General features: G+C 64.6%; 50 protein-coding genes (1 of these 50 running past the window's edge). 32 read left to right on the forward strand and 18 right to left on the reverse strand.

The window, feature by feature from the left end:
- The 8 genes in view from tssH to tagF are tightly spaced (at most 43 nt apart) and all read left to right on the forward strand, a layout consistent with a single transcriptional unit that may run on beyond the window.
- Window positions 1-587 carry the 3' portion of a type VI secretion system ATPase TssH gene (tssH, locus tag NCR34_RS25255; protein ID WP_248323888.1) on the forward strand. 2065 nt of this gene lie to the left of the window's left edge, so the window shows 587 of its 2652 coding nt (coding positions 2066-2652); its start codon lies off the left edge, out of view; the stop codon is at window positions 585-587.
- Window positions 588-605: 18 nt separating this feature from the next.
- On the forward strand, window positions 606-995 hold the full coding sequence (locus NCR34_RS25260; protein WP_248323889.1) for a DUF4280 domain-containing protein: 390 nt from the start codon (window positions 606-608) through the stop codon (window positions 993-995).
- 22 nt (window positions 996-1017) lie between these two features.
- Entirely contained in the window at window positions 1018-3024 is a 2007-nt protein-coding gene (locus NCR34_RS25265; protein WP_248323890.1) for a type VI secretion system Vgr family protein, read from the forward strand.
- Between the two features lie 43 nt (window positions 3025-3067).
- Window positions 3068-4984, forward strand: a complete 1917-nt coding sequence (tagH, locus tag NCR34_RS25270) for a type VI secretion system-associated FHA domain protein TagH (RefSeq protein WP_248323891.1) — start codon at window positions 3068-3070, stop codon at window positions 4982-4984.
- An 11-nt stretch (window positions 4985-4995) separates the two neighbouring features.
- Window positions 4996-6348, forward strand: a complete 1353-nt coding sequence (gene tssK, locus NCR34_RS25275; protein WP_248323892.1) for a type VI secretion system baseplate subunit TssK — start codon at window positions 4996-4998, stop codon at window positions 6346-6348.
- Window positions 6345-7700: a type VI secretion system protein TssL, long form gene (gene tssL / locus NCR34_RS25280; RefSeq protein ID WP_248323893.1), complete on the forward strand. Its 1356-nt coding sequence runs from the start codon at window positions 6345-6347 to the stop codon at window positions 7698-7700. Before tssK ends, tssL begins: the two co-directional genes overlap by 4 nt.
- Window positions 7701-7735: 35 nt before the next feature.
- Complete coding sequence (tssM, locus tag NCR34_RS25285; RefSeq protein ID WP_248323894.1) at window positions 7736-11188, forward strand: type VI secretion system membrane subunit TssM; 3453 nt, start codon at window positions 7736-7738, stop codon at window positions 11186-11188.
- Complete coding sequence (gene tagF / locus NCR34_RS25290; RefSeq protein WP_248323895.1) at window positions 11188-11760, forward strand: type VI secretion system-associated protein TagF; 573 nt, start codon at window positions 11188-11190, stop codon at window positions 11758-11760. Before tssM ends, tagF begins: the two co-directional genes overlap by 1 nt.
- Window positions 11761-12651: 891 nt before the next feature.
- Here the strand turns inward: tagF and NCR34_RS25295 are convergent.
- The 6 genes from NCR34_RS25295 to NCR34_RS28100 are packed head-to-tail and all read right to left on the reverse strand — an operon-like array spanning window position 12652 to window position 18357.
- Window positions 12652-13488 (reverse strand): PP2C family protein-serine/threonine phosphatase, encoded by an 837-nt coding sequence (locus tag NCR34_RS25295; protein ID WP_248323897.1) that lies wholly within the window; start codon window positions 13486-13488, stop codon window positions 12652-12654.
- Window positions 13489-13510: 22 nt separating this feature from the next.
- The gene (locus NCR34_RS25300) at window positions 13511-14860 is read right to left on the reverse strand and encodes a serine/threonine-protein kinase (RefSeq protein WP_248323898.1); all 1350 of its coding nucleotides are present in this window, start codon (window positions 14858-14860) and stop codon (window positions 13511-13513) included.
- Window positions 14861-14866: 6 nt separating this feature from the next.
- On the reverse strand, window positions 14867-15745 hold the full coding sequence (locus tag NCR34_RS25305; RefSeq protein ID WP_250501230.1) for a c-type heme family protein: 879 nt from the start codon (window positions 15743-15745) through the stop codon (window positions 14867-14869).
- Complete coding sequence (locus NCR34_RS25310) at window positions 15742-16638, reverse strand: FecR domain-containing protein (protein WP_248323900.1); 897 nt, start codon at window positions 16636-16638, stop codon at window positions 15742-15744. Before NCR34_RS25310 ends, NCR34_RS25305 begins: the two co-directional genes overlap by 4 nt.
- A 12-nt stretch (window positions 16639-16650) precedes the next feature.
- Window positions 16651-18186, reverse strand: a complete 1536-nt coding sequence (locus NCR34_RS25315; RefSeq protein ID WP_250501231.1) for a hypothetical protein — start codon at window positions 18184-18186, stop codon at window positions 16651-16653.
- Window positions 18187-18222: 36 nt separating this feature from the next.
- On the reverse strand, window positions 18223-18357 hold the full coding sequence (locus tag NCR34_RS28100; protein WP_256465423.1) for a hypothetical protein: 135 nt from the start codon (window positions 18355-18357) through the stop codon (window positions 18223-18225).
- A gap of 353 nt (window positions 18358-18710) precedes the next feature.
- Here NCR34_RS28100 and NCR34_RS25320 point away from each other — a divergent pair, with 353 nt between their 5' ends.
- The 8 genes from NCR34_RS25320 to NCR34_RS25355 all read left to right on the forward strand — a co-directional run bounded on the left by NCR34_RS25320 (window position 18711) and on the right by NCR34_RS25355 (window position 25155).
- Window positions 18711-19661 carry a ketopantoate reductase family protein gene (locus NCR34_RS25320; RefSeq protein ID WP_248323902.1) on the forward strand — a complete coding sequence of 317 codons (951 nt, stop codon included), beginning with the start codon at window positions 18711-18713 and terminating at the stop codon, window positions 19659-19661.
- Window positions 19658-20050, forward strand: coding sequence for a VOC family protein (locus tag NCR34_RS25325; RefSeq protein ID WP_248323903.1), 393 nt, complete (start codon window positions 19658-19660; stop codon window positions 20048-20050). The genes NCR34_RS25320 and NCR34_RS25325 overlap by 4 nt, the downstream gene beginning before the upstream one ends.
- Window positions 20051-20052: 2 nt before the next feature.
- A complete protein-coding gene (locus NCR34_RS25330; RefSeq protein ID WP_206470018.1) occupies window positions 20053-20514 on the forward strand; it encodes a MaoC family dehydratase in 462 nt (153 codons plus the stop codon).
- Entirely contained in the window at window positions 20514-21737 is a 1224-nt protein-coding gene (locus NCR34_RS25335; RefSeq protein ID WP_248323904.1) for a CaiB/BaiF CoA transferase family protein, read from the forward strand. Before NCR34_RS25330 ends, NCR34_RS25335 begins: the two co-directional genes overlap by 1 nt.
- On the forward strand, window positions 21734-22567 hold the full coding sequence (gene aroE / locus NCR34_RS25340; RefSeq protein ID WP_248323905.1) for a shikimate dehydrogenase: 834 nt from the start codon (window positions 21734-21736) through the stop codon (window positions 22565-22567). Before NCR34_RS25335 ends, aroE begins: the two co-directional genes overlap by 4 nt.
- 76 nt (window positions 22568-22643) lie before the next feature.
- On the forward strand, window positions 22644-23708 hold the full coding sequence (locus tag NCR34_RS25345; protein ID WP_248323906.1) for a Gfo/Idh/MocA family protein: 1065 nt from the start codon (window positions 22644-22646) through the stop codon (window positions 23706-23708).
- A gap of 9 nt (window positions 23709-23717) precedes the next feature.
- Window positions 23718-24155, forward strand: a complete 438-nt coding sequence (aroQ, locus tag NCR34_RS25350) for a type II 3-dehydroquinate dehydratase (RefSeq protein WP_248323907.1) — start codon at window positions 23718-23720, stop codon at window positions 24153-24155.
- Between the two features lie 94 nt (window positions 24156-24249).
- Window positions 24250-25155: a LysR family transcriptional regulator gene (locus NCR34_RS25355; RefSeq protein ID WP_248323908.1), complete on the forward strand. Its 906-nt coding sequence runs from the start codon at window positions 24250-24252 to the stop codon at window positions 25153-25155.
- A 139-nt stretch (window positions 25156-25294) separates the two neighbouring features.
- Here NCR34_RS25355 and scpC read toward each other — a convergent pair whose 3' ends face one another.
- Together scpC and NCR34_RS25365 are read right to left on the reverse strand one after the other, a co-directional pair.
- Window positions 25295-26824 carry a succinyl-CoA:acetate CoA-transferase ScpC gene (gene scpC, locus NCR34_RS25360; RefSeq protein ID WP_250501232.1) on the reverse strand — a complete coding sequence of 510 codons (1530 nt, stop codon included), beginning with the start codon at window positions 26822-26824 and terminating at the stop codon, window positions 25295-25297.
- Between the two features lie 442 nt (window positions 26825-27266).
- Complete coding sequence (locus tag NCR34_RS25365) at window positions 27267-29369, reverse strand: FUSC family protein (protein WP_250501233.1); 2103 nt, start codon at window positions 29367-29369, stop codon at window positions 27267-27269.
- A gap of 157 nt (window positions 29370-29526) precedes the next feature.
- Between NCR34_RS25365 and NCR34_RS25370 the strand changes: the two genes are divergently transcribed.
- Window positions 29527-30522 carry a LysR family transcriptional regulator gene (locus tag NCR34_RS25370; protein WP_248323911.1) on the forward strand — a complete coding sequence of 332 codons (996 nt, stop codon included), beginning with the start codon at window positions 29527-29529 and terminating at the stop codon, window positions 30520-30522.
- On the opposite strand, the gene NCR34_RS25375 is transcribed toward NCR34_RS25370, so the two are convergent.
- A complete protein-coding gene (locus tag NCR34_RS25375) occupies window positions 30519-31502 on the reverse strand; it encodes a helix-turn-helix domain-containing protein (protein WP_248323912.1) in 984 nt (327 codons plus the stop codon). The genes NCR34_RS25370 and NCR34_RS25375 overlap by 4 nt on opposite strands.
- 93 nt (window positions 31503-31595) lie before the next feature.
- Here NCR34_RS25375 and NCR34_RS25380 point away from each other — a divergent pair, with 93 nt between their 5' ends.
- The 3 genes from NCR34_RS25380 to NCR34_RS25390 all read left to right on the forward strand — a co-directional run bounded on the left by NCR34_RS25380 (window position 31596) and on the right by NCR34_RS25390 (window position 35220).
- A complete protein-coding gene (locus NCR34_RS25380; RefSeq protein ID WP_248323913.1) occupies window positions 31596-32840 on the forward strand; it encodes a DUF1479 domain-containing protein in 1245 nt (414 codons plus the stop codon).
- 80 nt (window positions 32841-32920) lie between these two features.
- Entirely contained in the window at window positions 32921-34168 is a 1248-nt protein-coding gene (locus NCR34_RS25385) for an ABC transporter substrate-binding protein (protein ID WP_248323914.1), read from the forward strand.
- A gap of 35 nt (window positions 34169-34203) precedes the next feature.
- The gene (locus tag NCR34_RS25390) at window positions 34204-35220 is read left to right on the forward strand and encodes an aldo/keto reductase (RefSeq protein ID WP_248323915.1); all 1017 of its coding nucleotides are present in this window, start codon (window positions 34204-34206) and stop codon (window positions 35218-35220) included.
- Window positions 35221-35314: 94 nt separating this feature from the next.
- Here NCR34_RS25390 and NCR34_RS25395 read toward each other — a convergent pair whose 3' ends face one another.
- From NCR34_RS25395 to NCR34_RS25405, 3 genes are all read right to left on the reverse strand, one after another.
- A complete protein-coding gene (locus NCR34_RS25395; protein WP_248323916.1) occupies window positions 35315-36235 on the reverse strand; it encodes an NAD(P)/FAD-dependent oxidoreductase in 921 nt (306 codons plus the stop codon).
- Window positions 36236-36584: 349 nt separating this feature from the next.
- Window positions 36585-37937, reverse strand: coding sequence for an MFS transporter (locus NCR34_RS25400; protein ID WP_248323917.1), 1353 nt, complete (start codon window positions 37935-37937; stop codon window positions 36585-36587).
- A gap of 247 nt (window positions 37938-38184) precedes the next feature.
- Window positions 38185-39234: a LysR substrate-binding domain-containing protein gene (locus NCR34_RS25405; protein WP_250501234.1), complete on the reverse strand. Its 1050-nt coding sequence runs from the start codon at window positions 39232-39234 to the stop codon at window positions 38185-38187.
- Between NCR34_RS25405 and NCR34_RS25410 the strand changes: the two genes are divergently transcribed.
- Window positions 39193-40182, forward strand: coding sequence for a zinc-dependent alcohol dehydrogenase family protein (locus tag NCR34_RS25410; protein ID WP_248323919.1), 990 nt, complete (start codon window positions 39193-39195; stop codon window positions 40180-40182). The genes NCR34_RS25405 and NCR34_RS25410 overlap by 42 nt on opposite strands.
- A gap of 15 nt (window positions 40183-40197) precedes the next feature.
- Window positions 40198-40494: a putative quinol monooxygenase gene (locus NCR34_RS25415; protein ID WP_248323920.1), complete on the forward strand. Its 297-nt coding sequence runs from the start codon at window positions 40198-40200 to the stop codon at window positions 40492-40494.
- Between the two features lie 92 nt (window positions 40495-40586).
- Here NCR34_RS25415 and NCR34_RS25420 read toward each other — a convergent pair whose 3' ends face one another.
- Entirely contained in the window at window positions 40587-40955 is a 369-nt protein-coding gene (locus NCR34_RS25420; RefSeq protein WP_248323921.1) for an antibiotic biosynthesis monooxygenase family protein, read from the reverse strand.
- 171 nt (window positions 40956-41126) lie between these two features.
- Between NCR34_RS25420 and NCR34_RS25425 the strand changes: the two genes are divergently transcribed.
- From NCR34_RS25425 to NCR34_RS25460, 8 genes are all read left to right on the forward strand, one after another.
- Window positions 41127-42611 carry a sensor histidine kinase gene (locus tag NCR34_RS25425; protein ID WP_248323922.1) on the forward strand — a complete coding sequence of 495 codons (1485 nt, stop codon included), beginning with the start codon at window positions 41127-41129 and terminating at the stop codon, window positions 42609-42611.
- Window positions 42596-43978, forward strand: a complete 1383-nt coding sequence (locus tag NCR34_RS25430) for a sigma-54-dependent transcriptional regulator (protein WP_248323923.1) — start codon at window positions 42596-42598, stop codon at window positions 43976-43978. Before NCR34_RS25425 ends, NCR34_RS25430 begins: the two co-directional genes overlap by 16 nt.
- 141 nt (window positions 43979-44119) lie before the next feature.
- Window positions 44120-44908, forward strand: coding sequence for a hypothetical protein (locus NCR34_RS25435; protein WP_248323924.1), 789 nt, complete (start codon window positions 44120-44122; stop codon window positions 44906-44908).
- Between the two features lie 50 nt (window positions 44909-44958).
- Entirely contained in the window at window positions 44959-45510 is a 552-nt protein-coding gene (locus NCR34_RS25440) for a hypothetical protein (RefSeq protein ID WP_248323925.1), read from the forward strand.
- Window positions 45511-45542: 32 nt separating this feature from the next.
- Window positions 45543-46658, forward strand: a complete 1116-nt coding sequence (locus tag NCR34_RS25445) for a metallophosphoesterase family protein (RefSeq protein ID WP_250501235.1) — start codon at window positions 45543-45545, stop codon at window positions 46656-46658.
- 3 nt (window positions 46659-46661) lie between these two features.
- On the forward strand, window positions 46662-47912 hold the full coding sequence (locus tag NCR34_RS25450) for an MFS transporter (RefSeq protein WP_248323927.1): 1251 nt from the start codon (window positions 46662-46664) through the stop codon (window positions 47910-47912).
- The gene (locus NCR34_RS25455) at window positions 47909-49162 is read left to right on the forward strand and encodes an arsenic transporter (RefSeq protein ID WP_250501236.1); all 1254 of its coding nucleotides are present in this window, start codon (window positions 47909-47911) and stop codon (window positions 49160-49162) included. Before NCR34_RS25450 ends, NCR34_RS25455 begins: the two co-directional genes overlap by 4 nt.
- A 22-nt stretch (window positions 49163-49184) precedes the next feature.
- Entirely contained in the window at window positions 49185-49631 is a 447-nt protein-coding gene (locus NCR34_RS25460) for a DMT family transporter (protein WP_248323929.1), read from the forward strand.
- 137 nt (window positions 49632-49768) lie between these two features.
- Here NCR34_RS25460 and NCR34_RS25465 read toward each other — a convergent pair whose 3' ends face one another.
- Window positions 49769-51451 carry a hybrid sensor histidine kinase/response regulator gene (locus NCR34_RS25465; protein ID WP_250501237.1) on the reverse strand — a complete coding sequence of 561 codons (1683 nt, stop codon included), beginning with the start codon at window positions 51449-51451 and terminating at the stop codon, window positions 49769-49771.
- Here NCR34_RS25465 and NCR34_RS25470 point away from each other — a divergent pair.
- Window positions 51446-51907: a hypothetical protein gene (locus NCR34_RS25470; protein ID WP_248323931.1), complete on the forward strand. Its 462-nt coding sequence runs from the start codon at window positions 51446-51448 to the stop codon at window positions 51905-51907. The genes NCR34_RS25465 and NCR34_RS25470 overlap by 6 nt on opposite strands.
- A gap of 197 nt (window positions 51908-52104) precedes the next feature.
- Window positions 52105-52710: a dioxygenase family protein gene (locus tag NCR34_RS25475; RefSeq protein WP_248323932.1), complete on the forward strand. Its 606-nt coding sequence runs from the start codon at window positions 52105-52107 to the stop codon at window positions 52708-52710.
- Between the two features lie 47 nt (window positions 52711-52757).
- Here NCR34_RS25475 and NCR34_RS25480 read toward each other — a convergent pair whose 3' ends face one another.
- The 4 genes from NCR34_RS25480 to NCR34_RS25495 form a co-directional block, all read right to left on the reverse strand.
- Window positions 52758-53888 (reverse strand): SMP-30/gluconolactonase/LRE family protein, encoded by a 1131-nt coding sequence (locus tag NCR34_RS25480; protein ID WP_248323933.1) that lies wholly within the window; start codon window positions 53886-53888, stop codon window positions 52758-52760.
- Between the two features lie 40 nt (window positions 53889-53928).
- The gene (locus tag NCR34_RS25485; protein ID WP_248323934.1) at window positions 53929-55101 is read right to left on the reverse strand and encodes a zinc-dependent alcohol dehydrogenase; all 1173 of its coding nucleotides are present in this window, start codon (window positions 55099-55101) and stop codon (window positions 53929-53931) included.
- Between the two features lie 11 nt (window positions 55102-55112).
- A complete protein-coding gene (locus NCR34_RS25490; protein ID WP_248323935.1) occupies window positions 55113-55874 on the reverse strand; it encodes an SRPBCC family protein in 762 nt (253 codons plus the stop codon).
- A gap of 223 nt (window positions 55875-56097) precedes the next feature.
- Window positions 56098-57246, reverse strand: coding sequence for a glutathione-independent formaldehyde dehydrogenase (locus tag NCR34_RS25495; RefSeq protein WP_248323936.1), 1149 nt, complete (start codon window positions 57244-57246; stop codon window positions 56098-56100).
- Window positions 57247-57671 lie beyond the last annotated feature (425 nt).

Raw genomic sequence — 57671 nt, forward strand, 5'->3', positions numbered from 1 at the left:
CGTACAGCGTCGTGTTGCTGGACGAATTCGAAAAAGCGCACCCGGACGTGCACAAGCTCTTCTTCCAGGTCTTCGACAAGGGCCGCATGGAAGACGGCGAGGGCCGCGAGATCGACTTCAGCAACACGCTGATCCTGCTGACGACGAACGTCGGCACCGAACTCATCACGCAGCTTTGCGTGGGGCGGCAACACGTGCCGCCGCCCGACGAGATCGCAGAGGCGCTGCGCGCGCCGCTCCTCGACGTGTTTCCGCCCGCGCTGCTCGGCCGCGTCACGGTGATTCCCTATTACCCGCTCGACGACGCGATGCTCGACGCGATCATCCGCCTGCAACTCGCGCGCATCGGGCGGCGCATCGAGGCGCGGTATCGCGTCGGCTTCGCTTATGACGACGCGGTGACGCGCGAGATCGCGCGCCGCTGCACCGAGCTTCAGAGCGGCGGGCGCATGATCGACGCGATTCTGACCAACACGGTCCTGCCGCGCGTGAGCACCGAATTCCTGAGCCGCCTCGCCGATGGACGCAGCGTCGCGAAAGTGGCGATCGGCGTGAGCGACGGCGAATTGACCTACGCGTTCGATTGAATCGGAAAGGAGCCTGCGATGCCTCAACAAGTCAGCATGGGCGCGACGCTTCAGTGCTCGTTCGGCATGGCGCCGTCGACGCTCGTCGTGTTGCCGACCAACCGCGTGCTGTGCGAAGGGCCGCCCGCCGCGAACATCATGGACCACATACCGCTCGTGAACATCATGCCGTTCGGCATGTGCAACGCGCCCGCGAATCCGGCGGTGGCGGCGGCGACCGCCGCCGCATTCGGCACGCCGACGCCCGCGCCCTGCGTGCCCGCCACCGCGCAGCCGTGGACGCCCGGCGCGATCACCGTGCAGATCGCCAATGCGCCGTCGCTCGACAACCTGTCGGTGTGCCCGTGCAACTGGGGCGGCGTCGTCAACGTGGCCGATCCGGCCACGCGCAAGACCGAGCTTCCCTGACTCTTCCTCGACGAGACCCGTGATGATGCTCACCGACACTCACCGCATCGCCCGCGTCACCTGCGCGCTCGGCGCCGACGCCTTCGTGTTCTACCGCATGCGCGGCCACGAAGCACTCGGCCGTCTCGCGCAATGGGACATCGAACTGCTCGCGGACGACTCGAACGCCGATATCGCGAAAGTGCTCGGCCAGGACTTCTCGTTGTCCATCGAGATTCCGGGCGGCGGTACGCGCGAATTCAATGGCATCGTCACCGCGTTCGAACTGGCGCGGCCCGCCAGCACGAAGCCCAACCGTCCCGCGCTTTTCCGCGCGACGGTGCGGCCGCGCCTGTGGCTGCTCACGCGTGCCTCGCATTGCCGCTTCTTCCACAAGATGACGACGCCGGACATCATCGCGCAGGTGCTCGGCGACTATCACATCGACTTCGAGAACAAGTGTTCCGCTTCGTATCTGAGCCTCGAACACTGCGCGCAGTACCGCGAGACGGACTTCGATTTCGTGAGCCGGCTCGCGGAGCGCGAGGGCATCTATTACTACGTGCGGCATCACGGCGGCAAACACACGCTGATTCTCACGGATTCGCCGCACGTTCACGAGGCGATTCCGCACTACGGCGAGCTTCCGTTTCGTCCGGCAACGAATGCGCCGCGCGAGCATGAATGGATCTATGCGTGGCATGCAGGCGCGCAGGTGCAGACGGGTATCGCCGAAGTGAACGACTACGACTTCGAGAAGCCGTCGCAGAGCGAGCAGCAGGGGCTCGTTGCGCGAGCGAGACGCAGCGAACCCTTCGACTCCGCGCTCTACACGATGCAGGAGCACGCCGTCGGCTATGCGCGCGCCGAGGATGCCGAACGGCGTGCGCGCGTACACGCGGAAGCGCATCAGGCGGGCAATGTCTGCGTGAGCGCCCGCGCGACGGTGCGCGGCATCTGGCCGGGCGGTCTCATGCGGCTCGCCGATCATCCGCTGGCTTCGCACAACGGCGAGTATCTGGTCGTGTCGGCGGACTATTCGATTAATTCGGACGACTATCTATCGACGCTGGACAACGCGGCCATAGCTCATGTCTTCGATTGCGCGTTTCGCGCGCTTCCCCGCGACGCAGGCTTTCGTCCCGAGCGCATCACGCGTCGCGCGACGGTCGCGGGGCCGCAGACCGCGTGCGTCGTCGGACCGGCCGGGGAAGAGATTCATACGGACAAGTACGGCCGCATCAAGGTGCAGTTTCATTGGGAGCAGCTCGCCACGGAAGCTTCGCGCGACTCGCTGCAACGCTGCTGGGTGCGCGTCGCGCAGCCGTGGGCCGGCAAAAGCTACGGCGCGTTCTTTCTGCCGCGCATCGGGCAGGAAGTGCTGGTGCATTTCATCGAGGGCGATCCGGATCAGCCGCTCGTGATCGGCAGCGTCTACAACGCCGCGCAGACGACGCCCTACGCGCTTCCCTCGAAGATGGCGCGCACGACCATCAAGACGAATTCGACCAAGGGCGGCAACGGCTTCAACGAAATGCGCTTCGACGATACGAAGGATCACGAGCAACTGTTCTTTCACGCCGAGCGCGACATGGAGACGTGGGTGGGGCACGACGCGCTCGAACGCATCGGCAACGAGCGGCATGTGATCGTGGAAAGCCACGATGTCGCGCGCTGCGGCGGCAATCGCAGCGATGCGGTCAAAGGCAGTCACAGCGAGCGAATCGGCGGCAAGTGCTCGCTGGATGTCGGCGGCGACACGCAAATGAAAACGGCAGGGAATTTTGCGTTGGGGGTGGGTGTTAACGTCGACATCAAGGGCGGTGCGAACGTGACGATCGAAGCGGGCGCGACGCTCACGCTCAAGGCGGGCGGCAACACCATCGTGCTCGGGCCGTCCGGCATTGCGATCAATGCGGCGGGGCCCATCACGATCGACGGCGCGACGGTGCAGATCAACTGCGGCGGCGCGGGCGCGGCGGCAGGCGCGGCGAGCGCATCGCCCGATGCGCCCGCTGATCCGCGTGAGGCCGACGACGGTTCCCGATGAGCGCCGCTTTCGCCGCTTCACTCATGCACAGGCAGGAGACGCCATGCACATCACGCTCGCAGTCCGGACGTATCAGGGCGAGCCGCCGCACACGCCGGGTACGCCGCTCGTCTGCCGATTCGACGCTGCGGGCGGGACCATCGGCCGCGGTCCGGGCAACACGATGGTGCTGCCCGATGCGGCGAAGACCGTCTCGCGTGTGCAGGCGCGCATCGACTGGACGGGCGAGGGCTGGCGGTTCGTGGATCTCGGTAGCAATCCGAGCCGGCTGAATGGCCGCGTGCTCGCAAGTGGTCAGACGGCGCGTCTTGCGAGGGGCGATTGCATCGAAGCGGGGGCGTACCGGCTGGAGGTGTCGTCGCTGGATGATGACGCGCAAGCGTTCGATGCACCCTTAGGCGTCGTCGATCAAGCGCATGTCGCGGGGGCGGGCGGTCGTCGGGTGAATGGGCGCGGGCTGGAGCCGGCGTTCGCACTAGGTGCGCGGGCTAACGATGGTGTCGTGGCGGCTCGTAAGTCTGCGGCGAACGGTTCGATTGGCGACATCGCGCACGAGCCGGGCTCTGCGGCTCGCAGTGCGTTCGCTAAAGAGCCGTTCGTCGCACCGATGAGTGATTCGCTGGCTGCCAACGCTCGGGTCGCGACGCGGACCGTCGACGAACGCGTGGTGCCCGGAACGGCGAGTGATACACAAGCCGCGGCGCGCGCACCGCTTGCCGACGACGACAATGCGCCGTGGCATGCATCGGGCGACGATTCGCGCTTGCGTTCAGGTGGTGCTCCGGCGCATGCGTTCGCAGGCAGCGGCATCGCGGAATCGCATGCCTTTTCCGACGACCCGCTCGCACGGGCAGCGGTACTGTTCGCGGCCCCGCTGCCGACTGCGCATTTCGATCCGCTGGGCGGCCCGCTTCCCGATCTTTGCACGCCGCCGCGCGCCGATGGCCGCGCGCCGTTTGCGGGCTCCGCCAGCGATCATGTCCCGCCCGAGCAGTTCGCGTATGCGCCGGGTCCGGTTCCGTTCGCCGGGCTCAACGGCGGCATTCCGCTCGACTACGATCCGCTCGACGATGTGGCGTTTGCCGCAGGAGCGTCGGCAGCCGCGCGCGCCGTCGAAAGAGATGCCGCCGCGACGCGCCCGGCCGGCGCCGAGAACATCGACGCGAGCCCGCAGACATGGGCGGCAAGCAGTCCGCTGTCTACCGCAGCGCAGAGTGCCGCCACGAACGCTCTCTTCGACACGGCCCCGAGCGCCAACGCCATCGCAACATCGCATCCCCGTGCGCAAGCAATCGCCGACGCCGCGGTGCAATCCGCGGCGGCCGAGAGGGACGACGCGAACCCGCCCGCCGACCTCACCCTCGCCGCGCTCCTCGACGGCCTGAACGTCGACGCGAGCGTCCTGCGCGGCCGCGCTGCGCCCGAGTTCGCGCGCATCGCCGGATCGATGCTGCGCACCGCGATACGCGGCACGGTGAACGTCATGCTCTCGCGCTCGGTGATGAAGCGCGGCATGGGCGTCGATACGACGATGCTCGTGCCGCGCGGCAACAACCCGCTCAAGTTCTTTCCCGATGGCGACAGCGCGCTCGCACACATGCTGCGCGGCGCGGGCGCGGGCTATCTCGCGGGCGATGACGCACTCGAAGGCGCATTCGACGACATCCGCCGCCACGAGCTCGCCGTCCTCGCGGGCATGCGCGCCGCCATGCAGCATCTGCTGCGCCGCTTCGACCCCGATGTCATCGCAGGCGAAGGAGCGTCGCGCGGCTGGCTCGACTGGCTGCCCGGCCGCCGCAAGGCGCAGCAGTGGGACCGCCTCGTCGCGCTGCATCGCGAACTCATGCGCGCGAGCGCCGACGACCTCGCGGCGCTGTGCGGCAACGCCTTCTACGACGCCTACGAGCGGCACGCGGACGGGTCGCCCGAACGCGCGCCGCACGCTTCCTCACACGCATAGCGAGATCGACGATGTCCGCCAACAACAAGGTGATCTGGTCCGAAGGCATGCTGCTCCAGCCGCAGCATCTGCAACAGCACGACCGCTATGTGCGCGCCCAGCTCGACGCGCGCTGCGCGGCGCTGCGTCCCTACGCGTACGGCTTTTCGGAACTGGCCGTCGATGCCGAGCAACTGAAGCTCGGCCGTATCGTGCTCACGTCCTGCGCGGGCGTGCTGCCCGACGGCACGCCGTTTCGCCTGCCCGCCGACGACGACCTGCCTGTGCCGCTCGCCGTCCCCGAGGACGCGCGCGATCTGACCGTCGTGCTGGCGCTGCCCGTCGCGCGTCAGGGCGTGCCCGAGGCGACGTACGGCGGCGAGACGGCGGCCGGATCGGGGCGCGAGGGCTTCGCGCGGCATCGCATCGCGGAAACGGAAGTGCTCGACAGCAACGAGGGCGCAACGGGCGCGGCGCTCGTGCAAGTCGGCAAGCTGCAACTGCGCCTCGCGTTCGAACAGGACGTGGCGCACGCGCATAGCGCGCTCGGCGTCGCGCGCATTGTCGAGCGCCGCGCGGACAACAGCATCGTGCTCGACGCGGCCTACATTCCGCCGTGCCTCGACTATCGCGTATCGCGCCGCCTGTGCGCGTTCGTCGATGAACTCGTCGGCCTCATGCATCAGCGCGCCGATGCGCTCGCCGCCCGCCTCGCGCAGCCGGCCGCCACGGGCGCGGCGGAGATCGCGGACTTCCTGCTGCTTCAAGTGCTCAATCGCGCGGAGCCGCTCTTCGCGGCGCTCGCGTCGACGACCGGCCTGCATCCGCACGACCTGCATCACCACGCGCTGCAACTGGCGGGCGAACTGGCGACCTTCACCGCGCCGGGCAAGCGGCCGGCGCCGTTTCCAGTCTATCGGCACGAGCGGCTCGATGCCGTCTTCACGCCGCTTATCGATGCATTGCGCGCCGCGCTCAGCGCCGTGATGGACCCGCATGCGGTGCCTATCGAGCTGGAGGAGCGCAAATATGGGCTGCGCGTCGCCATCGTGCCGGACCGCGATCTGTTTCGGAGTGCGAACTTCGTGCTCGCGGTCAAGGCCGATCTCGCGCCCGCCGCGCTTCTCAACGGCTTCGCGCAGCAGGCGAAGCTCGGGCCGGTCGAGCGCATTCGCGATCTCGTCAATCTTCAGTTGCCCGGCATCGGCTTGCGGGCCTTGCCGGTCGCGCCGCGACAGTTGCCGTTTCACGCGGGCTTCACGTATTTCGAACTGGACCGCGGCAGCGACCTGTGGAAGCAGTTCGCGGGATCGGCCGGTGTCGCGCTGCACGTCGCGGGCGACTTTCCCGGCCTCGAACTGGAATTCTGGGCGATACGCCCATGAACGAGCACGCCGCTGATCTCTCCGATGCCCCGAAGGAACCGACCGTGAATGCGCGAACCTTGCCCGATGCCGGCTTCGATCCGGACGAAACCATCCTGATTCCGCAGCCGGGCGGTCGGCGTGTCGCGCCGGCCGATGATCGGTTGCAGACAGCGCCGCGTGCCGAACCATCCGCGCTCCTCGTCGCGACCGGCCTGAACCCGCTCGTCCGCGCGGCCGGTCCGCTCTTGGAACTCGCGGTGCCGTTGCGCACGCGGCACGCGATGGCGGATATCGAAGCCCTGCGCGCGGAACTCGTCCGCATGGTCCACCAGTTCGAACGCGATGCGCGCGCAAGCGGTATCGACACCGAACGGCTCGCGGCGGCGCGCTATTGCCTGTGCACCTGCATCGACGAAGCCATTTCCGGCACGCCATGGGGCAGCGGCGTGTGGGGCAGCCGCAGCCTGCTCGTGACGTTCCACAACGAAGCGTCCGGCGGCGAGCGCTTCTTCCTGATTCTGCGGACACTCGCGCAGGACCCGTCGCGCAACATCGACGTGCTCGAACTGTTGTATGTGATTCTTTCGCTGGGGTTGGAAGGCCGTTATCGGCTAATCGACGGCGGCCGCAATCAGCTCGAATCGGTCCGCGAGCGGCTCGCGCGCATGATCCGCGCGGAGCGTGGCGCGTTCGAAGCCGAACTGTCGCCGCACTGGCGCCCTGTGGAGCGCGCCCGGCCGCCGCTCGTGCAGCGCGTGCCGCTGTGGGTGTACGTGGCGCTCGCCGGCGTCGTGGCCGCCGCCACGCATGTCGCGCTGGCGGTCGGCCTCAACCGCACATCGGACCCGCTCTTCGACGCGATGAACCGCATTCGCGTCGCGGCGCCGCAGACTCCGCCAGTGGTCGCTGCCGCGCCGATGCGCGCCGCCGCCGCGTCGCTCTCGACGTTCCTCGCGCCCGAGATCCGGCAAGGGCTCGTCAGCGTGCGCGAGGGCGCGGACCGTTCCATCGTCACGATCAACGGCGACAACCTGTTCGCATCCGGCAGCGCGACGCTCGACCCCGCGTACGAAGCGCTGATCGCCCGCATCGCGGATGCGCTCAGGAGCGTGCCGGGCAAGGTCGTCGTGACCGGGCACACCGACGATCAGCGGCTCTTGTCCACGCGCTATCCGTCCAACTGGCACTTGTCACAGGCGCGCGCCGAGAGCGTGCAGGCGATGCTCGTCGCGATCACCGGCACGCCCGCGCGCTTCACCGCCGAAGGCCGCGGCGACGCCGAACCGCTCGCGCCCAACGACACGCCCGCGGGCCGCGCGAAGAACCGCCGCGTCGAGATCACGTTGCTGGCGCCGGGTGCGTCGTCGTGATGCGCGCATCGACCGTTCAGAATCAGGAGACACCGATGAAGAAGATCGCAGGTTCGATGAAAACGCCGCAATGGATCACGCTTGCGGGCGTGGCCGCGCTCCTCGTGTTCGTCTGGTTCGAGGGGCCGCTTTTCGCGTATGCCGGACGCGCGCCGCTGGAGACGCAGAAGAGCCGTTTCATTGCGATGGCCGCGATCGCCGCGGCGTGCGTCATCGCATGGGGAGCGCGGCTCGCGGCGGCGCGCTACATGAACCGGCGGTTCCTGAGCGGTGTCGGGGGCGAGAGCGGCGGCGAGCAGGCGCAGCCGGCGTCGACCGGAGAGCTCGCCGTGCTGCGCGAGCGGTTCGACGAAGCGCTCGCGACGCTGCGGCAAGCGCGCATGAAAGGCGCGAACGGCCGGCAATGGCTCTATCAACTGCCGTGGTACATGTTCATCGGCGCGCCGGGCACGGGCAAGACCACGGCGCTTTCGCACTCGGGCCTGCGCTTTCCGCTGCGCGACAAGCTGGGCGGCGACGCCATCGGCGGGATCGGCGGAACGCGGCATTGCGACTGGTGGTTCACGGACGACGCCGTGCTCCTCGATACGGCAGGCCGCTTCACCACGCAGGACAGCGACCCGCAAGCGGACCAATCCGCGTGGACCGGCTTTCTGCAACTGCTGCGCAAGTACCGGCCGCGCCGGCCGCTCAACGGCGTGATCGTCACGCTGTCGGCGGCGGATCTCATCCGTCAGGACGATGCCGAGCGCGACGCGCACGTTCGCGCCATCCGGAGCCGCCTGAAGGAACTGAACGAGCGACTCGGCATGCGCTTTCCGGTCTATGTCGTGGTCACGAAATGCGATCTCGTCGCGGGTTTCACCGAGTTCTTCGACGACCTCGGCGAGCAAGAGCGCGCGCAAGTGTGGGGCATCACGTTTCCGCTCGACGAAAACGGCACATCGGCGGGCGCGCAGCAATCGCTCGCCGCCTTCGCCGCCGAGTTCGATGCGCTCGGGGCGCGGCTGCGCGCACGCGTGATCGAGCGCATGCAGCGCGAGACGGACACGGCGCGGCGCTCGCGCATTCACGGCTTCCCGCAGCAGTTCGCGGGACTGGAGCCGGCACTCGCGCGCTTTCTCGGCGATACGTTCCACGGTACGCGCTTCGAGGCGTCGCCGCTTTTGCGCGGCGTTTATTTCACGAGCGGCACGCAGCACGGCCGGCCCATCGACCGGGCGATCAGCGCGCTCGCGCAGTCGCTCGGGGGAAGGCGCGACGCCGCTTCGGCGCGCGACGCCTCCGGCCGCGCGTATTTCATCGAACGGCTGCTGAAGGACGTGGTATTCGCGGAAGCCGGTCTCGCGGGCGTAAACGCGCGGCTCGAACGGCGTCGCGCGTGGCTGCGGCGCGGCGCGCTCGCGATCGTCGGCGTGTCGCTCGCGCTGGCGCTGGCGGGCATGGCGGTGAGCTATCAGCGCAACCGCGCGTTCGTCGCGGAGTTCGCGCGGCAGACGGAGCACGTCCGGCAACTGGCGCGCGATGCGAACGCGAGCAGCGACCCGCTCGCCGCGCTGCCCCTGCTCGACGCGGCGCGAGCCCTGCCCGGCGGCTACGCGGATGCCAGCAAGCCGGTTCCCTGGCTCACGCGGCTCTGGCTGTATCAGGGCGACAAGCTCGGACAGGAAGCGCGCGTGACCTATCGCCGGCTGCTCGATCAGACCTTGCTGCCGCTCGTCGTCGGCAAGCTGACGCTCGAATTGCGCGACAGCGGCAACGGCAACGGCAACGGCAACGGCAACGGCAACGACGCGCCGGGCGCAGCCGAGTATCGCTACGACGCGTTGCGCACGTATCTGATGCTCGGCGACCCGCGTCACTACGACGCGAACGCCGTGCGCGCGCACATGCTGGCCGCGCTTTCGCGCAACGCGGATGCCGGGCAAAAAAGCGCGCTCGATACGCATCTCGCCGCGCTCTTCGACAAGGCGCGCTTCGACCCGTCGCTGCCGCTCGACGAGGCGCTCGTCAAGGATGCGCGCGCCCGTCTCACCGAACTGCCGTTGTCGCAGCGCGTCGGCAATCGCGTGGATCGCGAACTGGCGCAGGCGAATCTCGCGGCGTTCAGCGCGAGCGCCGCCGCCGGGCCGAAAGCGCCGCTTTTGCTGCAACGGGCGAGCGGGGCGTCGCTGACCGGCGGCGTCGCGGGCGCCTACACGCGGGCGGGCTACGCGGCTTATCGGCGCGTGCGAGACACCGCGCTCGCCGATGTCGCGGGCGACGCCTGGGTGCTCGGGCGGGACGATCTGCCGCAGACCGCCGACGGCGTCGCGACGTTGCGCGCGGCGCTCGACCAGCGTTATTTCGACGCGTATATCCGCGCATGGGACGCCCTGCTGGACGACATGACACCGACGCCCGCCGCGAGTCTCGCGGACAGCGCGCGCATCGCCAACGAACTGTCCGCCCCGGATTCGCCGCTCGCCCGGCTCGTCGTCGCGGCGGCGCGGGAAACGACGCTTGGCGGCGCGGCTTCGGCAACCGCCGTCGATGACCACTTCGACGCGCTGCATCGGCTGGCGGGCAAGCCGGGCGATGCCGCTGCGCTGGAGCGCGCGTTCGCGCCGCTGAAAGACGCCGCCGTCTATCTCGACGCCGCCGACGCCGCGCGCCGGCTGGGGCAAGCCGCGCCCCCCGGCGATGCGCTCGGCAAGCTGCGGCTCGCCGGCCAGACGAGCGCCGCGCCGCTGACGGGCGTGGTGGCGTCGGTCGCGGCGGCGGGCGCGTCGCTCGTCGAGGGCGGCGAGCGCGCGCGTCTCGTTGCGCAATGGAACGCGGGCGTCGGGCCGCTTTGCCACAAGGCGCTCGACGGCCGGTATCCGCTGGTGCGCGCGTCCACCCGCGACGCCGCCGCCGATGATTTCGCCAGGCTCTTTGCGCCGGGCGGCCTCATCGACGACTTCTTTCAGAAGAACCTCGCCGCGCTCGTCGATACGAGCAAGCCGGTCTGGCAATGGCGCGCGGGCGCGACGCCGGCTGGTTTGCTGCGTGATGCGCTGGCGCAGTTCCAGCGCGCGGCGCAGATCCGCGATGCGTTCTTCGGCGACCGCAGCAGCACTGTCGCCATGCGTTTTCGCGTGAAGGCGCTCGCGCTGGATGCGTCCGTCGCGCGCGTGAATCTGGATATCGACGGACAGCAGTTCGCCGTCGGCGCCGATGGCGCGCAGTCGGCGCTGCTTCAATGGCCGGGCAACAAAAGCACGGGCCGCGCGAGCGCCCAGTTCGATCCGGCTGCGGGCGACGCGTCGTTTCAGGCGAGCGGTCCGTGGGCGCTGCTTCATCTGCTCGATGCAGGCAGGCTCGACGCGACGCGCGAACCGGACCGTTATACGCTGACGCTGCAAGCTGCCGGGCGCAAGGCCGTGCTCGAGCTGGATGCGGCGAGCGTCGTCAATCCGTTCCGGCGCGCGCCGCTCGAACAGTTCCGCTGTCCGGACCTGCTGTGATGCGCGCGCCGGGCACGGCCGGATGCTTCGGCAAATTGCGCTGCAACGGCGACTTCGTGACGCGGCGTCTTCCGTCATCGTTCGTCGAGCCGTGGGACGTCATGCTGCAAGCGGGCCTGCTCGCGAGCCGCGACGCGCTCGGTTCCGCGTGGCTCGATGCTTATCTGACCGCGCCGCTCTGGAGCTTCGCGCTGGGCGGCGCGGTGCTCGGCAGCGTGGCGTGGGCGGGCGTGCTGATGCCGAGCGTCGATCGCGCGGGCCGGCATTTTCCGTTGACGATCGCCGCGCCCATTGCCGCCGATGCCTGTGCGGACTGGATGCCGCATTCCGGTGGCTGGTTTGCCCGATGCCGCGAACTGGCGCTCTCCACGCTGATGCCGCACGCGAGTCTCGCCGATTTCGACGCGGGGTTGAGCGCGCTTTCGGATGCGAGCGGCAAGGGCGAAGCGCCGCCGAGGATGGCGGGGACACACGGTGTATTGGCATGGTGGCAAGAGGGCGAGGTGCGCGAGGCGGCCGGTCTGCCCGACGCTGTTTTCGTTGCCGCTTTGTTCGACGGCCGTGCTTTTTGATCGCCATTCGGGCAGGCCGTCACAGGGTCGCGTGGTCCGCGCGGCCTGCGTGCGGCCAGTTTGAATGGCACTTTCCACGCAGATGCCGGACACGCGTCTTTCCGGTTTCCACGCGGGTTGATCGCGCGTGCGACGCCGCTGCGGTTGGCGGGTACAAACGGCATGTGCGTGCGGTACGCGGTCTGCCCGCCGCCGCTCTCGTCGCTCCGCACTATTCGACGGCGGCGCAGTCTAGCCGCCATCCGCGCAGGCGAGCGCACGGTAGCCTTCTGCGTGCAGCATGCGGCCGACTAGTTCGACTGGCACTTTCCACGCTGTTGCGGGACACGCGTCTCTTGGGTCTCGACGCGGCGTTGGTCGCGCTTTCGGATGTGTGCGACGCCGCCGCGCTTGGCGGGTGCAAAGGACATGTGCGTGCGGTCCGCGCTCTGCCCGACGCCGCTTTCGTCGCCCCGCACTATTCGACGGCGGCACCGTCTATCTGCCATCCGCGCAGGCGATTGCACGGTAGCTTTCTGCGTGCAGCATGCGGCTTACTAATTCGACTGCACTTTCGACGCTGTTGCGGGACACGCGTCTCTCGGGTCTCGACGCGGCGTTGGTCGCGCTTTCGGATGCGTGCGACGCCGCCGCGCTTGGCAGGCGCAAAGAGCATGTGCGTTCGGTACGCGGTCTGCCCGACGCGGCTTTTGTCGCCGCGCTATTCGACGGCGGCGCATTCTAGCCGCCATCCGCGCAGGCGATCGCACGGTGCTGCATGCAGCCGGCCAGTTTGAATGGCACTTTCCGCGCAGATTACCAAACGCGCGTCTCGCCCCATGCGATGCGTCGTTGTTTGCGTTGCTGACGCGCCGCCTCTTTCATCACTTCATCCCAAGACCGCCGCGCTTCCTAGCCACCATCCACGCAAGCGATCACCGCGGTCACGTTGTCCTTGCCGCCCGCATCGCATGCAAGCTCGACGAGACGCCGGCATGCCGCATCCGCGTGCTCGGGCTGCATCTGCGCGAGCACGCGCGCGATCTCGTCATGCGAGACTTCGCCGTGCAAACCGTCGCTGCACAGCAAAAAGCGGTCGCCAGGGCGCGCGGCGTGCGCGCTGATGTCCGGCGTGATCGACGGCTCCGGGCCGAGCGCCTGCAACAGCAAGTTGCGCGGCGGCAGATGCTCGAAGTCGCCGGTTTCGAGCGCGTGCTGCAAAAGCGTCTGGTCGCGCGTCAGTTGCGCGAGCGCGCCGTCGCGGCAGCGATATAGCCGGCTGTCGCCGACATGAAACGCAAAGAAAACAGAAGCGGCGCGCGGCAGCCAGATGCCCGTGACGGTCGTGCCCATCGACCGATGCGTGCCGATACCCTCGCGCACATTGATGGCGTAGAGCGTCGCGTTTGCGTCGTCGAGCGCGGCCGTAAGCACGCGCGTGGCATTGAGCGATGCGTCGAGCACCGTGGCGTCGGGATCGGCGTCGCGCGAGGCATCGGACGCAATCGCCGCGATGTCATCGACCGCGAGCGCCAACGATGCAGCGATGCGCTCCAGCGCAAGCGCGCTAGCCCGCGCGCCGAACGCGTGTCCGCCCATGCCGTCCGCGACGGCGATGAGACGCGCGCGCGGATCGATCACGAAACGGTCCTGATTCTCGCGGCGCACGCGGCCCGCGTCGCTGACGCCGGACGCGCGGCAGCCGGCGAGACGCACCGGCGTGGAGGTGGGCGATGGCTTGCGGTTCATGCGGCAGTCTTCCGGTGTCGCGTCAGAACAAACCGACGTCGCGCGAGAAAAGCTCACGGTCTCGCGGATTCGAGATGGCGGCCGCGAGCCTTGCGTGCAGCGCGCCGATGTCCTGCACGCGCGCCGCTTCCCGTTTCGCAAGGATGAGCGCGATGGGGCCGAGATAGACGGCGAGCTTGCGCGCGGAGGCCTGCACGTCCTCCGGAGCAAGCGAACTCTGCGCGTGGCCGGAACGCGAAGCGGACATCGAAGCGTCGCCTGCGAACGCCGCGATGAACTGCGCCCGCGCTTTCTCCGACGGAATGCTCGGCGCGACCAGCGTGACGAGCGCGGCAAGGTCGGTCGCGCGCTGCGCGCAGCGCCGCACGAGCAGTCGGGCGACGGGGCCGATTTGCGCGGCGAGACACGCTTCCATTTGCGCGAGCGTGCCGTCGGGCCATTGCGTGAGCGAAGGGAAAGAATCGCATTGTGACGATGGCGCACGTGAAGCTGCTCGCGCTTCGAGCACCGTGCAATCGTCGTCGCGGCGCGCCGCCGTGCCGGCCGCTTCGCGCAGCGCCTCGGCGAGCGCGGCTGCGGTCGGATAACGCGCCTCGCGTTCCTTGCTCAGCGCGCGCATGAGCACCGCGTCGAGGGCGGGCGGCAGGGCGGGGTTGCAGGAGGACGGCAACGGCGGCGTGTCGTGCATGACCTGCTGCATGACCGCGGCCTGCGATGCGCCCGCGAACGCGCGCTGTCCGGTCAACATCTGATACAGGACGACCGCCGCCGAGAACAGATCCGAGCGGGCGTCGATGGCATCGCCCGAAAACTGCTCCGGCGACATATAGCCCGGCGTGCCGATCATGGCGCCGACCATCGTCAATGACGACGACTCGACATGCGCGATGCCGAAGTCCGTCACCTTGAGCCGGCCTTGCCGGTCGATCAGCAGATTGGCCGGCTTGATATCGCGATGAATGACGCCGCGTTCGTGCGCGAAGCCGAGCGCCGCGAGTAGTTGCGCGAACCAGTCGAGCGCGGTCGCGAGATCCGGTACGCGGCCGCCTTCGAGCACGCTCTTCAGGCTGCGGCCGCTCACGAGTTCCATCACGATGTACGCGGTATCGGCGGCTTGGCCGAAGTCGTAGACCCCGACGATATGCGGATGCGCGAGCCGTCCCGCCGCCTGCGCTTCGTTGCGAAAGCGCGCGATGAGGCTCGCGCTTTCGCCATTCGCGAGCAGTTCGCGCCGAACCGTCTTGATCGCGACGTGGCGCTCGATATCCGGATCGAACGCGCGATAGACGATACCCATCGCGCCCGCGCCGAGCGTCTCGCCGACGCGGTACTTGCCGAGCGAAGTCACGCGTGGTTCGGTAGTCGCCGTCATGGTTCGCTACGCCTCGATCATGCGGAACGCCTCGACGAGGCTCGTCTTCATGCGCGCGAACGATGCCGCGAGCGAAGCGATCTCGTCGCGGCCGCCTTCGTTGAACGTGGCGTCGTCGAGTTCGCCGAGGCTCGCCTGATCGGCGGCACGCGAGAGCGCACGGATGCGGCGCGTCACGAGCAGATGCACCATTGCGTTGAGCGCGAGCAGAAGCAGCGCGAACACGCCGAGCAGCGAGGCGAGGAAGGTGCGCAGCAACGCATCGCTGCGCGCGACGGGCAAAGCCATCGGCACCGATACGAAGTCCGCGCCGATCACCTCGTGCATCGCCCAGTTGAAGCCGTTGTCGGGGCCGTATTTGTCGATGAGCGTGCGCGGCGCGCGCGACGGCACGCTGTGGCATTCCATGCACGCGGCGTCGGTAATGCGGTTGGGGCGCGCGATGTAGAGCGCCTTGCCCGACGGCGTATCGCGCAGTCCGACGATTTCCTTCAGTTCCGGCTTGTCGTGCAGATGACGAATGACGTCCGTTTCCCAATCGGATGCGCGGTCGCGCGGGTTCGTCGGGTTCAGCATGGTCGAGCGATACGAATAGCCGGACAAGTGCTTTTCCAGCGCCATCAGCGTTTCGACGGCGGAGAACGCCGGCACGGATTGCGGCACGAAACCGTACTTGAGCTGCGTCTGAAGCAGCGGCGTGACCTGCGTGGCCGTGTAGTTCTGCGACGCGCCCGCCGCTTCCATGAGCACGCGCGCGTTCTGCACGGTTTCATCGATAGCGGCGCGGCGCAGCAATGCCCGCGCGGCAAGACCAGCGGATGCGAAGCCGATCACGAAGACCGCCAGGAAGACGAGGTTGAATTTGACGGCAAGCGACAGTCTCATGATGGTTCCTCGGATGTGGCTTCGATGGGTGCGTGGATGCGCGCGCGAGGCGGCGCGGACGGCGGGCACAGCACGCGCCGCCATTCGGGGAGTTCGCGCAGGTGCTGCTGCACTTGCGCGCGAAACGGTCGCGCTTGCGCGAGCGGCCTGAAGCGCGCGACGAACGTGCGGCGCAGCGGCAGCGATGCCGTCAGCCAGTCGCCGATGTCCGCGTACGATGCCGTGCGCCCGTCGGCGAGCGCGTCGTCCTTTGCCGCCGTGCGTCGAACGATCGGGCGGAGCGGATCGCGAAACGCCGCGGGCATGGCGGCGATGAACTCGGGCGCGGGGCGCGGTTGCGTCGCCAGCGGCTTGCCGGCGTCGCCCGGCGCGCGCTGCACGTAGCGTTCGCCCGAAACGGGCTGCGGCCGCTCTCCGCGCCCCGTCACCGTCAATACGATGCCGCCGCTTTCGACGAACAGCGATACCGACACCGCGTCCGCATGCACGACAGCGGAGCCGTCGGAGAGCATCGCGCGCCATGCGGTCGTATCGATCGACAACGCGCTCGATGCCAACGCGTGCGTCCGCGTGACCTTGGCCCAGCCGCTCAGCAGCGCAAGCGAGTCCGTCGACGCGGTGGCATCGACGGCGAGGCGCGTATCGGCGGCGAGCGCGGCAAGGGTGCCATCGCCGTATTGAATCTGCGCGCCCGCTTGCGGGCCGGTCGCGAGCAAATCACCCGGCTCCAGCGCCACGGGCGCATTCACGCGATAAACGGTCGTCGCGCGAATCAGCGTGACCGGCCCTTCGGGCGTGAGCGTCGCATGCGCGGCATGCGCAGCCGACGCGGCACAGAGGCACGCCAGCAGCGCGCAGACACGCGGGCATCGCAGGGCAGCGCGAGGGATCATCGTCGTACCTCGTTATGCGTTGAGGAAACCGAGGACGGCCTTGCGGAGCTTCAGGTCCCAGGTCTGTTCCTGCGTGTGGCTGACCGCGAGCTTGAGCAAGCCCTGGATCATCGGGTCCTTCGACTTGAACGTGAAGCCCGAGTCGTCCAGATAGTCGGCGCCCCACACCTTGAGGCTGTCGATGTACCGGCAGCCCGATGCGAAGGCCGCCTCGCTGATGACCGTCTCGTCGTCCTTGAACATCGCGAGAAAGTGCATCTTGTCGCCGCAGATGCCCGAGTTCAGCGTGAGCACGGAGAGCGCCGGTATCGAGACCGCATAGTTCTTGTACCAGCTGTTGAAGGCAACGGGCCGCGTATGCAGCGCATCGCGCTCCATGCGCGCCTGCCAGTGCTTGCGCGCGAGCTCGCAGAACCGTTTGATGCGCCGGATCTCCACCAGCTTCCAGATGGTCTTGGCAAGCGTTTCGACGATGGATACGACGACATCCACGATGGTCGATGCGCCCTGGCTCGCGAACTGCATGCCGAGGCTCGCGCCGCCTTTCACGAGGTCGTACACGCCCGCGCCGATGGACAACTTCATCGCGCGCCGGATGGCTTCGATGATCGTGCCCGGATGCCCGGCAAGCACTTCGACGTCGCGTCCGGCCACCCATTCGCGATACTTGGTAATGCTGCTGTCGACCGTATTGGCGATGCCTTTCGCAATGTCGAGGCCCGCGCCGATGAAGGGCGCGACGCTCGCGAAGAGCTTCGCGCACAGCGTGTCCACGAGCTTGCGCAACAGTCCCGGCATGGTGTCGAGCGCGAAAGCGCCGGGATCGTTGCGAATGTCGGTCACCTTGTTGCGTATCGTCTCCCACAGCTTTTTCGCGGCTTCTTCCACCTTCGCGCGGATCGAGTCGTACAGCCGCCGCGCGGCGCTGCCGAGCGCGGGCAGGCTCACGGTGCCGTTATTCAACTCGTTGGCATCGACGCGCTTCTGGCCCTTGTGCTTCTTGATCTTCTTCTGCACCTGTTCGAGCGCGACGGAAGCGGACTTTTGCACGAGACTGTTATCGAGCACTTCGGCGGCGTGCGATGCCGCGACATTCGATTCAGGCGCGAGCCCGAGACCGGCGTTCGTGACTTCGAACGCGCCGTCGAGCAACACCTGGAACGTGTCGTCCTCGATTTCCATATTGCCGAACAGGTACAGCACGCCTAGCCGCGAATTGATTAGCGCGGGCGTCATGAAATCCATCGCGCCCGCGGCTGCGTCGGTGTCGGCCTGACCGCGTAGCTGCCGGTCGAGAAGCGCGAAGTAGTCCGAATCATTGCGTGAGCTTTCTTTCCAGGCATCGCCGGGTCCGATGGACGCCTTCCAGTTCTCGAAGGCGTTGACGAGTTCGTGGAAGCGATAAGCGGTGTGATTGCGTCCGTAGTGCAGTATCTGCTCGTCGAGGCGCTTGAGCGCCGCGCTGCGAATCTGCAAGCGCGATGACGTTTTGCGCATCCATTTCTCGTAAGAGACGATGTCGGGCAGCCGGGCATAGGAATAAGGCATGAATGGTCTCCCTGCGGTGGAACGAAGCGAACGCTTTCAGCACCAGGTGATCTGATTAAGCTCGACGTAGTGCGTTTCGATCAGGCGGCCGCTGCGGCTGCGCACGTCGACGCGATAGAAGCAGCCGAGGTTGAAGAAGCTCTGATCCATGACATAGATGGCGCGGTGCATGACTGTCTCCGTGTGCGTGCGTTGCGTCTGCGTTCGCTACGAAAACAACGGGCGCGGCTCATTTGTTCCGCGGTGGGCGGGGAGAATATTTGTGAATCAGAGGGAATAGAGGCGCGGGATCGAGTGTTACTTGCGCGTGCGGTCCGGGTCAGGCGAAGACTGGCGGGGCGGCGTAGACAGCCTTGGATGGGGAACGTCGTCTAAAGATCAGACGGAATGTATCCGCCCGGTGACGTTCATCGGCTTGGCGCAGCCATCGGCCACATTGCCAACCACAATGGCGCTATTGAACCCATTGCATTGCCAGTATGACCGCACGGCCGTATCTTCGTCTCCATATCAAGGAGACGCCAATGAAGATCGCTTTTCTCGGGGCGGGCGCACTCGGTTGTGCCATCGGCGCCGCGCTCACCGAAGGGGGCCACGAGACGTGGCTCGTCGATCGTTTCGCGGAACACGTCGAAGCCATGTCGCGCGACGGCCTGCAAGTCGACGATGAGCGCGGCATCCGCCGCGTCAAGGTCCGCGCGACGATGGACCCGGCCGAAGTCGGCGCGGTCGATCTGGTGATCGTGCTGGTCAAGTCGTTCCACACCGATTCGGCGATGCGCGGCGCGCTCGATCTCGTCGGGCCTGGAACGGTCGTGCTATCGCTGCAAAACGGCCTCGGTCACGAAGATGTGCTGAGCGAGATCGTCGGGCGCGAGCGCGTGCTTGCCGGCAAGACATACGTTGGCGGCGTGCTGCGCGCGCCCGGCCATATCCAGTCCGGCGTCACCGGAAAACTCACGATCATCGGAGAGCTCGACGGACAGATGACGAGCCGCGCGAAGGCGATCGCGGACGCGTTCAATAGCGCCGGTCTGACGACCGCCGTCAGCGATAACATCGTCGGCACCATGTGGGACAAGCTGCTGATCAACGTCGCCACCGGCGCGATCACCGGCATCACCGGACTCACCTACGGACAGCTGTACGACGAGCCCCTTCTTAAAGCCACATCGCTTGCGGCCATCGAAGAAGCGATGGCTACGGCGAAAGCCGCGGGCGTTACGCTTTCCATTGCGAGTGCCGAGGACGCCTGGAAGATGGCAGCGGAGGGACTGTCGCCCGCATTCAAGACCTCGATGCTGCAAAGCCTGGAGAAGTCATCGGTCACGGAGATCGACTTTATCAACGGAGCAGTGGTGCGTTGGGGCGAACGCCTCGGCGTGCCCACGCCCGTCAACTCGACGCTGGTCGCTTGCATCAAAGGCATCGAGCGCGCGATGAAGGACCGCCAAACGGAAGGAGCCGCTGCATGAGCGCGCCGAAAGCCTATCTCGAACATGTCGCGATCTGGGTGAAGGACATTCACTGGCATATCCGGTTCTTCGAGCAGGTGCTCGGCATGACCATGCGCGAAGTGGACGGCACTGTGGATGAGCCGCGTCAGTACTGGACCTTCGGCGGCCTGCAGTTCATCAGCGAGCCCCGGTATGAAGGTCCGGAAGGCCGGCTCGCCCATCTCGGCGTGATGTGCGAAGACCTCGATGCCGCACTGCAAGCGGCGCAAGCGTTCGGTGTCAGTGAGATGCCGCAAGGCCGCAACTGGCTACGTCTTCCCGACGGACTCGCTGTCGAACTGATTCAGGCGAAACCGGTAGCGTGCGTCGCGCAGGCGCTGTCGATCAATCCACGCGCGGAGGCATGAGCATGAGCACCATCACCGAAAAGTACTGGGACGACGCGCGCGAAGGCGACGAATGCGTGAGCCCGACGTACACCGTCACGAAAGAGCGCATTCTGGCTTACGCCGATCTCACGGGCGACCATACGCCTGTGCATGTCGATGAAGACTACGCGAACGCGAGCCACTTCGGTTCGATCGTGGCGCACGGGCTCTTCGGCTTGTCGATAGCCGATGGCCTGAAGACGCAAAGTGACTATCGGTTCCTGCCGGGCATGTCGCTCGGTTGGACGTGGGACTTCCTGTTGCCGATCAAGGTCAACGACGTCTTGCATGTCAAGTTTCGCGTCGGCTCGATGCGCGCAAGCAAGAGCAAGCCGCAATGGGGCATCGTCGTATTGCCTTCGGAACTGATCAATCAGGACGGTCACGTCGTCCAGCGCGGGGAGCATCGCCTGATGATTCCGCGCCGTCCGGGAGCGAACTGATGCAAGCACGTCCGTTGGAAGGTATCCGCGTCGTCGATTACAGCCACTTTCTCGCTGGCCCGTATGTCGGCCGATGTCTTGCCGCGCTCGGCGCCGAAGTCATCAAGGTGGAGCGTCCCGGTAGCGGCGACGCAGGACGTCAGCACGCCACGATTCTGGACGATCAGCAAAGCGCCTATTTCCTGCAACTCAACATGGGCAAGCGCGGCGTGAGCGTCAACATGAAGGACCCGCGCGGCAAGGCGTTCATGGAGCGTCTTTGCGATTCGGCCGACGTGTTCATCGAGAACTATCGCCCCGGTGCGCTCGACAAGCTCGGTCTCGGCTACGCTGCGCTGTCAGCGCGCAATCCGGGCCTCGTCTATTGCTCGATCTCCGCATATGGGCATACGGGGCCGGACGCGCATCGCGCAGGCTTCGGTCTCATCGCGGAAGCCAAGAGCGGCATCATGCAGATGATCGGCAACCCGGGCGAGCCGCCGCCGCTCATGCGCATTTCGCTGGGCGACATGTACACAGGCATCCACGCGGTTGCTGCCATCAACGCGGCGCTGCTCGGTCGTGTAAAAAGCGGACGCGGTCAGCACATCGACATGGCGCTGTACGACACGCTGTTTTCGATGCACGAGTACGCCGTGCAGTGTTACACCATGCAGGGCGTCGTTCCCGAGCAGACTGGCCACGATATGCCGACCTCGACGTTGTACGGCGTGTTCCGTGCAGCGGATGGCGACCTCGTGATTGCCGCCCAGGTGGATGATTCGTGGAAGCGGTTCGCCGCGCTCGTCGAAGGTCATGGCGGCCCCGAGGGATTCGGCACGGATACGCGCTTTCACAGCCTGAACGGACGCAACGCAAATCGCGAGGCGATCCTTGCTGTCGTGAAGCCGTGGGTCGCATCCCGGCCTGTTGCCGACGTGTTGGCCTTGCTCGACAGCGTCGATGTTCCGTGCGCGAAGGTTCAGCGCATCGATGAAGTCGTGGCCGATCCGCAGATCGTCGCGCGCGGCATGGTGGTGGAACAGGAGCACCCGCGTCTTGGCAAACTGCGTCTGCCGAATCTGCCGTTCCGTTTTTCCGATTGCGATACGTCGATCGCCGAAGTGGGACCCGACCTTGGACAACACAACGAGGAAGTGGCGCAATCCCTCGGCTTCAGCGCGGCCGAAATCGACGCCCTGCAAACAGACGGCGTGTTGTTCTCGAAGCGGAGCGCGCAATGAGCGACCGGTACGCGGTGATCGGCAACCCGATCGGACACACCAAGTCTCCGCTTATCCACGGTCTGTTCGCGCAAGAGACCGGGCAGGATATAACATACGTCGCTATCGAAGGTCCTCTGAAACCCGAGCACGCCTTCGTCGATACGGTGAGGGAGTTCATCGCTGCGGGCGGCAAGGGCATGAACGTGACTGCACCCTTCAAGCTACAGGCGTTCGCCATGTCAGACGAACGTAGCGAACGGGCCACGCTTGCAGGCGCAGTCAACGCGATGAAGTTCGAGGACGGACGCATCATCGCCGAGAACTTCGATGGCGTTGGATTGGTGAGGGATATCGAAGAGAATCTGCATCAGCCGATGGCGGGCAAACGGGTACTGATTCTCGGAGCCGGCGGCGCGGTGCGCGGCGCATTGCTGCCCTTCATTGCCTCAAGGCCGGGCGAAGTCGTCGTTGCGAACAGGAATGTGGAGAAAGCAGAGGGGCTGGTGGGTCAGGTCATGGCAGGCGACCTACTGCGCGCGTGCGGGTATCACGCCCTCGGATCGATGGGCCAGTTCGATCTGGTCGTCAATGCGACGTCGGCGAGTCTCACCGGGCAACTGCCGCCCGTGCCGTCGAGCGTCTTTAGTCCGACCGGAGGCGCCTACGAACTCGCCTACGGAAAGGGACTCACACCGTTCCTGCGCCTCGCCCGTGATGCCGGCGTTCGAAGCGTCGCCGACGGCGTCGGCATGCTGGTCGAGCAAGCGGCCGAGGCCTTTGCATGGTGGCGTGGCGTTCGCCCGCAGACGCGCGCTGTCATCGATCGTCTGACTGTTCCGCTTACGTGATGCTTTTTAGGGGCGTGGCATATATTCGCAAGGATGCGGGCGATACACGCCGGCCCCGAAACCCACGGAGAGTGACATGGAGAAGACACGCATCGCCGTTGCCGGTGCCGGTTACATCGGTCTCGAACACATTCGCGTGATTCGGGAAAGCACTTCCTGCGTGCTGTCGGCGGTCGTCGATCCCTCGGCAGCCGCGGGCGAGGTCGCGGCCACTGCGGGCGTTCCGCACTACCGGTCGCTCGACGAGCTTATCTCGAAGGACCGCCCCGATGGTGTCGTGCTTGCCACGCCGAATCAATTGCATGTCCCGCACGCGCTGCTGTGCATGCAGGCGGGCTTGCCGATGCTGCTGGAGAAGCCGATTGCTCCGACCGTCGACGAGGCCGAAGCACTCGTTGCCGCCGCCGACCGATACGACGCGTCGGTGCTCATCGGGCATCACCGCGCGCACAGCCCGATCATGACGCGGGCCAGAGAGATCATCGAAAGCGGCGCGCTTGGTCCGCTCGTTGCCGTGATGGGCAGCGCGTTATTCTTCAAGCCCGACCGCTATTTCACAGACGCGCCGTGGCGCAAGGCGCCGGGTGGCGGCCCCATCTTGCTGAATCTGATTCACGAGATCCACAATCTTCGCATGCTCTGCGGCGACATCGTGGCCGTGCAGGCGTTCTCATCGAATGCGACGCGCGAGTTCGAGGTCGAAGATACCGCTGCCATCATCTTGCGTTTCGCGAGCGGCGCACTGGGCACGTTTCTGTTATCCGATACAGCGGCGAGCGCACGAAGCTGGGAGCAGACCTCGCAGGAAAACAAAGCGTATTCGTGGTACTCGGATGAAGATTGCTATGCGATCGCAGGCACGTTCGGATCGTTGTCGATTCCGACCATGCGGCTCAAGACCTACGCGAAAGCGGAGGATCGCTCGTGGTGGAAGCCGTTCGATGTGAGCGTCGCCGACGTGACGCGCGACGATCCGCTCAAGCATCAGATGGAGCATTTCGGGCGAGTCATACGAGGCGAAGCGAGTCCTCTCGTCACCGCGCGCGACGGCTTACAGAACCTTCGAATCACCGATGCGATCGTGACGGCCGCCAGGACGGGATGTGTTGTGGAGACGTCCGTCGCGGCTGCTAAAAACTAGGGCAAAACCATGAAAACGTTTCTGATGCTGCATGGCGTGAATCACAACATGTTCGGCAAGCGCGATCCCGTTCAATACGGAACGGCGACGCTCGCTGACATCGATGCGCAGCTTCACGCGCTGGCCAAAGAACTGGGCGTAACGGTCGAGACTTATCAGACCAACAACGAAGGCGACATGTGCGAGCGAATCCACAAGGCGTTCACCGATCAGGTCGACGGCGTGCTGATCAATGCGGGTGCATGGACGCACTACAGCTACGGCATACGAGACGCGCTCGCGATACTGACCGTGCCTGTCGTCGAGATTCACATGTCGAACATCCATGCGCGGGAAGCGTTTCGCCATCACTCGGTGTTCGCCGAAATCGTGAAAGGGCAGATCTGCGGCTTCGGCATCGACAGCTATTCGCTCGGGCTCCGCACGGTGGTGTCGGCGGCTGCGTGATCGTCGCGGGCATGACGCGCCGCGTTCACGGAAAGGGTATCGGCAAGGCGCAATGCAATGGCTACAATGGCGTCATTGCGCTGGACAATACGCCGTGAGCCCATCCGAACTTCCTGATCTCAAACTGCTTCAGCTTTTCGACCTGCTGTATGACGTGCGTAGCGTCACGCGGGCAGCGGAGCAACTTGGCCAAAGCCAGCCGACCATCAGCATCTGGCTGGGGCGTCTGCGTGAGTATCTGCAAGACCCGCTCTTTGTTCGCACGCCGGGCGGCATGACGCCGACGCCTCAGGCCGACGCGCTCATCGGTCCGTGCCGAGAGATACTCGAATCGCTTCGACGCTTCGCCGCATGGGAAATTTCGTTCGACCCGAGCACCGCCAAGCGCCGCTTTCGCATCTGCATGACGGACGCGAGTCATATCACGCTTCTGCCGCGAATCCTGGCACGCGTGCGCGAGGAAGCGCCGGGTATTCGGCTAGAAGCCGCCCGCATTGATGGGAATACCGAAAGGGCACTGGAGTCCGGTGAAGCCGATCTTGCGATCGGGCATGTTCCTTGGCTCGGCGGCGGTATGTATCAGCAACAGCTGTACATGCAGGATTGGGTCTGCCTGGCCAATCGGAATCACGCGCGGGTGCGCAGCAGGCTGACGCTGAAGCAGTACCGTAGCGAGGGGCATGTGGTCATCGCAGGCGGCACCGGGGCTCAGCAGCTCGAACAAGCCTTATTGCGCGAGAACATCGAACGGGACGTTGTGCTCGAGCTTCCGGGCATGCTCGGGCTGGGATCCATCATCGCATCGACGGATTTGATCGCCACGTTGCCGAGGAACATTGGCGAGACACTCGCCCGAGTCAATGGCATCGCGGTACATTCGTGCCCTCTACCGGTCGACCAGTTCGCCGTGCGACAGCACTGGCATGCGAAGTATCACCACGAGGCAGGGAACCGGTGGCTTCGCTCTATCGTGGCTGATCTCTTTCTCGATAGAAGCTAGTCGCTGGTCTGTACCAGCGTACGCGCATTCTATGATTTGCAGCGATCGATTCGCGGTAAGCCTTCGAAGAATGGATCCGTTCGAGAATGGGGCGGGCTGCTAAGCGTTTGCCACTGCCACGCGACGGCGATCATCGTACCTATTCCTCGTCGCCCCGCTGAGGCGTGCCGGCGTCTTGCAGCATCGTGCCAGTTCTTGCAAAGCGTTCATGCAGTGCGAAAGCCTTCTCCAGACAATGCGGCGTGTGGCCGCCGCGCGCTTGTGCGTCGCGGTAATAGTCGCGCAGCATATCCTGATACAGCGGGTGCGCGCACTTCTCGATCACCGTCAGCGCTCGTTCACGAGGCGCAAGGCCGGTCAGGTTAGCGAGTCCGCGCTCGGTCACGATGACGTCCACATCGTGTTCGTTGTGATCGCAATGCGGCACCATCGGAACGATGCTCGAAATGCAGCCGTCCTTCGCAATCGATTTCGTCGCGAACACTGCATATGATGCATTGCGCGCGAAGTCTCCGGAGCCGCCGATGCCATTCATCATGTGCGTGCCGCCGACGTGCGTCGAATTCACGTTGCCGTAGATATCGGCTTCCAGCGCGGTGTTGATCGCGATGAGTCCGAGCCGGCGAATGACTTCGGGATGATTGCTCACTTCTTGCGGGCGCAGCACGAGCCGGTCGCGATAGCGGTCGAGATCGTTCAGAACCTGTTCCTGGCGTTTGGCGGAGAGCGTCATCGACGCGCCCGACGCGAAGGCGAGCTCGCCGGCATCGAAGAGATCGAAAGCCGAGTCTTGCAGCACCTCGGAATAGAGCGTCAGTGCTTCGAAGGGCGACGCGGCGAATCCCGACAGCACCGCGTTCGCAATGGTGCCGATGCCGGCCTGCAACGGCGGCAAGGTCTTCGGCAGACGGCCGCGCGACACTTCATGCTGAAAGAACTCGACGAGATGACCGGCGATCAGCGCGGTATCTTCATCTGCGGGCAGCACGGTCGAAGGGCTGTCAGGCTGATTCGTGATGACGATGGCCGCGATCTTTTCGAAGGGAACGTCGATGCAAGTGCCACCGATACGATCGCTCGGGCTAACGAGCGGCAGCGGCGCGCGTGAAGGCCGCGGCGCGGGCGACCAGATATCGTGCAAGCCTTCGAGCGCGAGCGGCTGCGCAAGATTGATCTCCACGATGACCTTTTGTGCCAACATCGCAAAGGTCGCCGAATTGCCGACGGACGTGCTCGGCACGATGCCACCCGACTCGGTGATCGCGACAGCTTCGATGATCGCGATATCGAGTGCGCCGAGGCGCTGGTCGCGCAATAGCTCGACGGTCTCCGAGAGATGCTGATCGACGAACATGACGTCGCCGCGATTGATGGCGCGACGCAACGTGGCATCGACCTGAAACGGCAAGCGACGCTCCAATGCGCCAGCTTCGGTAAGAAGGCGGTCGATGTCGTTGCCGAGCGACGCGCCGGTCATGAGCGTAATGCGCAGCGGATCGCTTTCCTCACGTGCGCGGCGCGCTATTTCGAGGGGTACCGCTTTCGCATCGCCGGCGCGGGTAAAGCCGCTTGCGCCCACGCGCATGCCATTGCGCACGAGCCGCGCTGCATCGGCTGCGGATGTGATCTTTGCGCGTAGCGCGGCACTACGAATGCGGTCTTCGAACATCGGTATCTCCACCAACTCTGCATGAACCACGCGCTCGCATGCGCCTTCATCGTGACCGGTCACTGCTGTCGGCGCCGGGATGCGATTCTTTTAGCTACGATTATTCGAGCGCCATCGCGCTTTAACTGCCGCCGAAAAAGACCGTGCAATAACTCGCCGGGCCAACGCACGATTGCGACTGATTCGACGGCTGGTTCGTGGACTGAATCGAAGACTGATTGGCGTTACTGTTAGCAGCGGGCGCGGACGTTTGCGCCATCGCGAGCGATGCGCCCGATACCATGATTGCAGCGACTACGAATTTAAGCGACTTCATCGAACTCTCCTTGGGACTTACCGCCGGCGTGAATTGCCTCGGCAATGGAGACACTATAGGCAGCCAGCTTCGGGCGATAAATCGTCGCGCACGGAAGGCACATTTCCATGCCGAGGAAAGATCGGTTCAGCGGGAAGCGCCAAAAGTCGCATCCGAATCGATCAGCGCGCCGCGTATGAAATGCAGGCACGCCAGAATGCGGCGTAGGTCGCGCACGCATTCGCCGCCATCCACGCTCGACGCTTTCGCGCACTCGACGAGGGCTTCCGCCGCGAAGATCGACCGCACTACAGAGTTGATCGCGCGCCGAAGCGACGCACTGGAGGGCATGCGAAAGAGCATGGCGACTTCGCGAAGCATGAGCGCCACGGATGATGCCCATGTGAGACGAATGGGCGGTGGAATCGCATCGACGTCGAGCGCCGCTTTCAGCGTGCGCAGATCGATCATCGCCTGTCCTACTTCGAGCGTGACGAGCATCCACGCCAATGCGCGACGATGTCCTCGCGAAGACTGAGCGGAAAGCGCCAACAGTTGAGACATCAGATCATGCGTGCCCGAATGAAAGCGTTCGCTCAGGGAAGCCAGAGGGCCTTCGCAGGCGAGCGCGGCTTGCGCACGCAACGCGGCAAGTGTCTTGCCGACGAGCCACGGCGTATGCGGCGGCACGAGAATGGCGCATGCCGCCGACGTGACGAGCATCGAGACAAGAATGGCAATGCCGTTGTTCAACAGCGTGGCCGGGTCATAGACGATGACGTTATCGGGCGCTGCAAGCAGGCAGAAGAAGACGCAGAATCCCACGCCGTAACCCGCTGTCGGCCGGCGCATCGCAATGAAGGTGCCCAACGCGAGCGGTGTGGAAAGCATCGCGCAAAGCAGCGGGAAGCCATCTATCGCGGGATAGACCCGGCACAAGAAGACATAACCGATGATCATGGCGCCCGCCGTTCCCACAGCCATCTGCGCAACGAAACGCGCCGGCCGCGCCGATGCCGATGACAGCCCGCAGGCCAGCGTCGCGCCGATCAGCGCCAATCCGCCGCTCGGCCATGCAGTGGCGATCCAGAAGGCCGCGACGGCCGCCATCACCATCGCCGTGCGGGCGAATGTCGTGGCGACCACGAAGCCGTCCGTGTTCGCGACGTAGTGCGCGAGCGGCATGTCATCGCGCTGACCTGCGGACAGTGCCGCGCGCAGTTGCGCTATGCGGTCCATGTCGCCGATCAATCGTTCGAGGAGTTCCGCGCATGTGACGACGTCGATCTGCGATGCATGCGGCAGGCGCGCCGATAGCGACGTTCTAAAGCGCATCAGAGCGTGCCGGTCGCAATCGGTCGAATCGAGCAGATCTGCAAACTTACTCAGGCAGGCCGCGAGCGCGGGGCACGCCATATCGGCGCGCAGCCGCTTGATCGACTGGTCCAGCGCATGAAGCCGCGCGCACGCATTCATGAACGCGTTATTCAATTGCGAGAGCAGCATGCGTTGAGGACGCAACGCGGGATTCTCATACGCCGCGAGACGCCGGGTTGCTTCGAAGCCGACGATATCCGCGACCAGTCCGGCGTAATGGCGCTCGCGCGCGCTTCGCTTGAGGCGGCCGCGCAGTATCTCTGCGGTAAGCGTCCTGAATGCGGCCTCGCGTTGCGCGAGCGTCGCAGTGAGTTTCGCGCTTGCATGCCGCGGTAGAAGCAACGCACTGACTAAGCCCGAGCACACGATGCCGAGCATGACTTCCGCGCCTCGCGTGAGCGTCGCGAGCAGAAGCTGACCGGGGGCCGTCACGAGCGGCACGCCGATCAACGCAGCCGTATAGCCCGCTAGCGCCCAGCCGTACCAGCGATACTGCCGATATCGCACCGCCAGCGCCGTGCAGGTCGCCACCCATATCGTCAAGCCGATGGCATATAACTCCGCTTGCTGCACGCATGCGGCGCCAAGCACGAGCGCCGCGACCATGCCGAGCAGCGTGCCCGCGAAGCGATAGACGCTCTTGGCGAGCACCATGCCTGAGAATGGCTGCATCAGGACGAAGGTCGTCGTCATCGCAATGCGCGGTTGCGGCAACTCGAGACGCATGGCGAGACCCATTGCGAGAAACGCCGCAATGAGTGTCTTGGACAGATGCAGCCACAGCGCGCCATCCGTCGCGAGCCAGTCGCGCAAGCCGTCGAAAACATCTCGCGCGAAGGGGGCGCGCTCGCCCGGCCGATCCATGAACGACATGCTGTTGCCCGCTGCTTTCTTCGTGAAGGCTGCGATTCTAGACAGCGCGCGTCAGCCGATTAATGAGGGAATCAGGGAACATTCTTTCCAGAAACAATAACAATAGGTCTAACTATTAAGCGGACAATAGTGACCTTCTGGCAACTGTGACGTTTTGATGGACACCCTACAGAACATGCGGGTATTTGCCCGCGTGATCCAGACCGGCAGCTTCACCGCCGCTGCGCAGTCGATGAACTCGACGACCGGCGCCATGTCGCGCGCCGTATCGGAACTCGAAGCGCATTTGCGCACGCGCTTGATGAATCGCTCGACGCGGCGTCTTGCGCTCACATCGGCAGGCGAGCGTTATCTGAAGCGCGTCGTGCAGATTCTCGCGGACATCGACGGGGCGGAAGAAGAAGCGAGCTGCGCGCACGAGCACCCGTCGGGCACGCTACGCATGTTCAGCTTCGCGAGCGTAGGGCAGCACTATATTCTTCCCGCCATCGCCCAATACCGCGCGCTGTATCCGGACGTGAAAGTCGAACTAACGCTGTCGCAGCGCATGCCCGATCTCTTCGAAGGCAGCAGCGACGTCGCGGTCGTGTCGGCAGCCGCGCTGTCCGATTCGGAAGTGATTTCACATCGGCTCGGCAGTACGTTCAGCATTCTGTGCGCGTCGCCCGAGTACATTCGCGCGCGCGGCGCGCCGATGCAGCCCGCCGACCTCGCGGACCACGATTGCCTCACCTTGCAGACGCCGGCATTTCCCGCGCGCGAATGGACGCTCGAAGGTCCGCAAGGCCGGGAGACCTTGCAGATCAGCGGGCCGGTGCAGGTGAACATCGCGGAGTCGCTGGTGGTGGCGATTCGCGAGGGCATGGGCATCGGCATGCTGCCGCTCTATGCCGCAATCGACGGCTTGCGCAACGGTTCGCTCGTGCGCGTGCTGCCGCAGCATACCCTTCAGTCCACGAATCTCTATGCGCTCTATGCGTCGCGCAAATTCATCGATGCAAAGACGCGTACGTGGGTGGACTTCCTGCGTGCGCATCTTCCCGGCGTGATCGCCCGCGATGAAGCCGCGCTTGCCGAGATCATGCAACGCGATGCGTCAGGCGGTGTCGCGCTGCCGATGACTCAAGAGCTCGCCGCGCAGGTGAGACACTAGGCGCTTCGGTCTCGCTCGCTTCGCCGCTTTCTCTCGCCGGATGACTTGCGCTCGCGTTCGAGCGAAGGCGAGCGCTCGGTCAGCAACGCTGCATCGTCGTTAAGAGCAGGCGCCGCCGCCGCGAACTGCCGCCGATAGTCGGCCGGTGTCGTGTGCCTCGCGGCCTTGAACTGGCGATTGAAATTGGCGACGTTCGCGAAGCCCGAGCGGGCAGCGATGACCGCAACGGGAAGCGACGTGTCGGCGAGCATGCGGCACGCGTGCCCGAGGCGAACACGGGTGATATAGCGTCCGACGCTCTCGCCTATATGCTGCACGAAGTACCGCGTGAGCGTGCGCTCCGACAAACTGGCCGCTGCGCAGAGTTCCGACAGCCGCAGCGGTTCCGCGAAACGCGCATCGATCATCGAAAGCACGCGGTTGATGCGCTCCGGTTCATGGCCGGACGGCCCCGTCGTCGCCTGATCGAAGGCGCTCGGTGAAGCGAGCGGCCGGCCGGGCGCGTCGGCGAGCGTGCAGAGAATATCGAGTGCCGCGCTCAGCCGTTCGCGCGCCACGTTCGAAAGCAACGCGTCCAGACGGCCGCGCATCCATTCACCGGCGGGCGGCTCGAACGCGAGTCCGCATGCGGCTCTGCGCAAGAGCCTGCGCAGCGGCTCGTATTCGCGGCAGCAGTCCGCCATGCGCCGCGCCCAGTCGCCGTCGAACCAGATTACGATCGCCACTTGCGGCGAAGAGGGCTCAATAGAGCGGTTCGACGCCCACGTATGCGGCAGATCGGGCGGGACCAGGACGAGATCTTCCGCGCCGTAGTCGTTGACCGCGTCCCCGATGTAGCGCTTGCCATGACTATTCATCGTCAGGGTTAACTCGTATTCGGGGTGGTGATGCCACTCGAACGGAATACGCGGAAGCCGCCGATGGTAAACCCGGACCGAACTATCTTCGCCGAACTCGACATGCTCGTATGCAGGTTTCATGGCCGAAAGCGCAAATGAATCGACTGGATAGTATCACTCGGTTGCAAGTACGCGTCATATGCTATCGCCACGATGAACCACAAGGGGACAAGCATGGCGCTCGTAATCGACGACGTGCCGGCCGCAATCCGGCAGGCAAAAAAGGAGCTTCGCGCGGCGTTGCCGAACTACCGGGAGGTCTTCGCCGAAGTCGAAGAATCGATCGGCGCAGCGGCAAAGCGAATCGCAGCGCAGCGCGATCGCGGAGAAAACGTCATTCCGGAGATTCAATTCTCCGACATCATTGAACAGCGCGTGACGGCCGAACAAATCGCGCTCGTCAAATCGCGCGGCGCATGCGTGATACGTAGCGTTTTCCCGCGCGCGCAGGTGCAGCAATGGGATGACGATATCGCGCAATACGTCGAGCGGAATGATCTCGACAAGCGCCTTGAAAACCGCGCCGAGGACAAGTACTTCGGTCAGCTGGCTTCGAGCAAGCCGCAGATCTACGGCGTGTACTGGTCGAAGCCGCAAGTGCTGGCCCGTCAGTCGGAATCGCTGACGGCGGCGCGCGTCTTCCTCAACAAGCTCTGGCGGAACGAAAGCGACGGACGCGTTCACTTCAATCCGGAACATGTGCCCGTCTATGCGGACCGTCTGCGCCGGCGGCCGCCGGGTTCGGCATCGCTGGGCTTGTCGGCGCATTGCGACGGCGGCTCCGTCGAGCGCTGGATCGAAAGCAATTTTCGCAAGGTGTATCGCCACGTGTTCTCCGGCAACTGGCGCGAGTACGATGCCTTCGACGCCGCTTTCCGCACCGATGTACAGGAGATCGCGTCTCCCGCCGTCTGCTCGATGTTCCGCACGTTTCAGGGCTGGACGGCGCTGACGCCGCAAGGCCCGGGCGACGGCACGCTGCAACTCGTGCCCATTGCCAACTCGATGGTGTATATCCTGTTGCGCGCGCTTCAGGACGATGTCGCCGACGACGACCTGTGCGGCGCGATGCCCGGTCGCGCGCTTTCGATCAAGCCGGAGTTTCATGCGCCGCTGTTCGAGGCGTTGTCGTCCATTCCCAAGATGGAAGCGGGCGACACCGTGTTCTGGCACAGCGACGTGATTCATGCCGTCGAGGACGAGCATCGGGGCGCGGGCTATAGCAATGTGATGTATATCGCCTCGGCGCCGTCGTGCGCCAAAAACGACGCGTATCTGAAGCGTCAGTTGCCGAGCTTCCTAAAAGGCGAAAGCCCGCCTGATTTTCCGACGGATCATTTCGAAGTCGACTTCATCGGCCGCGCGACGGCCGACGATTTGACTCCACTCGGCAAGGCGCAACTCGGTTTCAATCTGTAGCTGTAGTACCGGCATGCATGCGCGGTCTCTCTGATCGCGCATGCGTCGCTCGATCCATAACGATAAATTCGGAGACTGCAATGAAACAACAACTGACGTCGGTTGCGACGGCTGTCGCGCTGCTTGTCTCGGGCACTCATGCTGCTCTCGCTGCAGAACAGGTTTCGGTGCTTCACTGGTGGACCTCGGGCGGTGAATCGAAAGCCATTCGGGTGCTCAAGGACGACATGAGCAAACAGGGCTATGAGTGGAAAGACTTCGCGATTGCAGGAGGGGCGGGCGCGGCGGCCATGACGGCGCTGAAGACGCAGGTAATCTCGGGCAATGCGCCTTCGGCCGCGCAGATCAAGGGGCCGCTGATTCAGGACTGGGCCGAGCAAGGGATGCTGGTCACGGTGGATGCGCCTGCGGCTGACTGGAAAGCGCACACGCCCGCGCTAATCGATAGCGATATAAAGGCGGGTGGTCACTACGTGGCCGCGCCATTCTCTGTCCACCGGATCAACTGGCTGTGGATCAACAAGGCGGATCTCGACAAGGTAGGCGGCACGCCGCCGACGACATGGCCGGAGTTCTTCGCGCTCGCCGACAAGTTCCGCGCCGCGGGTATCACGCCGGTCGCGCATGGCGGCCAGCCGTGGCAAGACATGACGATCTGGGAGACGGTCGTGCTGTCACAGGGCGCGGACTTCTATCGAAAAGCGCTCGTCGATCTCGATCAAAAGACACTGACATCGCCGCAAATGATTCAGGTGTTCGAGACCGTTCAGAAGATCCGCTCTTACTTCGACAAGGGCTACCAGGGCCGCGACTGGAACCTCGCCACCGCGATGGTCATTTCCGGCTCGGGCGGCATGCAGTTCATGGGCGATTGGGCGAAGGGCGAATTCGCCAATGCCAACAAGAAGGCGGATGTCGATTATGTGTGCGCGGCCGCGCCTGGCACGTCGAACGCCTACACGTACACGGCGGATGCCTTCGTGTTCTTTCAGCAGAACGGCAAGAAGGACGCGACACCGGGACAGGTCGCGCTCGCGAAGACGATCATGTCGGTCGATTTCCAGCAGCAATTCAGCCTCTATAAAGGCTCGATTCCTGTCAGGCTGGACGTGCCGATGGACAAGTTCGACAGTTGCGCCAAGAAGTCTCGCGCGGACGAGCAGGCGACGATCAAGACGGGCGGGTTCTTGCCGTCGCTCGCTTTCGGTGAACTTCAGTCGCCGGTCACGGCTGGCGCAATCACCGATGTGGTGACGAACTTCATGAACTCGAACGAGGATGCGAAAGAGGGCGTGCGCAAGCTCGCCGCTGCCGCGAAGGTCAAGTAAGCGACGCGCAATCTCACTCACAACAGGAGACAGACTTGAATCCAGTCGCCAAAAGAAAATGGCCGCGCTCGGGGCTCGAAACAACGGTGATGGGCTTCGGCGCCGCGCCGATCGGCAACATCTTCAGGCCGATCAGCGAAGAGGATTCCGCGGCTTTGATTAAGGCCGCATGGGACGCGGGCGTACGCTACTTCGACACCGCGCCGATGTACGGACATGGCCTGAGCGAAGCGCGCTGCGGGCAGGCGCTGCGCTGGTATCCGCGTGACCAGTTCGTGCTGTCGACGAAGGTCGGCCGCCTGCTCAAGCCGGGCAAGCGCGCCGACATTCAATTCGCGCCGTGGGTCGACGGCCTGCCGTTCGACATCGCTTTCGACTACAGCTACGACGGCACGATGCGGTCTATCGAAGACAGTCTGCAACGTCTCGCGCTGGAGCACATCGATATTGCGCTGATTCACGACATCGATGTATTCACGCACGGAGAGCGCCAGCCGGAGATGTTCGAAGCGGCGATGGCGGGCGCATCGAAAGCACTGCTCAAGCTACGCGACGAAGGCGTCGTGAAGGCGGTCGGGCTGGGCGTCAACGAATGGCAGGTCGCTCAAGAAGCGATTCGCCGGCAGGACTTCGACTGCCTCCTGCTGGCTGGGCGTTACACACTGCTCGAGCAGGACGCGCTGGACGGCTTTCTGCCGCTGTGCGAAGCAAGACAGGTGTCGGTGGTTCTCGGTGGAGGGTTCAACAGCGGTATCCTCGCCACCGGCGCGATACCGGGCGCCAAGTACAACTATGCGCCCGCGCCCGAAGCCATTCTGGAGCGCGTACGCCAGATGGAGCAGGTATGCCGGGATTTTTCGGTGCCGCTCAAAGCCGCTGCACTGCAATTCGTTCTTGGGCATCCTGCGATACCGACCAGCATCCCGGGAGTGCGCACGGTCGCGCAACTCGAAGACAATCTGCGGACCTTCCGCACACAGATACCCGCGGATTTCTGGGCCGAGCTTAAACGTCGCGACTTGATTCGACACGACGCGCCGACGCCGGATTAGCAGTTGACGTCAGGGCGCGCTGCCATTTCATGCTCAACGTCGCACCGATAAGCAGGCTGGATGCGGCGCACGTGTCAGACAGCACGCGCTTACGCTATAGCGGATTAGCCGGAAGGCTTCGATGAATAGCCATCGAAGCCATTGCAGCTTCACCCACTGCGACGCAGATCTGATTGAGTGAATTCACTGCATCGCCCGCAGCGTAGAGCCCGTCCAAACTCGTGCGCTGATGCTTGTCGGTCACGATCATTCCGTCGCTGTCTCGCTCTACATCCAGGCCACTCAACAGGTCGTTTTGAGTGAGGCAGCCGAGTACCGGATAGATGGCATCGAATGCATGTCGGTGACCATTTTCGCAGGCGACGTTCAGCGGCGCCTCGGTGCTGTTCGGTAGATCGAGCGCCACAGTCGCGATCAGATCGATGGCATGCTGTGACGCGAGGGCACGCTCGTCTTGTGTCAGCGCATCCAGATCGGACGCGATGACTGCTACCTGCTGACAGAACGTGCGAAAGAACACCGCATGCGATAGCGCGCGTGACGCCGGACCTAGCATTCCGATTCGCTTGCCTTGCGCTTCGAATCCGTCGCATATCGCGCAAAAACGGAGCAATCCGCGCTGCGTCAGCCGCACGGCCTCGTCGACCGGCGGAAGTTTGTCGCGAATTCCACAGGCGAGTAGTGCGCGATGTGCGATCAGGGTGCGGGACGATGAATCGCCATTGCTGCCGTATTCGACGAGGAACCTGCCGTCTGCCTCTTTGATCGCCGTCACGCGTCCTTCGATAATGGGCACGTCGTAACACTCGATCTGACGACGCATCTTGGCGAGCAGTTCGTTTCCATTGATGCCGTTCTCGAAGCCAGCAAGGTTGCGCACGATGGGAATAAGAGACGCTCTGCTGTGACCGTCGTCGATCACGATCGTCGAGCGCCTAAATCGCGCGAGATACAGGGCAGCGGTGAGGCCAGCAGGACCGCCACCGACAATAATGCAATCGATCGGATCGTTCATCGATGTCTTCGTTTTCGGTCGATAGACCTGCGTTTTGCGTATGGGAGTGCGCACGCCGTTGTCGGACGTGCCGCTTGCGTTTCGGAATGCGTGAGCAATAGCGATTCCCAGCATGAAGAACGGCGGGTCCATCTGAGACGAGCGCCGGGTGGCGATGTCTCTATAGAAATGAAACGATCGGTGACTTTTCCAGGCGGGAAACCAGTAGGCGGAGATCTGGAAAGAATGACCGGCGAACGGCAAGTCACTAATGTTTGTTCTTATCTACTCGTGCGCCGTATTCGAAGCAGGCCAAAACGACAATGCCCACTTAAGAGTGGGCATTGCGTTTTTTTCAAGGAACGCAGCTTTAGCGTTCTGCTCGCTCGACGTTGAGCATGTTCTTGGGAATCGCCAGAATCAGAACGCAACTGACGAGTAGGCAAGCCCCGAGTGCATACGTCCCGTTATTGATATTCCCGGTCAAGTCCTTGGCGACGCTCGTAATCATCGAGCCTGTAAAGCCCGACAGGTTGCCGACAGAGTTGATGAGCGCAATGCCTGCCGCTGCTGCCGTGCCGGACAGAATCTGTCCGGGAAAGGTCCAGTAGATTGGCATCAGGCCGAGGATCGCGCAAGTCGCAACGGTCAACAGAAAGATCGACAGCGGCACATTGTTCGCGAAGTGAGCGCTGAGAATAAGGCCCAATCCACCGATGCACGCCGGAATGGCTGCGTGCAGGCGCCGCTCGCCCGTCTTGCGTGAGTGTGCCCCGTTCCAGCTCATCGCGACGACGGCGCACATATACGGAATGGCCGTCAGTAATCCGATGTTGAACGTGCTCTTCACTCCCGAGGCTTTAATGATCGACGGCAGCCAGAATGCCAGACCATAAAAGCCCGTGTTGAACGTCAACAGGATGAACGTCAGCAGCCAGACGCGCGGACTCTTGAGCGCAGCAGCGACGCTATGCGTCTTCTTGGCGCTTTCCTGTTGAAGGTTCTTGTGCAGCAATGCCTTTTCCGCGTCCGTCAGCCATTTGGCGGACTGAATGCCATCGCCCATGCGGAACAGCACAACGAATGCGACCAGTATCGACGGAATGCCTTCCAGCAACAGCATCCATTGCCAGCCACCCATGCCAAAGAGCCCGTGCGTGTGCTCCATCAGCCAGCCTGACACCACGCCGCCGAGGGTAAGGCTTACCGGAATCGCGATCAGGAACCCGGACATGGCGACGCTTTGACGCCGGGCGGGGAACCAGTAGTTCATGTACAGGATGATGCCCGGGAAGAATCCCGCTTCGCACACGCCAAGCAGGAAACGAAGGATGTAGAACATCGTCCCTGTTCCGACATGGAAGAAACTGGCCAGCGGCGAAATGAAGGCGAGCGCCGAAGACACGATGCCCCACGTCACCATGATCCGGGCAATCCAGAAGCGCGCGCCGTACTTGTGGAGCAGCAGGTTGCTCGGCATCTCGAAGAGGAAATAGCCCCAGAAGAAGATGCTTGCGCCGACTGCGTAGACGCTGTCGCTGAGCCCGAGTGCATCCAGCATCTGCAGCTTCGCGAAGCCGACGTTGACTCGGTCCAGATAGGCGACCACGTAGCAAAGCAGCAGCAAGGGCAAAATGCGCTTCAGGACTTTCCGGTACAACTGGTCTTCGGCCTCGTCCCCGACGGCTGCCCTGGAGGCGGCAGCCTGAGTGATGGTTGGCATCGTATTTGTCTCCGTACTATGTGTAGTCAGCTAAGTCGTGGCTTGCGCCTGAAGGGGCGCATCCTCTGCATCTTCGAAATGAGTACCGTTAGTTACCGGTAACATCGAAGGCTGGCGGGGCCGGATCGGATGATATGTTATCGGTAACAAAGGTAACACGATCGCATCTCGTGCCGCAAGCTGCGGGAAGTGCCGAGTGCGACAGCGAGGTCCGCGCAACCCGGCTATGCGATAGGCGCCTCTCAGGCTATGTCTTCCGCAGAACCGACTCGGATCGCAAGCTGTCTTCGATGAACTGGATCAGCGCGCGCAATGCGCGGCCGTTGTTCGCTGCCTCGCCATAGACGGCGATTTCGCATGCGGGCAGCGGCGGCAAGTGCGGGCTCAGGTCCCGCAAGCCCGGGTTCCGCGCGAGCGATGACTGCCCCAGTATGGCAAGGCCCGACCCTGCGGCAATGGCCGCCTCGACGCCGAGCAGACTGGTGCACGCGTACACGACGTCGGCGGGACGTCCGACGGACGCGAGCGCATCGATGGCCATGCGCCGATAGGCACACTGCGGAGGCAGCGCCACCAGCGGAACCGGCCCGCTGTTGCCGAGCTCGAAGTCATCGGCTGCGACCCATCTCAGTGGCTCGGTCCACACCACGCGTCCCCCGCGTTCATCTCCCTCGCGGTTAGCGACGACAACCTCCAGCGCTCCGGATCGCATGTGCTCAAGCAGATCGGCCGACAGTCCCACTTGAACCTCGAGTCGCACCTTGGGATGCGCTTGCCTGAAGCGCGTCAGCACGCGGGGCAGATGATCCGGCACGAACAGTTCGCCGATGCCGAGCCGTATCGTCCCCGTCGCCTCCGAGGCCCGCAAGTGCGCGAGCGCGGCGTCGCTGTCGCGAACGAGGCGCCGGGCGTAGCCCAGCAGCAGTTCGCCAGCGGGCGTGAGTGTCGTGCGGTGCGCGTTGCGCTCGAACAGCTGCTTGTCTAGCGCTTCTTCGAGCTTCCGAATCTTGAGGCTGATGGCCGATTGCGTCCGTCCGACACTGGCCGCCGCCGCCGTGAAACTCCCGCCGTCCGCAATAGCCAGAAAGGTTCGGAGACTGTCGAGATCGAGCCGAGGCGTCGTCATTGCGATGTGCGCGGAAAAGAAAGGCTGGATCTTAGCATTAGCCTCGCTCATGCACGGGATTGGAATTAGTCGTTTTGCAAATGCTGTGGCGGGCGCTATCGTCCTTGTTCCGGATAAGAAGGTCCATCTATGAAAGCTTTTGTATTGAACGAATTCGGCGTCGAAGGGCACGTGCTCGATACGCTTCCGATCCCCGAGCCCCAAGCAGGCGAACTGCTCGTCGCCGTGCACGCCTCGGGTGTCAACCCGGCGGATCTCAAGATCAAGGCGGGCGAACTCGGCCCGGCCGCGCCCGCGCTCCCGGCGATCCTGGGCATGGACTTCGCCGGCATCGTCGCGAAGGTCGGGGCCGGCGTCGAGGATTTCGACGTGGGTGACGCCGTGTACGGCTGTGCTGGCGGCGTCAAAGGCAGAGCCGGATCGCTCGCCGAATACATGGTGGTCGACGCGCGCCTCGTTGCCCCGAAACCGGCCCGCCTCTCGATGCGTGAGGCCGCCGCCCTCCCGCTCGTTGCGATCACGGCCTGGGAAGGTCTCGTGGATCGCGCGAAGGTCAGCCTCGATGAGAAGGTACTGGTCCACGCGGCGGCAGGCGGTGTCGGCCATATCGCCATTCAGCTCGCGAAGATCTTCGGCGCTCGGGTGTTCGCGACCGCATCGACGCCCGAGAAGCTCGCGCTGGCCGAACGCCTCGGCGCCGTCGCGATTCCCTATCGCGACATGCCGACCGAGGACTACGTCGCCCGATACACGGATGGCCGGGGCTTCGACATCGTGTATGACACGGTGGGCGGGCCGACGCTCGAACAGTCCGCCATGGCGACTCGCCTGTATGGGAGGCTCGTTACTTGCGCCGCGTGGGGGCAGCACAATCTCGCGCCGGTGCTCGGGCGCAGTCTGGACCTCATCGGCATATTCATGTTGTTGCCGATGCTGACGGGCGCGCGGCTCGAAGACCACGGCGTCATCTTGCGCAAGATTGCCGCGCTGGTGGATGAAGGCAAGCTGTCACCGGTCGTCGATTCCGTCCGCTTCCAGCTTGCGGACACCGCAGCCGCTCACGCACGCCTGGACAACGGCGAAGCGGTGGGCAAAGTCGTTATCGATATCGTCAATTGAAGAGGAGCAGGTCTCATGTCCCAAGAAGTCACTGTCGTCGCAACGGTTCAGGCGCGAGCCGGGATGGAAGCAGAAGTAGAAGGCATCATCAGAACGTGCGTTTCCGCCACGCGTCACGAATCCGGCTGCCGGCTCTACACCGCGCATACCGACCCGCAGCATGCCGGGCGGTTCGTGTTCATCGAAAGATGGGCGAGCCGCGAAGCGCTTGCCAAGCACGAGCAGGAACCGCATTTTCTCGCCATGGCCGAGGCGTTCAAGACGCGCCTTGAAGGGCCGATCGAAGTGCAACTGCTTCGCGAGCTGGTGTGACTCGCTAGATAGCTATGTGGCGCGTTGAAGCGCTGGCGGCCCTTCGCGTGGGCCGCCGCTTGGCTTTCGCATGAATCTGCGAAAGCGTGATCCTATCCGACGCAAATGCCCGGCACGGCGACCTTCTGAAAGAGATGCGGTGAAGTCATCGCCGACGAAGGGTAGGCGGCGAGGCTCGCCCTGAAATCCGGATGACCGAATGCCGCTCGAAAATGCGCGTTCGACTCCCACACGGCATAGTTCAGATACGTGGGACTGTCTCCGACTGCCCGGTGCAGTTGCGTCGAAATGAAACCCGGCTGCCGCTTCATAAATGCCGCGTCGTCCTGCCAGACTTTCAGAAAGGCTCGCTCGTCGGCCGGGTCCAGCGTGAAGACATTCACCAGAACGACAGGGGCAGCGTCGATGCCAAGTTGACGCTCGATCGGGAAAGAAGGGTCAAGCGGTTTCAATTGCAGCATGGTCAGCTCCGTTGGTCGAAAAGACAATGACAGCGATGATGGAATTGAGGGCCGCGTCGCTGCTCCCACATCTGATCGGTCCCGCCCTGCCGAACCAGACATCGATAAGCGCCCCGCTTGGCAAAGGACTTGCTTCAAAGGCCGCCACCCCCGTTCGCCGATGATCCTGTCATGCCGAGACCGTCGTTTTCCACGCAGCTTCTCACGCTCTGGGCTCTGATCGCGGTGCTGTGCGGTCTGCTGAGCGTCGCGGTATGGCTCATGTTGTCGTCGGCGCTGGGCGAGCGTGTCGTGGCCGCGAGGCAGCAAGCGGAGGCAGCGTGCACGGCGGTGGCGTCGCGCTACGACCTGTCGATGCAGCGTTCCGGCGAAACGAACGTCGACCTCATGCACGCGGTGCTCGATCTCGTGCTCGTGCAGACCGACGGCATTGAAGGCGGCTTCTGGACCAGCCAGCCGCCGTCGAATGCGTCCAACGGCTTCATCGCATACGCATTTCCTACCTATGGCGGCAGCGGCGTCAAGCGCGACATTCCCGAAGCCGAGACGCCGCTCATTCTTCGTACGCTCAAGAGCGCATCGAGCGCCGGAGCGTTGCACGCGGAAACCGTGTCGAGCGGAACGGACGCGGTGCTCGCGGTGGCCTGTCCCGTGCCGCGTCACGCGGCGCTGTTCGCATGGACGCTCACGCGCGCGCGCCCGCCGCTCGGACCGTACGGCGAGCGCGCCACCGCCATTCTGGCGGGCGTGCTTGCCGTCATCGTCGTGCTCGCGTTGTTTCTCGCCTTGACGCTGAAGCGCTGGCGACAGAACCTCGCGCTGCTCGAACAGTCGCTCGCGCCCGGCGGCGATTTCGAGCGCGGCAAACGGCTGGAGCGCATCGGCGAGCGCGATCTCGATCAGATCGTCGATGCGCTCAATCGTTACGCGGACCGCGCCGAGCGGCTCAAGCGCGACGCCGACGCGCTGAACCGCAAGCTCGCGCAGGCGGAACGCTTCAGCATGCTGGGAAAGATGGCCGCGCAGATCGCGCATGAGATCCGCAACCCGGCGGGCGCGATGCGTCTCAAAGCGGAGAACGCGCTGGCCGGTGACGGCGCGCGCCGCGAAGCCGCGTTGAAGACGATCATCCAGCAAGTGGGACGCATCGAATCGCAGGTGACGAGCCTGCTCGCGCTGACGCAATCGGTGACGGTGCACGCGCGCGAAGTCGATCTGCGCGCCTGGCTCGACGATATCGTTCATACGCACGAATCGCGCGCCGAAAGCAGGAATGTCGCGCTGAGTCTGGAAGTCGCACAGTGCGAGACGCCGCCGGTTTTCGACCCGGCGCAACTCGCCCGCGCGCTCGACAATCTCCTCGTGAATGCGCTCAGGCACGCGCCGTCGGGCGGCAACGTGACGGTTCGCGCATACGGCGTCGAAGAGCAAGAGGGCGAAAGGCTCAGGCTGGAAGTCATCGATAATGGAGCCGGCGTGGCCCTGGCCGAGCGGGAGCGGATCTTCGAGCCGTTCGTGACCGGCCGGCCCGAAGGCTCGGGTCTCGGTCTCGCTGTCGTGCGCGAGATTGCGTCGGCGCACGGCGGCCGCGCTTACCTTGCCGACGATTCCAACGTGACGCGCTTTGTGATCGACTTGCCATGGCGACCATCCTGATCATCGACGACGACGACGCGTTTCGCGAAGGCCTCGCGGAAACCGTGCAGGACCTCGGCCACTCGACGGCCGAGGCGCGTTCCGGCGAAGAAGCGCTGGAGCTCTTGCGCGGGCGCGCGGCGCCCGCCTGCATCTTTCTCGACTTCCGCTTGCCGGGCGCGGACGGCGTCGCCGTGCTGGAGACGCTGCGCGCGACGCCCGGTTTGCAGACCGTGCCGGTGGTGATGCTCACCGCGCACGCAACGAGCGACAACACCATCAGCGCCATGCGTCTCGGCGCGTTCGAGCATCTCGCCAAGCCGGTCGGACGCGACCAGATCGCCGCGCTGCTCGATCGCGTCCTGTCGGCGCAGATGGACGCGCCGGCCACGCGCGCGTTCGCGGACGAAGTCACGTCCGACGAGCCGCAATTGCTCGGCGTGAGCGAGGCCATGCGCGAGGTGCAGAAGCGCCTCGGCCGCGCCGCCGGCACGAACTCGACCGTGCTGATCACCGGCGAAACGGGAACCGGTAAGGAAATCGCCGCTCGCGTGCTGCATCGCGCGTCGGCTCGCGCGAGCGGTCCGTTCGTCGCCGTGAACTGCGCGGCCATTCCCGAAGATCTGCTCGAAAGCGAATTGTTCGGACACGGGAAGGGCGCGTTCACCGGCGCGCAGCGCGACAGGCGCGGGCGAGTCGAAGAGGCGCATGGCGGCACGCTCTTTCTCGACGAAGTCGGCGACATGCCGCTCGCCATGCAGGCCAAGCTGCTGCGCGTGCTGCAGGAAAGGCAGGTCACGCCGCTCGGCACGAACCGCGTCGTCACGGTCGATGTACGCGTGGTCGCCGCCACGCATCGCAACCTCGCTTCGATGGTCGAGGCGGGCACGTTCCGGCAGGACTTGCTGTTTCGTCTGAACGTGATTCCGTTGCACATGCCGCCGCTGCGCGAGCGCGTGGCCGATATCCTGCCGCTCGCCGAACACTTCCTCGCGGCGGCATCGAAGAATGTCGCGCGCAAGCATCTGTCAGCCGATGCTCAACGCCTGCTCGCCACGTTCGCCTGGCCGGGCAATGTGCGCGAGCTTGCCAACGCGATCGAACGGGCGAGCGCGCTCGGCGCCGGACAGGTGCTCACGCGCGACGACTTCGCGTTTCTGACCGCGACCGCGCCGCGAAACAACGCGGACGACGCGATTCCGCAGGCTTTGCTCGAGCTTCCGCTGCCGCAAGCGGTCGCGCAACTGGAGCGCGCACTGATCGTCCACGCGTTGTCGGCGTCGGGCGGCAATCGCGCCGAGGCGGCGAGGCGGCTCGGCATCAGCCGGCAGTCGCTCTATACGCGCATGTCGGCGCTCGGCATGTCCGAGGCTTCGGCTGGCGTCTGAAGTCGTCAAGGAACCGGACATGCGCTGTCGGGTTCCTTGACACATCGAGCCGCTTATTGGCCGCAGCGCATTGAATTCTCGGCGTTTGTCGATTGGCATAGGCCTTGCAGATCTCTCCTCGTCAAGCGTAAGGAGTGAATCATGCAATCGACTCGATACCCCAGCCCGAGAAGCGCCGTGCTCGCGGTCTTGCTCGCGGCGAGCGCCGGCTGCGCAGCGCAAGTTCCGCCGCCGTCCGCGGGAATGCCGGCGCCGCGACCGGTAGCGTCCGACGCTCCGCCGCCTCCTGTCGCCGGCGCGCCGATGCCTCCGCCTCCGCCTGCGCCGCCACGTCCGGGCGCAGCGCCGGTTCCGCTTGCCGACGCCGCTTCGATGGCGACCACGCAAGGCACGGTCGCGCGCTTCCTGACCAATCCTGACGGCGATGCCGACGGCTTCTTGACCGACGACGGGACACTGGTGCGCTTTCCTCCGCATATGAGCACGCAACTGACTTCGGCCGTTCGCCGAGGCGATGCCGTACAGGTGACCGGCCGGCGCGACGAAGACGGCAGCTTCGCGGCGCAACGCATCGTCGATACACGGAGCGGCCGGCAAGTGATTGACGAGCCGCCGATGCGCGGCGCGCCGGCGTGGCCCCGCGACGCACGCGCGGAAGGACTGTCGCGCCTGAGCGCGCAAGGACAGGTGGCGCGCGTCACGAGCGCGCCGCGCGGCGAACCCGATGGCGTAATCCTGTCCGACGGCACGGTCATCAAACTCACGCCACCCGTGGCTCAACGGTTCCCGGCGCTGGTTCGCGCCGGCGCGACCGTATCGGCGCAAGGCTACGGCACGCGCAATCAATACGGCACCGCGCTTCAGGCGACGGCATTCGGCACGCCGGGCAATCTGACGCCGCTCTACGACCGCGCGTCGCCCATGCCTTGACGCGGGCTATCGCAAGCGCCTATCACTCATACACATTAAGGACAACGAACATGCATTGGATCGACCCAGCAAGCCTTCCCGAAACACGCGGACACGTCACGCACTTTCTATTGAATGCTCACGGTGAAATCGACGGCCTCGTCATAGGCTCACGTCAGGTTCACTTTCCTCCGCATTTGTCGAAGCAACTCGCGCGGCATGTCGCGCTGGGCGATGAAGTGCGCGTGCGCGGCGTCAAGCCTCGCCATGCAGACATGATCGCCGCCGTTTCGCTGACGACGCGCCGCGGCGTGGTGATTCTCGACGACAGTCCGCATGCGGGCGGCGAGACGCATCACAAACCACACGTCGAACGCAAACCGATGGAAGCCTTCGGCGAAGTGGTGCTTTCCCTGTTCGGTCCGAAAGGCGAATTACGCGGGGCCTTGCTGGACGATGGCACGTCGCTGCGCATGCCGCCTCATGCCGCAGCGGAGCTGGCGGCTTACCTGAGTCCGGGCGCGCACGTTCACGCCTGGGGACTCGGCGTGAAGAACCGGCGCGGCCGCACGATCGAAGTCGATGAAATAGCCGAACTCATCGACGCGCCCGAAGCGGCCTGACGAGCTTTCCATTCGTTCAAGGAGCATGTGTCATGTTGAGCTGGGTGCACTTCGGGGACCTTCATGCCTCGGGCGACGACCAGTACGAGAGTCTCGATCATCTGAAGTCGATGATCCGCGTGATCAACCGCCACTTGTCCGACCGGGTGGACTTCGCGTTTCTTCCGGGCGACAACGCGAACAACGGCACGCCCGAACAGTACCGCAAGATAGCCGACGAAGTGGCCCGCCTGACGCTGCCGCTTCATGCGATACCCGGCGATCACGATTACGAGCCCGGCCACCTCGACGCCTTCAACGCCTTTGCGAACGCCGCGTTGCCGATGTCGCGCATCGTGAAGGGCCACCGGTGCGTCTTTCTGGACGTCGTATCCGCCGGACGCGGCGGGCCGGACTTCAGGCTGTCGGGTCCTGATTTTCAGTGGCTCGAGCAAGAACTCGCGCTATCCGCTCGCGACCCGGAGCCGCCCGTCGTCTTCATGCACGCCTATCCCGGCGATATCGCCGATGGACACGCGCTGGCTTCGGCGTTCGCGCGCGCGAACGTCGCGATGGTCGACACCGGGCACACCCACTACAACGAGTTGCTAAACGACGGCTGGGTCGTCTACGCGGCGACCCGTTCGACCGGACAGGTCGAAGAAGACGATGGTCGCCCGGGATTCTCGGTCGCGGCGGTGGATAGCGGTGTCGTCAGCTGGAAGTTCCACCCGCTCGATGCCTCGTGGCCCTTCGTCATGATCACGCGTCCGTCCGACAGGAGGCTGCATCGCAGCCGCTCCGCGCCGAGAAACGTGGACGCGACGCGCGTGCGCGTGCTGGTTTCCAATGACGACGTCGTGTCCGTCACCGGCCATCTCGACGGCATGCCGATTCCGTTCTCCCGGAGCGCCGACGAAACCGGCATCTGGCAAGCGGTTCTTCCGGCTGCCGCAACAGGTTACCGAGCGCGCCTGACGGTGACTGCCCGCACCGCTGACGGGCGAAGCGGCGAGGACGCGATCACGCTGCAACCGGCAGGGCATGCGGAGAAGCACCTCAGGCACTACGCCGCGCTCGGCACGGATGCGCACGCCGTGGAACCCTGGCCCGAGCACGGCATCCTCGGCTCGCAGCTCGGCCCCAACAAGAACGGTCGTCATTGGTGAACCATGAATCCCCAGTACGCGCTCGAAGGACTGAACTTCTTCATGGCCGATGTGCAGGCGGGCATCGGGCCGTTTCTCGGCGTCTTTCTGCAGGCGCAGGGCTGGCATCCCGAGGCCATCGGCACGGTCATGACGCTCGGCGGCATCGCGGGCATGCTCGCGACCTCGCCAGCCGGCGCGCTCGTCGATGCCACGCATCACAAGCGCGGCATCATCGTGGTCGCCGGGGTGATGACCACGCTCGCGTCGCTCGTGCTGTGGCTGTCGCATGGTTACTGGATCGTGGCGGCCTCGCAGATTTGCACGGCCGTGACGGGGGCCGCGCTCGGTCCGGCCGTGGCCGGCGTGACCTTGGGCATCGTGCGCGAAAAGGGCTTCGACCGGCAGTTCGGCCGCAATCAGGTGGCCAATCATGCGGGCAACGTGGTGGGCGCCGCGCTCTCGGGCTGGCTCGGATGGCGATACGGCTTCGGCGCGGTGTTCGTGCTTGCCGGCGTGTTCGGCATCCTGACGATCATCGCGACGCTGCTCATTCGACGCGACGCGATCGATCACGACAGCGCACGTGGTCTCGGCGGCGCGGCATCGAACGAGCATGAACGCGCGCATCAGCATGAGCATGCAAGCGGCTTTCGCGTCTTGTTGACCTGCCGGCCCTTGCTGCTGCTCGCGGCGGCGCTCGCCATGTTCCATCTGGGCAATGCCGCGATGCTGCCGCTCTACGGCCTCGCGGTCGTCGCGGCGCATCAGGGCGATCCGAGCGCGTTCACCGCGCAGACCATCGTCGTCGCTCAGCTCGTGATGGTGGCCGCCGCGTATTTCGCGAACCGCCTGATCCAGAGAATCGGCTACTGGGGCGTGATGCTCATCACGTTTCTCGCGCTGCCGGTGCGCGGCGTGGTCGCCGCGATGTTCATCACCGCGTGGGGCGTCTGGCCGGTGCAGGCGCTCGACGGCATCGGCGCGGGGCTGCAAAGCGTCGCGGTGCCCGCGCTGGTCGTGCGGCTCTTGCAGGGCACGGGACGGGTGAATGTCGGGCAGGGCGTCGTGATGACGGTGCAGGGTCTCGGTGCCGCGCTGAGTCCCGCGCTCGGCGGCGTGCTCGCGCAACACTTCGGCTACGCGAGCGCTTTTCTGGTGCTGGGCGCGGTATCGACGGGATCGCTCGCGCTGTGGCTCCTCTTCAGCAAAACGCTCAAGAAAGCGTGCGGCGTTCGCCGCGACGTCACTCACGAATCTCGTCTCGCCATATGAATCCGACCTTTCTCTCCTGGGGCATTGCGTTCGCCGCCACTGCCGGCGTGATCTTGCGGCCTTTCCGCTGGCCCGAGGCGATCTGGGCGGTGGCGGGCGCCGTCGTGCTCGTCGCGCTCGGGCTGCTTCCCGCGCAGCTCGCGTGGCAAGCGGTCGGCAAGGGCTCGGACGTTTATCTGTTTCTCATCGGCATGATGCTGCTGTCGGAACTCGGCCGTCGCGAAGGCCTTTTCGACTGGGTTGCGGCGCATGCCGTGAACTATGCCCACGGATCGCCTCGTAAGCTCTTCCTGCTCGTCTATCTCGTCGGTGTCGTGGTGACGACGTTCCTCTCGAACGACGCGGCCGCCGTCGTGCTCACGCCCGCCGTGTTCGCCGCCGCGAAGAAAGCGCGATCGAAGCCGCTTCCGATGCTCTATGTCTGCGCGTTCATCGCCAACGCAGCGAGCTTCGTCTTGCCGATCTCGAACCCAGCCAACCTCGTGCTCTATGCGAACCACACACCGGCGCTCGGTCTCTGGGTGGCGCGCTTCGCGTTGCCGTCGGTGATGTCGATCGTCGCCACGTTCGTCATGTTGCGCTGGACGCAGCGTAAGGCCCTGAACGGAGAATGCGCGCGCGACCTGCCCGTCGAAAGACTCAGCGCGAACGGCAAGGTCACGCTGGCGAGCATCGGCGTGACGGCGGTCGCGCTGCTCATCGTGTCGGCGTTCGACCTGCAACTCGGTTTGCCGACGGCGATTCTCGGCGTCCTGACGGCGCTCATCGTGCTGATCAAAGAGCGCGAGTCACCGGTCAAGCTCGTCAGCGACCTATCGTGGAGCGTGTTGCCGCTCGTCGCGGGCCTTTTCGTGCTGGTCGAAGTGCTCGATCACACGGGCGTCATACGCGAGATCTCGGCGCTGCTGAGACAGTCGACGCAACACGATCAGTCGATGACAGCGGCGGTATCGGGACTCGTCATCGCCTTCGGCAGCAGCGCGATCAACAACCTGCCCGCCGGGCTCATCGCGAGCGCGACGGCCTTGCAGGCGCACAGTCCGGAGCGCGTCATCGATGCCCTGCTGATCGGCGTGGACCTCGGCCCGAATCTCTCGATCACCGGCTCGCTCGCGACAATTCTCTGGCTGTCGTCGATTCGGCGCGAAGGCGAGGAAGTGAGCTTCATGCAGTTTCTGAAAGTCGGCATCGTCGTCATGCCTCCCGCGCTCGTGCTGGCGCTGGGCTGCCGCCTGCTGACCGGGCATTGATCTTCACAGACGGAGGACGAGAATGAGCAGCGCGTGGATCTATCCCTTCATCATCGTGGGCGGCATTCTTCAGGCTGCGGGCGCGCCGATCAATGGCGAGCTCAAGGCCGCGCTCGTCAATCCGTGGCTTGCGTCGAGCGTGTCGTTCCTGCTCGTCACGTTCCTCGCCATCGCCCTGTTCTGCATCCAGCCGACGCCGTTGCCGACGCTCGACGCGTTGCGCGGCATGAAGTGGTGGGCGCCGCTCGGGGGCATCGTAGGCGCCGTCGCGGTGTTTGCCGGTCTGACGCTCGTGCAGAAAGTGGGCGTCGGCACGCTCAATGGCCTGACCATCTGCGCGAATCTGGTCGCATCTGTCGCGATCGACCACTTCGGATGGATCGGCGTGGCCGAGCATCCGCTGAGCGGGCTGCGCGCGCTCGGCACCGTGTTGATGATCGCGGGCGTCGCGCTCGTCATGCGATTCTGAGGCTTCTCGACTGGCCGCTTCCTGGATGGTGCCAGCGCGCGCGCTCGTACTGCGCATTCGCTTCATGAAGCGTTCGAAAGGCGACCGCCTGCGGCGCGTTCAGCGGGACCGGGCGGCGCGCACCTGCTCTCGTTTCACTAGGTGGCGAGGACGGCGCTCTCGATCGCGCGGTTGAGTTGACCTACATCCACTGGTTTCGTGAAGTGGAAATCGAATCCGGCGTCCGCGGTGCTTGCCCGGTCTTGCGGCTGACCCCATCCGGTGATGGCGATGAGCGTCACGTCGTTCGTCGAAGGCGTTGCCCGGATGTGGCGAGCCACGTCGATTCCGCTGATGCCGGGCAAGCCGAGGTCGAGCAGAATCACCTTCGGGCTGTAGTGGCCGAGAAGCGCGACGGCTTCCTCGCCGGAATAGGCGGTCCGTACTTCGTGCCCCTCCATTTGCAGGAATGCCGTCATTGCGTCTGCTGCGTCGACATTGTCGTCGACGACCAGAATGCGATGCGTCGGAACCGACGAACGATCGGCAGCCGGGACGCGCGGCGAAGCCGGCGGTGACAACACCCGCGACGCGGCCGGAAGATGAATGGAGAAGCGGCTCCCCCGATCTTTTCCACCGCTCGACGCGGTCAGTCGGCCTCCATGCAGCTCGATCAGCGATTTCGACAGCGCCAGCCCGATACCAAGACCGCCCTGGCGGTGCTGATCGCGATTCACCTGCGAGAACATGGCGAAGATGGCGGACAACTTGTCCGGCTCGATACCGATGCCGTTATCCTCGACCGACAGGACGATTTCCGCGTCGTTTGCCGTCGCCGTGAGTTCGACGCGCCCGCCCGGCGGCGTGTATTTCGCGGCGTTCGTCAGCAGGTTGGCGAGCACCTGCGCGAGTCGAAGGCGGTCCGCCTTGATATGCAATGGCCGGGCGGGAGGCTTGATAACGAGCTCGTGCCCTTTGCCCGCGAGAATCGGCCGCGCGACCTCGAGCGCTTCGTCGACCACCTCCCGCAGCGCAACCGTTTCTCGGCGCAATTCCAGCGCCCCGCGCGTGATGCGCGACACGTCCAGCAGGTCGTCGAGTAAAAGCGCCATGGCGGCCGACTGGCGGCGCAGCACGTCGATGCACCAGCTTCTTCGTTCTTCGCTTAAGCTCGGCTGTTCGAGGATCTCGGCAACCTGCCTGATCGGCGCCAATGGATTGCGCAACTCATGCGCGAGCGTCGCAAGAAACTCGTCCTTGCGGCGGTCGGCCTCCGAAAGCGCCCGTTCGGCGCGCACGCGCGGCGTCACGTCGACAAACCAGGCGACGACGGAACCTTCCAGCGACGCCGCGACCACATGAAACCACTGCTCGCCGTTTTCACCCTCAACGCGTACGTCGAAGGCCTCGCGTCCCGGACGCTCGGCAAGCGGCGCGAGTCGCTCGAGCAGAACATCGGCGTCCCAGCCAGCCGGACGCACGAACGAAGTCGAACTGCCGATCACCACCGCAGTGTTCTGATTGAATAGCGCTGCGGCCGCCTCGTTGAGGTAGTCCCATCGAAGTTCGGCGATACGGCGTTCGCGCACGACGGGCGTGAGGATGCAAAACGGCACGCCGGCGCTGTCCAGCGCCACGTCGAACCGGTGCCGGGCGTCGCGCTCGACTTGCAAGAGGCGATTGGCGGCATCGCGGGTCGCTGCTTCTGCTTTTCCTGCGCGCCGGGCCACCTTGGCCAATTGCTGCCCGGCCGTGACCAGAAATGCGCCGACCACCGAGTACGCGAGCAGCACGATCTGATCGTCCTGCTGCGGGACCGCGAAACTGCCGAGAGGTTGCATCCAGAGCGCGCCGAACGCGATGCCGCTTACGAGAAGCAGCAGCCCCGACAACGCCCCGAACAGCACCGTGATGAGCGGAAGGGTGGCGCTGATGAAGAGGAAAGTCAGCCGTCCGTGCGCCACGAGCGTCAGCGCCTGCTGAGCCAGCAACACGACGGCAGTGGATGCAGCGCCGAACAAGAGGCGCTGCTTCAGGGGATGCTGTGCGATGCGAACGATCATCGCTTCGACTCCGGTTGTTTCAAGGTCTTTCGTTTCATGCTGGATGTCGTCGTCATACCTGTCGGTATCGTGCTGAGCGATGCTGATCGCTACGTTCGGACTCCGTGGAGTGATGACCGCTTGGTCATCCGCGCGGCAGACAAAAAAAAGCGCCGACTCCGTTGCGGGAGCAGCGCGGAAAGTTCGTCAAAAATCCGAGGGCCGTTGACGAACCTGAGAGAAATGCAATTGTAAGGACAACCCGGATTGAGGTCTAATACGGTGTGCTGATGCGTGCGATCACTGATTCTTATAGGCGGATCTTCTTACTACCCGCGTTCGATCCGGGTCTTTTACCAGTTCGCTCTGCGCATCCGACAAGACGATTCCGGCTTACCATGACGGGCATGAGCGAGTCAGGCGGGACGCTCGGAAAGGAAGGATCACTCATCATGCAGACACGAAACGCGGGTCAAGGCCGGCGCAATTTTCTTCGCAACTCTGCGGCGCTGCCGTCGACGTTCCTGCTGCTGGCGCTCGGCGATGCCTATGGACGGCCCGGCGAAGTCCCGGCGACGCCCGCCTGCGCAGGCGAAGACGCGCCGACGCGGCAGCAGACGGCAGGTCCGTTTTTCCTGCCGCACTCGCCGCAACGGGCATCGCTGCTCGAACCGGGCATCGATGGAACGAGGATCGTCCTCACTGGACGGGTGGTTTCGACGCAGTGCAGGGCAGTTTCCGGGGCTTTGCTCGATTTCTGGCATGCCGACGACGCCGGCGAGTACGACGTCAAAGGGTTCCGGCTCCGCGGCCATCAATTCGCGGACAGCGAAGGGCGCTACCGGCTGGAGACGATTCTTCCCGGGCTATACCCCGGACGAACACGACATATCCATGTGACGGTGCAACCGCGCAACGGGGCCATTCTGACCACGCAACTGTACTTTCCCGGCGAGCAGCGCAACGCGCAGGATTCCCTGTTCGATCGCCGGCTATTGGTGACGATTGACAAGGCCGGCGAGCGAAAAGCGGCCCGCTTCGATTTCGTCCTCGCTTAAGTAACGCGTGCGGCTTGCGAAGGCGCGGCGGTCCGCGCATGCACGCGTCACTGCGAGGCCCCGGAACGCTCGATGCGCCACAGTTGCGTCTGGAGGCGCGGGCCGTTTTCGGGCTTGAACCAGCTCATGTCCTGTATGTGGGAGCTCGTGATATAGACCGTGCCGTCGGGTCCTTCGGAAAACGTGTCGGGCCAGCGTAGCCGCTTGTCCTGAACGACGGTTGCGATGCGATCCCCGTCACGAACCTTGACCGCGTCCTGTTCGATAGCGCTCAAGTAGATCCGCCCATGGGCATCCATCCAGAGACCGTCCGTCGGCTCCGTCTGCGCGACAGGCTCCACGCGAGCTTCGAGGTCCTTCTCCGCGAGACGCGGGTTCTGCAATGCGTTCGTCGCGATCCGATAAAGCGTGCGGCCGGTCAAGGCTTTCCAGTAGAGCGTGCCGCCATCGGGCGAAAGCGCAAGGCTGTCGGCGGCGAATTCGACGCCACGTCCGTCGGGCCGGCGCAACTCGTGCCCATCGGTGCGTACCACGACGTCTTTCTCCGGCTGCGTGCTCGGGTGGCCGTCCAGAACCCGTCGAGCTTTGCCGCTCTGCAAGTCCACGACGACGAGCGCTCCCTTGGCCCCGGCATCGGTCAGATAGGCATACCGTCCGTCCGACGAGAAACGCACATCGTTCAGATAGCTCCCCTGAGGCGCGACGGTCTCGTCGAAGCGAATCACCTGCGCGACCTTGTTCGCCTTCAAATCGATCTTCACCAGCTTGGGGCCGCCCTTCACGACCAGTGCCGTCGCTGGCGCAGCCGGGTCGACGACCCAAAGATTCCCGCGCGCATCCGCCACGACGCTCTGAACGCACACGAAGTGATCACCGGCTGACACCTGGTTCTTCTTGGCGTTGCGCCACGAATTCCATTCTTCGTCCGGGTAAGGCTTGATCTGGCCGTCGGGCGTCAGTTCGGCAACCGAGATCGGCGCATCTTCTGTCCAGCGTGGGAAATTGACGAAGATGCGCCCATCCTTGGAAACGGTCACGCCTGTGACCTGATGCTCGAAGCTGGCGACCTGTTGCAGCCGGGCCGTGTCTGGCGAAGCGCCAGATTGCTCCTGAGCGAAGGATGCGTTCGCAACAAGTGTTATCGCCAGAATGGCGGATGCGGCTGTGAATCGGGTCATGGTTTATCTCCTCGGGCGGCACTTATGACAAGCGTCGAACTCACGGCGCGAACACGGCACGGACGCAGCCGTCGGTCTTGTGCTTGAACATGTCGTAGCCGCGTGGCGCATCTTCCAGCGAGAAGCGGTGCGTGGCGAGATATGCGGGATTCAATTCGCCTTTCTGTGCGTGCGAGAGCAGGCGATCCATATAGGCCTGCCCGTGCTGCTGGGCGCTGCGCACCGTCATGCCCTTGTTCATGATGGCGCCCATCGGAAACTTGTCGATCAGCCCGTAGACGCCGAGCACCGACAGCGTGCCGCCTTTGCGGCAGGCCATCACGGCCTCGCGCAACGCCTGGCCTCGGTCCGTTTCCAGACGCAAAGCCTGCTTGACGCGGTCATACGCGTATTGCGGCCCGGTGCCGTGCGCCTCCATCCCTACGGCGTCGATGCAAGCGTCGGGTCCGCGGCCGCCCGTCATTTCCATGAGCGTGTCGAGAACGCTGTCGACTTGCGTATAGTCGATCGTTTCCGAGCCGGCATGCTCGCGCGCCATCTGCAAGCGCTCGGGGAAGCGGTCGATCGCGATGACCCGCTCGGCGCCCATCAGACGCGCGCTTTGCTGCGCCATCAGCCCGACGCCGCCGCAGCCCCACACCGCGACGGTATCGCCCGGCTGGATGTTGCAGAAGTCGGCGCCCATGTAGCCGGTCGGGGCGGCATCCGAAAGAAACAGCGCGGTCTCGTCCGCGACGCCGTCGGGGATCTCGAAGCAGTCGTTGTCGGCAAACGGCACCCGCACGTATTGCGCGTGCGCGCCCGCATAGCCGCCGAAGGCGTGGGTGTAGCCGTAGATGCCGGCCGTCGTATGTCCGCCCAAAAGCGGTGCCTGTAGTTCGGGCTTCGGGTGCGTGTTGTCGCACAACGAGTAGAGCGAATGCTGGCAATACCAGCACTGTCCGCACACGATGAAGGAAGGCACCACGACGCGGTCGCCCTTCGCGACACGCTTCACCTCGGAGCCGATGTCCTCGATCACGCCCATGAACTCGTGGCCGATGACATCGCCGGACTTCATCGTCGGGATGTAGCCATCGATGAAGTGGAGATCCGAGCCGCAGGTGGTCGACAAGCTGACGCGCAGGATCGCGTCGTGAGGGTTGATGATCTCCGGGTCCTTGACCGTCCCGACGCGCAAGTCATTGACCCCGTTCCAGTACAGTGCTCGCATGCTCGTTCTCCTTAGCGCTTCGTTGCGCGAGCAGCGGGCTGCCGCTCAGTGGTAGGAATCTCGCCGGTTTCGACGAGGCTCTTGAAGCGCCGCAGCGCGTTGTCGGCGATCATGTTCAGCGGCGTGTCGCCCAACAGTTGGATCAGGCCTTGGCCGAGCGCGCCGCCGGGCGGATCGAAGCGAACATGCAGTGTCGCTACCGTGCCGCGGTCGTTCGGGGCGGCGTCGAAGCGGATGGAGCCCTCGTTCGGAATGGCGGCGCCGGGCAGCGAGCGCCAGCCGATGCTCCCGCCGGGTTCATCGACGATCTCCGATTCCCATTCATAGAGGCGACCGAGGGGCGTCTTTATCTCCCAGCGCATGCGGTTCTCGCCGATCGGGCGCAACGTCGCGAAGCCTGACAGGAGTTGCGGGAGCGTGCGGGGATCGAGCCAGCGTTGACGGAGCGCGTCCGCCGGCTTGCCGATGGTGATGGCACGCCTGGCCTCGGGCTCGGCGCGAGCACGCCCACTTTTCGCCTCGTCATGTGCTCTGCCGCGTTGGAGCGGGACACCGCGCCCCGCGCTCCACACGGCCGTGCCCGCGCAAGCCGTGAGCGCGAGAGCCACGGCACTGTTCTTCCGGCCTGCGAGTCCTGAAACGATGAGCGCCGCGCCTAGCGCCACCGGAATCCAACCCATGCTTTGCATGAGCTCGCCGGGCGAGACGCCCGACGAAATGTGGCCGCGCCCCGACGATCCGTGCGATCGGATAGCAACGATGTTGCTTGCCATGACTAATGCTCCTGGGAGTTCACTGCCTCGCTACGCGGAAGGGCTCCGTGCAGCGAGATCGCTGACAGGTAGCGCGACGTGCGTGCTCACGCCACGCGTGGCCATGAATCGCGGAACTGCGCCGTGGGCTGCATCGCCCAAGGTGTAGCGGGCCGGTTCGCGGTTTCATGGACCTCGACAAGTGCTTTTACTCCGTCGCCGCTACGATCGCGGCGGCGCTTGGCTAGCCTCCGGGATGCAGGACAACCTTGGTCCAGCCATGCTCGCGCACGTCGAAGTGTTGATAGGCGTCGGGCGCCTGGTCGAGCTTCAACTCATGGGAAACGATGAACGACGGCTTCGCGCGTCCCACCGAGATGAGGTCGCGCAATTGCCGGTTGTACGCCTTGACGTTGCATTGGCCCGTGGCGATGTGCTGGCCTTTGAACCAGCACTTGCCCCAATCGAACGCGATCTTCCCCTGCTTCGCCAGTTCGTCCTGCGCGCCCGGGTCCTCGGGAACGAACACGCCCACCACGCCGATCCCGCCAGTGAATTTGACCGACGACACCAGATTGTTCATCGTCAGATTGGGATGCTCATGGCGTTGCGGAGCCGGATCGTGACACTGGTAGCCGACGCATTCGCAACCCACATCCGCACCGATTCCGTGCGTCAGGTCCATGACGCGCTGCACCGGGTCTTCCTTGGAATAATCGATTGCAATGGCGCCGATCGATTCGGCCAGCTTCAGCCGGTCGGGATGGCAGTCCACCACCATGACGCTGCGCGCGCCCTTGATCATGGCCGAGTGCGCGGCCATGAGACCCACTGGTCCCGAGCCATAGATCACGACCGAATCGCCGGGCCGCATGCCGGCTAGTTCAGTGGCGTGCCAGCCGGTGGGGAAGATGTCGGAGCACATCACGTAGTCGGTCTGTTTCTCCTCGGCGCCCGGCGGCAGCTTCAAAGACATGAAATCCGCCCACGGCACTCTGAGATACTCGGCTTGTCCGCCCGGCCACGGTCCCATGTCCGCGAAGCCGAACGCACCGCCTGCGATACCCGGCCCGTTCGCGTGCAGGCAGAACGCGGTGAGGCCGCGCTCGCAGTTCACGCAGTGGCCGCAACTCACATTGAATGGCAGGCACACCCAGTCGCCGGGCTTGATGCGCTCCACGGCCGGTCCTACTTCTTCGACGACGCCCAGATTCTCGTGACCGAAGATGCGCCCTTGCTCGAAGTCGGTTCGGCCTTCGTACATGTGCAGGTCGGACCCGCAGATGTTGGTACTGGTAATTCTGACGATGGCATCGGTCGGGCGCTCGATCTTCGGGTCAGGCACGTCTTCTACGGCGACCTGGCGAGGACCGCGATATACAACTGCTTTCATAGTTATCTCCTGAAAAGGCGACTGCAAAGAGCCTGAGCCGCACAGAACTTGTGCGGCTACCGGCGTCGAACACCCGCAGGCGTACCTGTCGGACGGTTGGTCTCCTGATTCATCGGCACGTTGCTTTCGGCACTAACGTCCCTGTGGGCGAGCACATGAAGAAGTCTTTCGGACAGTACGGCAGCTCCATTTAAATTGTTCAATAGGAGTACTAAGTGCATAACGAAGCGCTATCTGATCGATGTCGCCTGTGCGAATAGGGCAGCGATCCGCGTGCCCGCCGGCTATCCGTGCCTTGTTGACTCACTAGTTCGGTACCATTGACTTCGGCAACTTACATCGAAGTTAGGCCTTGCCGCAGAATTACTGCGTCGGTCAATTGACGTGGTCGCGCGTGGTTAAAGTTTCCGTTACGGACCCGCCAT

This window comes from Caballeronia sp. GAWG1-5s-s (assembly GCF_023631445.1).
Taxonomy (GTDB): Bacteria; Pseudomonadota; Gammaproteobacteria; order Burkholderiales; family Burkholderiaceae; genus Caballeronia.

Bases quoted from the DNA above. Each gene is read 5' to 3' on its own strand.
- NCR34_RS25260 (WP_248323889.1), top strand. From the start codon at position 606: ATGCCTCAACAAGTCAGCATGGGCGCGACGCTTCAGTGCTCGTTCGGC.
- NCR34_RS25265 (WP_248323890.1), top strand. From the start codon at position 1,018: ATGATGCTCACCGACACTCACCGCATCGCCCGCGTCACCTGCGCGCTC.
- tagH (WP_248323891.1), top strand. From the start codon at position 3,068: ATGCACATCACGCTCGCAGTCCGGACGTATCAGGGCGAGCCGCCGCAC.
- tssK (WP_248323892.1), top strand. From the start codon at position 4,996: ATGTCCGCCAACAACAAGGTGATCTGGTCCGAAGGCATGCTGCTCCAG.
- tssL (WP_248323893.1), top strand. From the start codon at position 6,345: ATGAACGAGCACGCCGCTGATCTCTCCGATGCCCCGAAGGAACCGACC.
- tssM (WP_248323894.1), top strand. From the start codon at position 7,736: ATGAAGAAGATCGCAGGTTCGATGAAAACGCCGCAATGGATCACGCTT.
- tagF (WP_248323895.1), top strand. From the start codon at position 11,188: ATGCGCGCGCCGGGCACGGCCGGATGCTTCGGCAAATTGCGCTGCAAC.
- NCR34_RS25295 (WP_248323897.1), bottom strand. From the start codon at position 13,488: ATGAACCGCAAGCCATCGCCCACCTCCACGCCGGTGCGTCTCGCCGGC.
- NCR34_RS25300 (WP_248323898.1), bottom strand. From the start codon at position 14,860: ATGACGGCGACTACCGAACCACGCGTGACTTCGCTCGGCAAGTACCGC.
- NCR34_RS25305 (WP_250501230.1), bottom strand. From the start codon at position 15,745: ATGAGACTGTCGCTTGCCGTCAAATTCAACCTCGTCTTCCTGGCGGTC.
- NCR34_RS25310 (WP_248323900.1), bottom strand. From the start codon at position 16,638: ATGATCCCTCGCGCTGCCCTGCGATGCCCGCGTGTCTGCGCGCTGCTG.
- NCR34_RS25315 (WP_250501231.1), bottom strand. From the start codon at position 18,186: ATGCCTTATTCCTATGCCCGGCTGCCCGACATCGTCTCTTACGAGAAA.
- NCR34_RS28100 (WP_256465423.1), bottom strand. From the start codon at position 18,357: ATGCACCGCGCCATCTATGTCATGGATCAGAGCTTCTTCAACCTCGGC.
- NCR34_RS25320 (WP_248323902.1), top strand. From the start codon at position 18,711: ATGAAGATCGCTTTTCTCGGGGCGGGCGCACTCGGTTGTGCCATCGGC.
- NCR34_RS25325 (WP_248323903.1), top strand. From the start codon at position 19,658: ATGAGCGCGCCGAAAGCCTATCTCGAACATGTCGCGATCTGGGTGAAG.
- NCR34_RS25330 (WP_206470018.1), top strand. From the start codon at position 20,053: ATGAGCACCATCACCGAAAAGTACTGGGACGACGCGCGCGAAGGCGAC.
- NCR34_RS25335 (WP_248323904.1), top strand. From the start codon at position 20,514: ATGCAAGCACGTCCGTTGGAAGGTATCCGCGTCGTCGATTACAGCCAC.
- aroE (WP_248323905.1), top strand. From the start codon at position 21,734: ATGAGCGACCGGTACGCGGTGATCGGCAACCCGATCGGACACACCAAG.
- NCR34_RS25345 (WP_248323906.1), top strand. From the start codon at position 22,644: ATGGAGAAGACACGCATCGCCGTTGCCGGTGCCGGTTACATCGGTCTC.
- aroQ (WP_248323907.1), top strand. From the start codon at position 23,718: ATGAAAACGTTTCTGATGCTGCATGGCGTGAATCACAACATGTTCGGC.
- scpC (WP_250501232.1), bottom strand. From the start codon at position 26,824: ATGTTCGAAGACCGCATTCGTAGTGCCGCGCTACGCGCAAAGATCACA.
- NCR34_RS25365 (WP_250501233.1), bottom strand. From the start codon at position 29,369: ATGTCGTTCATGGATCGGCCGGGCGAGCGCGCCCCCTTCGCGCGAGAT.
- NCR34_RS25370 (WP_248323911.1), top strand. From the start codon at position 29,527: ATGGACACCCTACAGAACATGCGGGTATTTGCCCGCGTGATCCAGACC.
- NCR34_RS25375 (WP_248323912.1), bottom strand. From the start codon at position 31,502: ATGAAACCTGCATACGAGCATGTCGAGTTCGGCGAAGATAGTTCGGTC.
- NCR34_RS25380 (WP_248323913.1), top strand. From the start codon at position 31,596: ATGGCGCTCGTAATCGACGACGTGCCGGCCGCAATCCGGCAGGCAAAA.
- NCR34_RS25385 (WP_248323914.1), top strand. From the start codon at position 32,921: ATGAAACAACAACTGACGTCGGTTGCGACGGCTGTCGCGCTGCTTGTC.
- NCR34_RS25395 (WP_248323916.1), bottom strand. From the start codon at position 36,235: ATGAACGATCCGATCGATTGCATTATTGTCGGTGGCGGTCCTGCTGGC.
- NCR34_RS25400 (WP_248323917.1), bottom strand. From the start codon at position 37,937: ATGCCAACCATCACTCAGGCTGCCGCCTCCAGGGCAGCCGTCGGGGAC.
- NCR34_RS25410 (WP_248323919.1), top strand. From the start codon at position 39,193: ATGAAAGCTTTTGTATTGAACGAATTCGGCGTCGAAGGGCACGTGCTC.
- NCR34_RS25415 (WP_248323920.1), top strand. From the start codon at position 40,198: ATGTCCCAAGAAGTCACTGTCGTCGCAACGGTTCAGGCGCGAGCCGGG.
- NCR34_RS25420 (WP_248323921.1), bottom strand. From the start codon at position 40,955: ATGCTGCAATTGAAACCGCTTGACCCTTCTTTCCCGATCGAGCGTCAA.
- NCR34_RS25425 (WP_248323922.1), top strand. From the start codon at position 41,127: ATGCCGAGACCGTCGTTTTCCACGCAGCTTCTCACGCTCTGGGCTCTG.
- NCR34_RS25430 (WP_248323923.1), top strand. From the start codon at position 42,596: ATGGCGACCATCCTGATCATCGACGACGACGACGCGTTTCGCGAAGGC.
- NCR34_RS25435 (WP_248323924.1), top strand. From the start codon at position 44,120: ATGCAATCGACTCGATACCCCAGCCCGAGAAGCGCCGTGCTCGCGGTC.
- NCR34_RS25440 (WP_248323925.1), top strand. From the start codon at position 44,959: ATGCATTGGATCGACCCAGCAAGCCTTCCCGAAACACGCGGACACGTC.
- NCR34_RS25445 (WP_250501235.1), top strand. From the start codon at position 45,543: ATGTTGAGCTGGGTGCACTTCGGGGACCTTCATGCCTCGGGCGACGAC.
- NCR34_RS25450 (WP_248323927.1), top strand. From the start codon at position 46,662: ATGAATCCCCAGTACGCGCTCGAAGGACTGAACTTCTTCATGGCCGAT.
- NCR34_RS25455 (WP_250501236.1), top strand. From the start codon at position 47,909: ATGAATCCGACCTTTCTCTCCTGGGGCATTGCGTTCGCCGCCACTGCC.
- NCR34_RS25460 (WP_248323929.1), top strand. From the start codon at position 49,185: ATGAGCAGCGCGTGGATCTATCCCTTCATCATCGTGGGCGGCATTCTT.
- NCR34_RS25465 (WP_250501237.1), bottom strand. From the start codon at position 51,451: ATGCAACCTCTCGGCAGTTTCGCGGTCCCGCAGCAGGACGATCAGATC.
- NCR34_RS25475 (WP_248323932.1), top strand. From the start codon at position 52,105: ATGCAGACACGAAACGCGGGTCAAGGCCGGCGCAATTTTCTTCGCAAC.
- NCR34_RS25480 (WP_248323933.1), bottom strand. From the start codon at position 53,888: ATGACCCGATTCACAGCCGCATCCGCCATTCTGGCGATAACACTTGTT.
- NCR34_RS25485 (WP_248323934.1), bottom strand. From the start codon at position 55,101: ATGCGAGCACTGTACTGGAACGGGGTCAATGACTTGCGCGTCGGGACG.
- NCR34_RS25490 (WP_248323935.1), bottom strand. From the start codon at position 55,874: ATGGCAAGCAACATCGTTGCTATCCGATCGCACGGATCGTCGGGGCGC.
- NCR34_RS25495 (WP_248323936.1), bottom strand. From the start codon at position 57,246: ATGAAAGCAGTTGTATATCGCGGTCCTCGCCAGGTCGCCGTAGAAGAC.